Source organism: Natronoarchaeum sp. GCM10025321, from assembly GCF_042663585.1.
Taxonomy (GTDB): Archaea; Halobacteriota; Halobacteria; order Halobacteriales; family Natronoarchaeaceae; genus Natranaeroarchaeum.
In genome coordinates, this window is sequence record NZ_JBHTAN010000002.1 from 1 (window position 1) to 57,671 (window position 57,671).

The following is a 57,671-nucleotide window of genomic DNA, read 5'->3' on the forward strand; positions in this document are numbered from 1 at the left end:
CTCGCTCTTATGCAAAGCTGCGGAAAGACCGTATTGTTACACTGAGCCGGCGCTAATCTGGCAATATGTCTTCTGCTCAGCCAGCGTTCGGAGCGATGTTTCGAGAGCTGATCGAGCTGGGCGTTGTCGAGATCGACACGGAGCCGCTCGATGTCCGCATCGAGCGGCGACTCAAGGAATTCTGGGAGAATACGTCCTGTCCACGGTGCGGCCACCAGAGCATCGTGACCTGGAAGAGTATCGACCGAATCTGGTGCCGTAACTGCAATTTTAAGCCGGTTTTCACCTACGGAACGCCGTTCCACGAGAAACACCTCGCCTGCGGGGAGGTGCTTCTCGCGTTCACGCTGTACGCCGATACGTTGCTCAGTATCAACCAGATCGCGCCGTTTCTCGGTCGAGCCTATAGAACCGTCTACACAGCCATTCGAGACGTGGAAGCCGCGGTTCAGCGCGGCTTCCCCGTCGTCTGGAGCCTCCTCGATCAAACCATCGACGGACCGACGCAAGTCGACGAATCTGGCGAGGTCTGTTCGGGCTACAAAGGCCAAGAGCCGCCGCGGAACAGCCGTTCTCGCGGCGGCTCGTCCCAAACTGGTCGATCTCGTTGGCGAGGCCGCCACGGTGATCAAATAACGCTCGTCGCGGTGTGCCGCGACTCGCTTCGCGTGATTCGCGGCCAACTTGGGATCGACTACAGCAGCGATCTTGAACCGGTGATACAGGAGGCTAAAGACCTCTCCCAGCCGCTGAGAGAGGTCTGGACCGACGGACTCCAGGCGTACCGACAGATGGACTTTGACCACCGAACGGTCATCCACAAAGAGAGGTATGTATCGCCAGAAGGCGTTCATATCAACCAAGCTGAGTGCCTGTTTTCGCTTGTTCAGCCGTGGTTGCGGAAGTTCCGCGGCCTGTCCAAGCAGGGCTTGGAACAGGCCGCTCACACCTTCGGAATCGTTCGCTCATTCAACATAGCGGGTGAATCCGTCGAGTCAATCGTTGATTGTCTCGTTATCGGGGTTTTCCGCAATTCTACATAAGAGCGAGAAGGTCTCACTCACAGTTGTGGCACGGTTTTTGATTTCGAATCAGAGCGTCAAGTCATCAATTTCCCAGTCACTGGCCAGGCCGTCATCAATTCTCTCCTCAGCTACGAGATCTCGGATCCGTTGCTCAACGTCGTCGTCCAGTTCAAACTGATAGTCCACCTCGTCATTCCAGTCCCAGTACCGTGGGATGGTCGGCGAGAAATCACTCACAGCTCCAGCGGGTGCATCTAAGAGATTTCGTGTTTCGGATATTTGCCCACGAGAATATGTGATACGCTCTTGAATCGAGTCATCACGTGCGATTCGCTCCAGCAAGTCCATAGCCAAGTGTTGGTCTGCGTAGAATGCGTGTTCGAGCATTGCATTTACGACGAAGATGTCCGTGGAGGCGTGTTGATGGATGTCCTCGGCAACCGAGTGGTTGGGATGTCCAATCCCCCATCCGTACGGGTGCATCCCTTCGAGGATGTAGTCGTATCCTTCTCCATCGAGTCGGTCGAGAATCGAGCTAAAATACTCCAACGCTTCGACTGGAATTGCCTCCACACCGTCTGACAGTCGAGTACGAATGAGGTAACGACCTGTCACGTTCTGCAGTATGGTCGTCACGTGCGGGAACTCGTCTGCTATCTCTGGATGGTATGCATCGAGAAAATCTGCAAGAAACTCCCAGCCTTCGGACTGTGTCACGTCGTCCAATACGGTAATGAGTTGCCCCCTATATGCTCTGGAGATACCTCGGTAGCGGTCGGATTCATCCGCTTCATGTACTGACGCCAATCGTGCTTCGTAGATTGCGACCGCTTGTGTGAGTGCGGTTACGTCTCCGTTATCAGCATCTGCTAACTGTTGTTCGAGCCCCTCCAGCTCAACCTCATCAGGTCGGCGATCTGGTGTCATTACCCTTGGGTACAGCAACTGGAGCCGTAACGTTTGTGCCACAGAACGATGACGATAGCGTATGACAGAAACGTATGCTCTCAGTATTACTGTACAGTCGTACGAGTTCAGCGGTGAGTTCTACATCGTCGGTGATGGGTACGGAACTGGTGGAGAGGTACTGAAGTACGTTGCATCTGACCACATCTTGGTAATGAAGCAACGCCCACACGTCGCCGAATACCTCCTTGAGACACTCCAAGATGGTGAGAATGTGAGTGAGTCCGAGTACAAACAGGCAGACCCAGATGTCTCCTGTGGACTGCACTTCGATGTTGACCACCAGCAGTTTCGGTTCTGGGTTGGTGACCACGGGGTCGAGATCGGAAGACAGCCGACAAAGAGCGAGCTTCGGTCAATCGCTGATGGCCTTTAGGTATAGCTCACCCGTGCGTTCTGTTTCCTCCAGCAAGGACAAGTAGCTCGCCTACCGTAGGTGAGACTGAATGCGTCTCTTGTTTGATGATGGCACACTCCTGCTCGAAGACGCCTCCGAGACTGTCCCGTATGCCGAGTGGGACGACCGTGTCGATGAGTATCGGGCACGGGCACAGCATTACCGTGACATTCGAGAGTGGGCGACAGAACCCGATGGGCAGGCAACGCTTGAAGAATCCACAGCGACTGTGGCTGACCTAGAAGACGACGCCCGTGCCTACTCCGAGTTCTACCTCACGCCGTCTGTCGCTATCGAACCACGAGACTATCAGCAGGAAGCCCTCTCGGCGTGGCAGGACAACGACCGTCAGGGAAGCGTCGTTCTACCGACTGGGAGTGGAAAGACGTTCCTCGCCGTCCAATCGATTGCCGATGCAGGTGTCAGCACCCTCATCGTCGTGCCGACTATTGATCTGATGAATCAATGGCACGCAACGCTCACGAATGCCTTTGGCAACCAACTTCCAGACGGCGTCGGCGTCCTCGGTGGGGGCGGCCACAACGTGACGGATATTACCGTGACGACCTACGATTCTGCCTACCGCTACATCAACGAGTACGGCGACCAGTTCGGGCTTCTCGTCGTGGACGAAGTACATCATCTCCCTGCCCCGACCTACCAGCAAATCCCCGAGATGACCATTGCTCCATACCGACTCGGACTCACAGCCACGTATGAGCGTGCTGACGGCAAACACGACGAACTGGAGGATCTGCTTGGTACAGTCGTTTATCGAGAAGCAGTGGACGAGCTTGCAGGCGAGTATCTAAGTGAGTACGAGACAATCCATCTCAGCGTAGAGCTAGCTTCCGATGAACAGGAACAATACAACGAGGAGTACCAGATCTACCGTGACTACGTGGACAACCACGATTTTGACCTCTGGAAGGAAGACGGGTATCAGGAGTTTCTCAAGCGAACATCCTACGATCCGCAGGGACGGAGAGCCCTCATCGCCAAGCAACGAGCAGAGAACATCGCCCGCACAGCCGAGAAGAAACTCGATACGCTCGATAACCTTCTTAAACGCCATTACGACGACCGAACCATCATCTTTACTGCGAACAACGAGTTCGCCTACGAGATCTCTCAAGAGTTCGTCATCCCCTGTATCACGCATCAGACTGGCACCGAGGAACGCACGGAGATTTTGGAGCGGTTTCGGACGGGGGAGTACTCGATGCTTGCTACCTCGCAAGTACTGGACGAAGGGATTGACGTGCCATCTGCGAATGTTGGTATCATCCTCTCGGGGAGTGCGTCGAAACGGCAGTACGCCCAACGGCTGGGACGGATTCTGCGTCCAACAGATGACCGCCAGCCAGCCCGTCTCTACGAGATTATCACCGAAGACACGATGGAGACCTACGTCTCTGAACGGCGACGACAGGGGGTGAATACAAGTGCTGACAGCTGACATCGCACGCTCACGCACGTACGAGGATACCATCTCCCCGCTGTTCATCGACACCGACGACCAGCGGTATCGAGACACCGCTGACGAACTTATCCAGATATTCGAAGAGCATCTCGGCGAACCAAAGGGCGAACTTGAAGACACTATTGACCAACTCACTATCGCAGACACGGACTACAAAATCGTACAGGGGTTGGCGAAACTGCTCAAAGACGAGTGTGAGTTCGAGACGATTGCTGCAGTTGAGCCACGAGATATTCGGCAACGCCTCTTTGAGAAGGCGAACGAGTCGTATCCGATTGTCCGCCAACCAACACTTGGCGAAGACACGCAAAAGTTGGAGGTGTACAGCTCGGTTACTGACCAGTTGGACATCACGCTCGAAGAGTGCTATCGAGGGATGTATGCTGATCTGGAGGAGAACAAACGACTCGTGCGATTCGGACGCGGTGTTTCCGATGAATATGACGATACGGACGACTCATCTACTACGACACGACTCACGGGTGATAGCGAGGAATCCTACGCTGAAGATACGATCACCGTCGATTGGCTTCTCACACGGTATAATCTTGCACTAGCACAGACGGTGCTGTACGATGCCACTGAGATGCGGATACGAGTCTGGGACTCATTCGGAACGGTGTTCAGCTACGTCAAACTGTTCGGGCTGATGCACCGTATCTATCCAATCGACAACAACGGGAATCGTGTCTCAAGTTCCGACGTTGCTGACGGATATGAGGCGATTCTGGATGGGGCAGCTTCCCTGTTCTCGAAATCACGGAAGTACGGCATTCGTATGGCGAACTTCCTGCCCGCTCTCCCCCTGTGCGACCGCTGGGAGATGGAAGCCGATATTCTTGATGACGAAAGCGGGTCATCCCGTCCAACACTCTCGTTTGAGCTTGACCACACTGATGACCTCTCTTCACATTACTCTGCTCAGGGTGACTTCGATTCTGATGTCGAACGGACGCTCGCACAAAAATGGGACCGGTCGAACACTGACTGGGAGTTGGTACGAGAGGACGATGTGCTGGACTTGGGGGCGGAGGTGATGCTCCCTGATTTCGCCATTGAACACCCAGACGGACGACGAGTCGTGTTCGAGATCGTGGGGTTTTGGACGCCCGAATATCTCGATGAGAAACTGCACAAGATACGAGAAGCTGAGCAGGACAACCTTATTGTCGCGGTCTCAGAGCGGTTGGACTGCTCGCCAGGGGATTTTGCGGGGATGGATGGCCGTGTCTTGTGGTTCAAATCGGGGATTCACGTCTACGATGTGGTCGAGTTAGCAGAGAACTACGCTGTTGAAGTCTCAGCGTCAGAATAATGTCGGGGTCCTCTATCACTTTCACCGTGCTCTCCTGAGAGATTTAAACGTTCAGTGTGAACACTCAAATGGAACTTGGAATCTTGTCACACGCTCCAAGTTCCTCTTCCCACCCCTATGTCAAACACAGCCTCGGAACTTGGTACGTGTCCGTTCTGCGGGTCGGCTATTTTTGAGGGAGCTCTCCTCGTCGAATACGAAGCTGAGGGGGAGGCACGAGTGTTTGCGGAATGCTTCGAATGCGAAGAGCCCGTTCAGCCACAGTAGCTGTGGATTGTGAGATGGTTCGTTCGCCTCAATCACCGATACCTGTCCCTCAACGGTTTGTACTCAGGAACTACAGGGTGAAGTATGCCCAATCTGGACACACCAATTTCCTCGCTCCCAGCTCACCCGATTGAGATGGAACAGCTCCAAGAGAGGCTCGCTACCGCTACACAACCGAGGTCTGAGGCTTAGCTAAGTACAGATACTCATTGGGAACAATGTACGAAGCAGCAACAGTCTGTACAGGGTGTCATAGAACGGTTGGCATACCCCTCTTTTGCACTCCCGAATCGTTCAGTACAGGGCGCACACATACCGTGTCAGGAGACAACCTGTCTGGAATCCATCAGAACATCGGTGAAACATACAGAGGATCTATTCGGCAGCAAACACGACACCGGTAATTTCAAACCGCGCACCACCATCAGAACCTTCAGTTAGGTGGATCTCCCAGCCGTGGGCATCGACAACCTGCTTGACGATGCTCAGCCCGAAGCCAGTCCCCTCATCGCTTGTCGAATACCCCGCGTCGAACACGTCCTTATGTTCGGCAACTGGAATACCTGGGCCGTCGTCTTCGATGTAGAAGCCGTCGTCCAGTTCGCCGATTCGTACCGTCACTTCGCCACCTCCGTGTTCGACAGCGTTACGAATGAAATTCTCGAATACCTGACTCAGTCTACCTTCATCGGCTCGAATCGTCCGATCGATATCGGTGACGATGCTGGCGTCTTTGGTATCGACGTTACGCCAACAGTTCTCCGCAAGCCTTGAAGACTTGATCGAAGTTATATCAGTCGTACTTTTGCCCTCCCGAGCGAGCGCCAGCAAATCAGTGATCAGTGTATCCATCCGACCAAGTGCTCGACCGATTGGATCGAGGTGGTCATTGTCGCACTCTTTGTTCACCATCTCTAAGCGACCTTCAGCAACGTTGAGTGGATTCCGCAGATCGTGGGACACGACTGACGTGAATTGGTCTAACCGTTCGTTCGTCTGTTGGAGTTGTTCTTTCGCTTCTCGGTGTTGAAGCTCATAGCTCACCCAGCGACTCATGAGATCTACCAGCGTGACTTGCCACTCGGAGAACTGATCGGAGCGAGCCTCGGTCCCGTAGAAACAGAACGACCCATAGACCTCGTCCCCGGTAAACACTGGGGCTCCGAGATAACATGAAATTCCCCACTCGGTGAAGCCCGCCCGGTCAGTCTGCTCCGGGGCATCGCGTTCGATATCACCGGCCACGAGGGTTTCTTCGGAACTGGCGACGAGTTCACAGTTCGTGACTGAGACCGGGACTACGTCTCCCGACCGAATGCTGTCATCGTCCGTCGCAACGAACTCGAACAGGTACTCGTCACCGCGGATCTCTGACAGCGTCCCGTACTCCGTGTTGAGTTCACTTCGACCGAGTTCCAGGAGTGCCTGCACTTTGTCTTCGAACGACTGGTGTCGATCTGAGATAATATCATACATCTCGCGGAGGGCGCGATCGCGTCGTCGTTGGTCGGAGATATCCTGCTGGAAGCCAACGTAATTGACGACCGACCCATCATCATCACGGACGGGTGCAATCGACACCCGGTTCCAGAACTCCGTGCCGTCTTTCCGGTAGTTCCGGAGTTCGACGGAGACGCTGTCTTCGTTGTCAACGGCCTCTCGCATCCTCGCAACCAGTTCGGGGTCGGTGGCTTCGCCCTGGAGAAAGCGACAGTTCCGACCGAGAACCTCCGCGTCCGAGTAGCCAGTCAGCTCCTGGAATCGGTCATTCACGTAGATGAGGGGATTGTCCGCTTGGCTCGGATCGGTAAGCGTGATGCCGATGGGTGCCTCGTCCATCGCGCGGGTATTGCGTGTTAGTACCTTCTGTTGTTTCTTGCGCTCTGTTACGTCCCGGGTGTAGAACGTAAGCCCTCCGTCAAACTCAGGATAAATCGCAATTTCCAGACCGGTGTCTATCTCTTCCAAATACCCTTCGACACTCGTTGATGAGCGCGATTCCATTGCGTTCCGGATGATCGATTGGAATTGCGTGTCTGCAAGAGTCGGAAACACATCCCACAAACGTTGACCCAATACTGTAGCCGCCTCTTTGTCGTAAATGCGTTCAGCTCGTTCGTCGAGCTGCGTGACGGTAAAATCGGCATCGACTTCGATTATCGCATCGGTCATCCGATCTTTGATCGTCTGCAACCGCTGTTCACGCTCTTTCAGCGTGGTGATTTCTTGCCCAGTCGAACCGATTTTGGCAAGGGACGGGAAATCAACTGTAACGCGTGTCCCTGTGTCCGTTATCTCGATGGATAGCTCTCCCTCGACTCCCTCGATCAGCCATTTACTGAGCCATAAGCCGACACCCTGACTGTGTGTGAGCGGTGTTTCGGTCCTCTTTTCGAAAGCCTCCATTTCCTGAGTATTGATTCCCGGCCCGTTATCCTCGATTACCAATCGTGCACCGTCATCGTCTCGGACCTGAATATGCACCCACGGTTTCGTCGCGTCATTATGTCGTGCAGCATTGTCGATCAGTTCCTCGAACGCACGTTGAATTCCGTCTCGGGCACGAATTTCACACGTTTCGGGAACATCGAGTTCGAACGTCACGTCAGAATGGTCTTGTCGGACTCGTTGAACCGCCTTTGTAGTGATTTTCGAGAGATCGAACGTAGACAACTCGGTATCTCTTCCGAGTAGTGAACTGTAGGTTCGAGCAGTATCGCTCATCTCGGAGAGGGCGTCCGCGTTCTCGATAATCGTCTCTACTGACTCAATTTGCTTTTGTGATAGTGTTTCATCTTCCGTTAGCAACTCTGCATTTCCTTGGATGACGTTGAGGGTGTTTCGCATATTGTGGCGGAGATATCGCGTCAAAATCTGTCGAAGCAGATCGAGTTCCTCTTCTCTGTCCTCCAAGTCTTGTTCTCGCTGGATCCGCTCGGTGATGTCACTAAGTACGATGACGAATCCCTCGGTTTCGTTTTTCACATCCTGAAGTGCGGTAGCCGTCGCATTGACCACCAGCCGTTGAGAATCCTTGCCTTCGATAATGAAATCACCCTCCCATTCCTCCTGATCCGCCAACGTCTGCCAGAACTCCTCGTCGAAGACTCCGCCAGCCCCTTCGGGCAAGAGTATCTGTGGGGACTCCCCGAGGACTTCGTCTTCAGTATATCCGGTAATCGATTCGAGAGCCAGGTTCATGTACTCGATTGTGCCAGCGGAATCAGTCATGACGATCCCGTTTCCGGTCGATTCGACAGCTTGCTCGAAACGGCGGAGGCGTTGCTCACGCTCCTCCAATGTCGAGACCTGCTGCATCAGCTCCTGAGACTGCTGACGGCGGACGAGTAACGAGTTCAGTCGCCGAATCAACTGGGGTGGGTCGATCGGTGCATCCACCACCTCGTCGTAGGGGACCCCTCCCCCGTGGGCAGATGGGTCCTTGTTTTCCTGCGTTAGATCCGTACTCTCGCGTTGAATCAGAACCACTGGACAGAACGCCGGGTCCTCTTGCTCGATCCGGTCGCGTAACGCCACTCTATACTCGGAGAAACGGTGATCTTCGATGAGATATAAATCGGCGTCCGTTACTGTCTGGCTCGTCTCCACCTCGAATCGGTCGTCGAGCATTCTACTGATTGCCGACCGGTTTCCAGCATCGGCGACGAGTAATTGAACCGTCTCGGATGTTTCGCTCGGTCCGATGGGGGGTGTCCCTAGTTGCGTCATTATTCTGACTTGTGGCCCCTTTGCTGTGGTTCACCGGCCTGTGGTGAGCCGTGAAGGATTCCGCTGTATTCCGTGAGGGGTTCACCAATTTGGACACCGTTCGCGGTGATTTCGAATTCACGAAAACTGGAGTCGAACCCACCAGTTCGCTTTTTGAGCACGCCGATAACTTTTCGAAGCGAACTCTGAATTTCCACGTAACTGATAAATGTGAGATTGTCTGCGATTTGACTGATATCGTGGCTCGTGGCGGATGAGAGTCCTGTTACCTGGTGGGTTGCGTCGGTCACGAAGACGGTCACTTCCCTGTTGATAAGATAGCGAGTCAGAGACTGGAGATCCCGATCAAGACCGTCTTCGCTGCCTTTGATTACCGAGGTGTAGCCGCTCACGCCATCAATCATCACCGTCTCTGCATTTTCTTCCTCAACCTCTCGTCGCACCTTGTGGGCGAACTCTTCGGCGGAGAGTGTCCCCGGTTCGATTACGTTGATCGAGAGGCGTCCCTCTTCCCGCAATTCGTCGATCGGAATCCCGAGAGATCGGCATCGGTGTTCGAATGTTTCGATCCGTTCCTCGAAGAGATAGATCACCGATTTACCCAGCTGTCGTGCCGCTTGGGCGAGATATACTGTCGCAAGCGTGGTTTTCCCGACGCCAGTTGGACCGCTAATGAATGTCACCGTCCCACGTTCGAACCCCCCGCCAACCACCTCATCGAGTTCGGGGATACCCGACCCGACAGGGGTCGGATCGAACTCACGATCAGACGGTTCCGGACGAATGCGGGGATACACTTCGAGTCCGTTGGAACGGATTTCAGCTCCGTGATCGCCTTCGATTTGGCCAATTCCCCGATTTTTCTTTACTTCAATGCGCCGTCCATCGGCGACACGGGACAGTGTGACGACGCCATCACTCAGCGAGCGGATATCTGCGGACGCGTTTTGATTCTTGTTTAGGGTGGCTGTGGCGAGAATTGTGACGCCTCGCTTTTTGAGAAACCGGATGAACGAGAGGATCCGTTTGCGGTAATGATAGTCGGACGTTTCGAGGTAGCGGAGTTGGGTGATCGGGTCGATGACTACTCGTTCGGGGTCAATTTCTTCGATTGCCTCGTGAATCACCTCGGTGTAGCGTTCTTGATCGATATTACTGGAATCGACGAGATCGAAGGACGAATCTTCGGTGAAAAAGTCCGAGTCGGGGCCGAGATCGAGAAACTCGACAGCGCTGATATCGATACCGAACTGGGCGGCATTAGTTTTGAGTTCCTCGGCGGACTCTTCCCCGTGGATATAGAGGACTGTTTCGTCGTTGGCAAGTCCTTCGTGGAGGAAGTGCATGGCGAGCGTCGTTTTTGCGGTTCCTGGCTCTCCGGTGACCAGGTACATCCGATTCTGAATAAATCCCCCTCGTAATAGTTCGTCAAGACCCCCGACTCCAGTGCTTATCTGCGAAATTGGTGTGTCATTTAGGGACATAGTGGATCTCCTAAAAGAGACGATACCAATACGGATATGCCTTTGTGAAATTTATTTTGAGAGTAATTCGAAAATTTCGATTTAAGAGAGTAAGTCCATCTACCGCGATATTCGGTTGCGCACGTTGTGGCGTAACACGCGCCCCTACACCTGCAAGCGCTCTTCCTGAAATTCCCGCTCGGTGACATTCCGTCTACGCTCTTGTGTAGAACATTGTTGGTGGAGAACTGCCCGGCGATTTTCTGCAGCTCGACTCGGTGACAATGTTTTCCAGAACCGGAGCGAAGGAGGCTGAACGAGGATATGTACCGGCTCGATTTAGACTACGGAACCATCACCAACAATCTGCTTCACAAGAGCGTTCCGTCTATACCTGCCGACGGGTGCGGTCATCGATCAGTTCGCAGTCCTACCCAACGGCTGTTTCAGTAGGAAAAGTGTCGGACTAATAGGATTTCACCTATGGAAACGCTGCAGCCGACCAAACTACGTCTAGCGACAAAATGGTTACGCCGTCCGGGGATCTGCTGTTCTCACAACCGGCAGGCGGTCGGAACGTGTCTGCGGTGCGGTCGCTGTCTAGCGATAGCAGATGCTAAAGAAAGGCTCCGACCGACCGCTGAGGGCCGCCGGTTTGGCGGCCCTCAGCTCCCTCGTCTGTCTGCCCGGCCAGTGGTCATCATCGTTCGGAGAGGCGATCTTGTGACTCGGGACGCCAGCACGTGAAGCAGAGATTCACCTATTCGGGCTTTCCCGGATGCCGCGGGGCGCGGCATCCGGGCTGTAGCGCCCATGGCTCGACTTCTTTCGCGCATGGACCAGTCAACAGAACGTGCTCGATGGCACGGAATCCTTATCGGTCTCTTGCGCCCCATATCTTGTTTCACGTTCTCCAGGGATAGCAGCGTTTCCATCGAGTCAACAGAGCCGATCGTGAGTATCGCAGTTATTGGCATAACCGTCGCGGTGTATGCCTGGTACCAGACCAACCTGACCGGTATACAACAACTGACCAACAGTGTTATCTCTCTACTCGTGAGTATCGGCTGTGCGGCGGCTGGAACAGTCGTTCTGAAGAAATTAAATCCAAACTGGTATGCCTCATGAGGACACACGACGAGTAACCTACATTGCCTGAGAATGATCCTATGACAGGGTTTTGTAGAAAATATATGATTTAAATAGTGTGCTGTCGATAGCAGATTTCAACCATCCATTGGGATCCTCAACTAGATCGTAATTACTGCTAAATCTCGGTCTGAGTAAAATGACATATGTCTACCACTCGTCGACGCGAGTTCATGGCACTGGCCGCTGGCGCGGCACTCGGTGGCGGCGCGGTGATGGCGCAACAAGAAGGGGAGTACGAGTTTAATATCGAGATCCATGACCGCCGGAGCTTCACCGTGAGCAGCCCGGACATGTGCGGGCCGGTGACGCTGGAAGTCGATACCGAGTTCTTCCTCGAACATCCGGATTGCGCCCCAGCTATCGATACGATCAAAGAGTACTACAACGAGGTCTGTCTGCCGTTCACAGTAGATTTTGACCAACTCGAACCGATTGGCGCAACGGACAGGATCTACACAGGAACGACTATCTTGGACCCAGAGGGCGGTGTACTCGGCCAAGTTGGGCCATCGCCAGAACAGCGGGATCAATGGTACGACGTGATCGATCAACAGCGTCTTTCGAACTGCGAGGACGACGACTCGAACGACACCGACGATCCATCCGACAACGCCGACAGGCTGGCGTTTATTACGTCAGACGATCCCGACCTCGAGGACGTGTTTCAGCAGTACGAGTTTACCGTCGCTGAGGGCGACGTTGAACGCGATCAGGACGGCTATACCCATCCGGATACTGGCGGTGGGGTACGGGGAACCTCAAACATCACGATTGACGGGAACCAGGTTGAAGGTGAGAGTGGCAACGGCTCCGGTGACTCGTTCTGGCTGTCACCGGAGGGCGAGTGGTCGCTCCAATCCATCTCGATGGACGACACCGTCTGGGTCGAACTGAATCAAACCCCCGTCGATCCCGCGGATCTGCCGGGTATTGAGGATGATATCGACCCCGGCAACGGCGACGACAGCAACGGTGACGACCCGAACGGCGACGACAGCAACGGCGACGACCCGAACGGCGACGACAGCAACGGTGACGACCCGAACGGCGACGACAGCAACGGTGACGACCCGAACGGCGACGACAGCAACGGCGACGACCCGAACGGCGACGATCCAAACGGGAACACCAATGGAAACAGCAACGGCAACAACGACGATCCGAACGGAAACGACAACGACGGGAACGACAACGGCGACAGTAATGGTTCGGACGATCCAGATGGATCGGACGACAACACGGCAGACCAACTGAATGGATTCGGGATCGGTGCTGCAATAACTGCAATCGGCGGGATCTTAGGTACCAAACGGTATCTTTCTCGTAGAGACTCAGAAGACGAGTAGTTAGTCACCAATAGCGGTTTTTAGTTTAGAGCCAGTTCACCTTCCGCCGTTCTTGCTACTGAGCCTCCGGCGAATACGTCCCACGGTAGTGTTCCAGAAACATCTCTAGTTGACTTCTCAGAGAGATGTTAGAAGCGGCGTGCAAGGCTTAGTTAGTGATGAAGTGGTGGATATGAGTACCGGCTAGTTGGCGCAGCCAGTGGTCAACCGTTTCCGCCGTGGAGAACACGGCCACAGTAGTGGAGCGGGGACGTTCGAACGAATTTCGAGCAGCCACGAAGCTTAAACTCCCAAAGCAGCCTCAATTGTGAGGTGGGATTCCTGCCGCCTTCAGGCGCTGGAGGACGTCAATTCCAATTTCCATTCTTTCGAAGGCGATACTCAGCTGCGTCTTTTTCAAACCCTTCGGATACAGCATCCGAAATAGCGGCCGCATTTCCAACGAGTTTCACTGCAGCCTGCCAGAGATCATCGTAGAGATTTATGACACCGGTGAAGTCCCCACTATCACGTGCGTGCGTCATCTGAGTGAGAATCGTTGTTCCGCTTTGCTGAAGGTGCTCTGCGCAGGCTCGAATCTCTGGTGCATTGCTGGGATTCCGGGGTAGCCGCTCAGCAGCAAGTCGCGCACCGTGGGCCTGAGTCGTCACTTCTACTTCTTTTCGGCCTGTCAGCCACCATATAGCGTCCTGGATCATTTTATCGCAGTCCCGAAGGGGATCTTGTAGTTGAGTAAGAGGGGGCTCAAGGGGCAGTTCAAGGATTTTTTGGCGGGCTTTCTCCGCTTCAACAATCGCATCGTACGCACGTCGCGCACGGCTTTCGAGAGCTCCACGTAACCCGGCAGGACCGGTCTTGTACTGGCGTTGTGTGTTATCACTCTGATAAATTCCAATTGGATCTGTTGGGGAGGGTGTTTCTGTCATCATCATCTTCGAGTGCTGAGATAGCATTAAGAGTTTGTCAGACAGCCAACTCCCAAGGGAGTATCACAGAGAATCTGGAAAGGGACCGTAATGTTCGGAAGCTATGTCCAGCAGTACCAACGCCTTACGAGTCGTAGTTTCGATAGACCGCATAACTGTCGGCTACGAGAGCGACGACACTATATATGACACCTAGGGCTCCAGCGATGACTGGTAAGAGACCGTCCCGCCACAGGACAAGTGCACCCGCTTCCGGGTGTCCTATCCAAGCGACTAATAGACCGTCCCACTATTTTGGCCGGAAGGCTATCCGGTCGGAGAACGACATAACTCTCACCCATAGCTACGAAACAGCGAGCACAGGGTTCGTCCCCCGGTGTTAGAGCTGTCATCGGAACAGGACGACGACGTGTGCACCGTCTCGTTTCGCGACGAGTGGGGATCGACGTTCTTCGTGACGTTGCCCGTCGAGGGTGGCGCCTGAGCGCGATGTCGTAGCCATGCTGTGGTAGTCAGACTATATTTACGTCCGGGAAGATATGTCAGGGCATGAACGACGACGTCCCGGAGTCGATAGCCGACATCCAGTCGCTTCACGTCGGGACCTACGAGAGCAACCCGGACCGCATTGAGTCCGACGCCGGGACCGAGCGGCAGGACCGCGCGGACTACGAGGGGCGGTTCATCTTCGAACTCCTGCAGAACGCCGTCGACGAGATGGACGAGACGGCGACGCCGGCGGTCAAGATCCTCCTCACCGACGACCGGCTGCTGGTCGCCAACAACGGCGCTCCGTTCTCGATGGGGGACCTCTACGCGCTGACGCTGACGACTCGGACGACGAAAGCCGGGGACACTACGATCGGCCACAAGGGCCGGGGTTTCACCTCCGTGCTGGGTGTCACCGACAACCCTCGTGTCTTCTCAGAGTCGGTACAGGCTCAGTTCCACCGGGGGCATTCCGCCGAAACCCTGATCCAGAATCAGGTGATCGCCGGCGCGTTCGACGGGGAGGTCGAAGCAGATCAGGTTCCGCTGCTCTCGCTCCCCCACCCGGCGGAGCCGCCCGCAGATGTCCAGTCACTTCTCGAAGAGGACTTCACGACCGTGTTCGAACTCCCGCTCCGAGACTCGGCACAGCACCACGGCGCCATCCAGCGAAAGCTCCAGTCACTGGGCGCCAACACGGTCGCACTCCTGCCGGAGCTGGCACGTATCGACATCGAGTGTCCGACCTGGGAGCGGAGCTGGCGCCTCTCTCGGCAGGAGTTTCGAGATGAGGAGAACGCGACGCTCATCGAGGTGGGACGGGAGACCGTCGACGGTGGGTCGACGTCGGCGACGACCGACTGGTACTGTCTCTTCGAGCGCACAGAGATCGACAGCGACCGCGTCGCCGAGCGAGCGGAGCTCACCGACCTGGAGATCAACGCGATGGGGCAGTTACGCGTCGGTGTGGCGTTTCGCGCGACGCCCGCGACCAACGCGCCGGCGGCCGAGATGAGTGACTGGGCGCTCGATCCCGTCTACGGGGAGTCCCGGGACCGCCCGCCGATGGTCCACGTCTTCCTCCCCACGAAAGAGCGTAGTCCGATCCCGGCGCTGGTCACAGGGACGTTCCAGTCGGACACGTCACGGCGGAACCTGACGCTCGATCACGACGGTGAACGTGGCTACGAAGGGCAGTTCAACGGCTACCTCTTCGAGGAGGTCGGGACGTTATTCGCCCAGCGAGTACTGCCGTTCGTCAGCGCGTCGGCGACCACGCCCGCAGCGTTCGTCGACGCGCTCGACCCCTCACTCGGTCAGCGGCGGGAGTGGTCGTTCACACCCGGCGACGTCGACCACTGCCTCTTCGAGCAGGTGAACGCCGCCGTCAGCCCGGTCCCGTTCCTACCGAGCGCGTTCGGCGACGATAGCGTGAGTATCGACGCCGTCCGTCTCCCGCCGACGTCGACCGAGCTCCCGACGCTGGGCGAGCAGTTCGTCCAGCTCCTCCAGACCGGAGCCACCGTCCCGCAGGCGCTGGAGGGGCTCCCCGAAGCGACACTGCTGGCTCACCGGAAGACACGGGCGCTCGAAGCGTATGGCGCGAGCCGACTCGACACCGCGTTGGTCCCCGAACTTCTCGCGGACGCGTCCGTCAACCCCCCGCTCCGGCTGACAAGCGAGGAGGAGTGGGAGATTTCGGTGCCCGAGGACGCCGAGCCGTGTCGGCTCCTGATAGACCCCGTGCTCGAGTATCTGGTCGCCGTGCGGAAACCGCTCGAGAGCGACGACGACCGCGCCGCGTTCGACGACGCTTGCCGTCGCGTACCGGTGTTGCCGACAGCCGTCGAGTGGGACGACGAAACGGCACAGGCGATTCGGCGCGCCAACCGTGACGGGACCGTGTTCATGCCGCCCGAGAACGACATCGCGGGCGGTGCGCTCCCGGATATCCAGTTTCTTGCAAGCGAACTCTACCACGGCAGCGACCCGAACCGGGCCAAACCGCTCAGGGAGGCGGCGCTCCCGGCGGAGTTCGGGTCGGACCTCCGGACCGTCTGGAACGTCAAGGAGTACCAGTTCGCCCAGGTGTTCGACGCAGCCATCAGCCCCCAGCTACCCGGGCCGAACTCCCCCGAAGCGGACCCATCGACGCTCCACCAGCTGGAGACCCTCGGAACGATCCGTCGGATGGCAGCGGTCCAGTCGCCCGAGAACGACCGATCGCCCGACGCCCCGCTGCTCTATCAGTCCTCGCGGAAGCCGTTCTCCGCGCTCGCCAGCCTCCCGGTCCCGACGGTCGGCCCGGACGACTCCGTCGAGTGGCAGCCCGCCCACCGAGTCTACTTCAGTTCGGCGTGGCAGACCGCGCTCGGCCGGCCGGAGGACGCACACGTCGAGGAGCTGCTCCGGGCGGTCGGCGACGTCACCGACTCAGACCGGTTCGAACCACGCTTTCTCGCGCCGCCCGAGTGGTTCGGGCTCGACCCGGCCGAGAGCGAACCTCCCGACCAGGAGCATCTCGCCTGGGCAGCGTTCCTGCAGTGGCTCGGTGTCGCCGAACACGTCCGGCCGCTCCCGCTGTTCGCTCCGGACGCCGGGACCCGGCACCGCTACCGCGAGACACAGGGGCTCAGCCGCCCGCCGCGGTCGACGATCAGCTCGCATTCGGCGCTCGAAACCGAGTCACGGCCGGTCGACCACCGCTACCGCGGGTTGACCGAGTCCGAGTGGACAGCCTACCGCGAACAGCTCGCGTCCCAGGTTGACCCGGAGATCCCCGACAGTAGCCAACAGTATCTCTCCCAGGTCAACGCCCTAGAGTACGCCGACGAGCTGACGAGTGCGGCACGCGAGGAGTCGGCAGTCGGCGTTCGGCTCCTGCGCCATCTGGTGTGCTGGTGGGACAGCGGGCTCTCGGCCCACCGCCACGCGGAGGTGGCGGCGTTCACCAACAAACAGTGGCGTGGGAGCAACCTCAGCTACTTCTTCACCACGGACGAGCGCGAGCGCCTGGGACAGAACCTCTGGGTCTGGCAGCTCCGGCAGGCAGCGTGGGTCCCGACGACGTTCGGTGCGGTCCGGCCGCCCGACGCCTGGCGGCTCCCCGACGCCGACGAGGAGCGGTTCAGCCTCGACGTCTCGGGGGAACGCCCGTTGCTCCCGTTCGTCACGGCGGGGTTCCCGGCCAGGGAGACGGACGAATCCGAGGCAGTCTCGATGCTCGCCGAGACGCTGGGAATCGGCCGGCGCCTCGATCAGGAGTCGTTCTCACCACAGGATGCCTACCACGCTGTCAACCGTATCGGGGAGCTGCTCGAGATCTCCGAAGACCCCGCCCAGTTCGCCAGCACCGTCGAGCTGCTGTACACGCGCATCGCGGAACTGCTTCCCGGGCTGGAACAGGGTGAGCCGCTCCCGGCGGAGTGGCGCCCAGACGACACCGGGCTCGGGGACGTCGACCTTCTCTGCCGGGTCGACCAAGAGTACAGACTCGTCCCCGCGAGCGAGGCGTACTACGTCCGGTCCCGAAGCAGCCGTGACCGGTACGCGAACCTCGGTGTCCCCATTCTGGCGTTGTTCAAGCCGGAGGCGGCGAGCTTCGGCAGCTACTGTGGGGCGAGGGACCTGCGAACGGCCGTCCGAAGGGAGCCGGCGTACGAGGACTGCCCACCGCTCCCCCTCTCGATGGGTGACGCCGACGTCGATCAGGTGTGGCTCGAGACGTTGCTCGCTGCGCTCCTGCTCCGGCTCCGGACGAACCGGCAGTCGGCGTTCCTTGTCGACCAAGACCGCAGCGCCACCCGGACGTTCTACGAGCAGCTGACTTTCGTCGAGAACCTCGACCTCCGGATCTCGCTGGCCGACGGGAGCTGGGACGAGAACCGGCCGCCGGAGCCACAAGCGTACCACCTCGAGCGGGATGGAGACCGCATCGTCCGGGTACTGGTCGACCGGACGCTGGACCGCGGGGCGCTCGTCGATGCTCTGACCGGTGCGTACACGGAACGGCTCGACGTTCCCCAGTACTACGAGGCAGTGAACACGCTCGTCGACCACGCATTAGGTGAGCCAGAGCCCGGGACGACGCTCGAAAATCGCTTGCGGACCGTGGGGAGCGATGTCCCCTCCGGACAGGTCGAAGCGACCCGGAAAGAGCTATTTGCCGAAGAACGGGACGAGCCAGATATGGAAGAGGAGGAGCTGGAGCCTGTCGCCCCCGAGCCGTACATGGCCGACGACACCGAGGAGGACGACCGATCGGAACACGAACCAGCGGAGCGGACCGTGAGCACGGAAACCAGCGGTACCGCCCACTCCGCGCAGGTGCCGGCTATCGATTCGGTGACGAGCATCGGTGACCGACGGATAGCGGAGTCGTTGCTTGAAGCCGCTCCCGCGAGCCGTTCGTCCAGGGACTCCACAGGGGGACAGGCACAGACGAACGGAGGAGGTGGTGGCGGAGGGGCCGGCCACGGGACGTCTCAGGAGTACCGGACCGAGATCGATGCGTTCGGGATGGAGCTGACAATGAAGGCCGAACGAGAGCGGCTCCGTGAGGCGGGCGAAGCCACTCCCGACGAGCAGGTATTCGACGTTCACACGCCCGAGATCTACGATCAGATGCGGGAGGAACACCCGTCGCTCGACGATGCCATCGAACGGTTCGGGGACGAACGAGGACTTTCCAGTGCGGAGAACCCACTAAACAGAGGATTCCCCGGGTTCGACGTCCTCACGCTCCGCACGGACGCCGACGGACGAGCGATCGTTGACCGCTGTATCGAGCTCAAGACGTCTGGCGTGAACACACGCAAACCCTCCCTCTCGTGGAACGAGTGGAAGGCCGCCGGGGGTCCGCTAAGTGAGTTCTACTACCTCTACGTCGCCCGGAACATCAGGACTGGCAACAGCGGCGACGCGGAGCTCCTCGAGATTCCCCGCCCCTTCGAACGGCTCCGGAACCGGACAAGGGAGAAGCGAGAGCGGAACGTCCAGGTCGACCTGCGGAGCTTCGACTTCGACGCGGACCCGATCATCCGGCAGCCCATCGAGTGGGAAGAGTGAGCGGCGACCCGTAGCGCTCAACAACAGCCCTGCCGGGAGGGAAGATGGTACCACCCCGCCACGCCAACCCACTGATATCCCAGAACTCGATCGGATCAGCCTCTATCCGGTAAAAAGGGGTCGACAGCGTCGACGTCGTCGACGAGTCGTGTACCTGTCCCGACTGGCAGCAGCGCTCACCCGAGGGGGGCTACAAGCATCTGCGCCGCGTCGATCACGAAATCAAGCGCGGCCTGTGCCTCGCCCAGATGGCCGGCTTCCCTCTGCGTAGGGGCGGAGAGAGGACTATTCTCTCGGGCGAACAGTCCCGTCATCTCGACGGACCCGGTCGAACGTTGAGAGATACGCGATCCGGTCGTGAACCTCCTCGGCATCCAGCTCCAGTTCGGCGGCCAGTTCGTCGACGGTCATCGGCTCGTCGAGTGACTGGAGGACTTCGAGCCCCCGGTAGTACCTATTCGTGAGCTCTTGGACGCGGGCCTCGATCGGCGTGGTCACCCCGTACCGCTCCTTGAGTTCGACCAGGGCCTCATTCGCGAACGTGGCGAACTGATCGTCCCCCAGACGTTCGATCTGGGCTTCGAGTTCATCCCGGACGACGTCGTAATCGAGGCCGGCCTGCACGAGCATATTCATGTCCTCGATGTCGTCGTCGCGGCCTGCGATCGCCTTGAACAGGAAGATATCCTCGTTGCTGACCAGCCGGATCGTCAGTCGATCCAGGTTGAGGAACGGCTCACTGCGCTCTTGCATACCGTCGGTGAGCACGAGCTTGTTCGCGACCTGCTGGTTGAAGATGTCGAGGCGACACCCATCGTCGTTCTCGACGCAGCTCGTCGCCCCTAGCGCCCGGTAATCTGGATCCAGCGATTGAACCTCCGCATACCCGAGGTCCATCAGGACGGCCCACAGCTGGCCGTACGCATCGCCATCTGGGACGACCAGGTCGATATCTTTCGTCGCCCCCTTGAAGTCGCGCAGCGACATCGCGCCACCACCGATCAGGTAGACCGTGAGCGGTTCAGATAGCCCGTCTCCGATTCGCTGGAATTCGTTCTCGATGTACTCGCGTCCGAATGTTGGTCTCATGATGGTAGTGGCACCTCGTAGTCAGTCGCCAGCTCCTGGAACTCGTCCCACTCCGGGAGCTGCTCGTCATCAACCTCGCCGTGCGTCTCGAGGTAGCGCAGCAAGGCGTCGATTTCGTCTTCGAGGCCATACTTCGCCGCCTGCTCTCGGAGGTCCGCCTCGTCGACGTCGACGTGGCTGAGCAGGAGGAGACAGTACGAGCGGTGGCGGCTGCTGTCGTCGATCAGTAGCGTGTGACAGCAGAGCTCCGCCGGCGAGACTGCGTCGAGGTCCTCAGAGTATAAGTAGTAGCGGTGGCCGGTGAGCAGGAACTGGAGGTCATAGGCCGCGAATCGAGCGAGGCCGGTTTCGTGGAACGCCTCCGCGTCGATCTCCGTTTCGGCCTGGGCGAGGGATTCGTCGTAGTCCTCCCAGAGAATCGTGCCCTTCGGGGCGACGGCTTCGAGGCGTTGGCGATGCAGATGGTGTGCGAGTTCCCGGGCGAACTCGTGGAGGCGGCCGAAGTCAGCGTTGAACTCGTAGTGGCCGTTGGCCGTCCCGACGAGACCACGGTCGCGAAACCGCTTGAGGACGCGGTTGACCGTGTTACGGTAGTTGTCGCTCTGGTCGGCGATCTCGGAGACGGTTCGCGGTTGGTCGAGGTAGTACAGCACCTCGAGTGACTTGCCGGTCAGTAGCTCGGGGAACTCGATGTGGGAGTGCTGGCGGACGAGGTCCTGATAGAGTTCGACGGCGCGAGCATCTGACGGGACGACTCGTTTTCGACGGCCGTCGCGTTCCGTGTAGACGAGCCCCTTCTCGACGAGGTCGCCGACGGCACGAGAGAGGTAGCTCTCGCTGTGGTCGAGCTTCGTCGCGAGCTCGGAGATCGTGTCGCCGCGGTCGACCGTCGCGAGGACCTCGAGTTCGATACGCCGGAGCACTGTGTAACATAGTACGAAACTTGTATATAAAGAAGTTTCGAGTAGTGTTACAGCCAGCAATCGCGAGAACCGTCTCCATCATCTTAACCAACAAAACTATGGATTCGTGGGCCATGTTGGTTAACACGTGACGCTCTTATGCAAAGCTACGGAAAGACCGTATCATTACACTGAACCGGCGCTAATCTGGTGATATGGCTTCTGCTCAGCCGGCGTTCGGCGCGATGTTTCGAGAGCTGATCGAGCTGGGCGTCGTCAAGATCGACACGGAGCCGCTCGATGCCCGCATCGAGCGGCGACTCAAGGATTTCTGGGAGGAGACGTCCTGTCCACGCTGCGGCCACACCGCCGTTCAAACGTGGCCGCATCTCGACCGTGTCTGGTGCCGTGACTGCAACTTCAAGCCGGTGTACACCTACGGAACGCCGTTTCACGAGAAGCACCTCTCTTGCGGCGAGGTGCTTCTCGCGTTCACCCTCTACGCCGATACGTTGCTCAGTATCAACCAGATCGCGCCGTTGCTCGATCGGGTCTACACTACCGTTCACACGGCAATTCGGGAGGTGGAAGCCGCGATCCATCGCGGCTTCCCCGTCGTCTGGCGTCTCCTCGACCAGACCATCGACGGACCGACCCAAGTCGACGAGTCTGGGGAGGTCTGTTCGGGCTACAAGGGAAAGAGCCGCCGCGGAACAGCCGTTCTCGCGGCGGCTCGTCCCAAACTGGGCGGTCGCGCTGGCGAGGCCGTCACGGTGACCAGCTGACGCTCGTCGCGGCGTGCCGCGACTCGCTTCGCGTGCTCCGTGGACAGCGTGGGATTGACTACAGCGGCGACCTGGAACCAGTGATCCAACTGGCTGAAGACCTCTCCCAGCCACTGGGAGAGGTCTGGACCGATGGCCTCCAAGCATACCGCGAGATGGAGCGTGACCACCGAACGGTCGTACACAAAGAGCGGTACGTATCGCCAGAAGGCGTCCATATTAACCAAGCTGAATGCCTGTTTTCGCTCGTCCAGCCGTGGCTACGGAAGTTCCGCGGCCTGTCCAAGCAAGGCTTGGAACAGGCCGCTCACACCTTCGGCATCGTGCGCTCACTGACTCTAGCAGGTGCATCCACCGAGTCAATCGTTGACTGTCTCATTATCGGGGCTTTCCGCAATTCTACATAAGAGCGACACGTGAGTAGCCCATGTCCTACGAACCCCCGACCCCACCGGCGAACCTCCCGACGGAGATCGTCAACACGCTCAATGAAGCCACACCGGAGCATCTTCGGGACGTTGCCAGCTACGCTGAGGCGTTGGCCGAACACAAAGAGCGGGAAGCTCGTCTCGAGGAGGTGGTGGACGACGCCGACGTGGAGGAGCGCCCCGATGACCTCCCAGAGGACGTGCCGGCAAAGGCGACGATCACGATCAAGGAAATCAACGACAACCGCTACTACTACTGGCAGTGGCGGGAAGGAGATTCAGTGACGTCGAAGTACAAAGGGCCGGTGAATCCCGACGAGTAGACGAGATTGAACTGGAGCCAGATGTTCGTTTCAACGTGATTCGTAGCGTAGCAGATGACACCCCCCAGAGTGTGAATGGGATCGGTTTACCCGACACCCCTCGGTGTGAATGGTCTACCAACTGCCACTCTCTAACGAGACTTCATGCCGAGAGAAGACAGAGCAACACGGGGATAGATTACGCCTCGTTTACCCCCACACCCCTCAGTGTGAATGGTCTACCAACTGCCACTCTCTAACGAGACTTCATGCCGAGAGAAGACAGAGCAACACGGGGATAGATTACGCCTCGTTTACCCCCACACCCCTCAGTGTGAATGGTCCACCACCCAGGGTACCGCGATTAAGAAGCCCTTAACAGCAGAAGTCCTCACGCCGTAGGGAGGGTTCTCGCCTCAGTGGCGAACCTTCGGCTTCGGCACAAGGCCTCGCCTTTCAGAATGCAACTACTCGGAGGACTGTTTAGACTGTAGTATAATAAAGATAACTACAGCTGCGGTGCGGTGCAGTAGCGGGTCGGGTCAGCTGCCGGGGAAGAACGTGTAAGCCGCTCTCCGTGCCGTACTAGGTTCTTCAGACAAACGACCCTGCTTCCTCGACTCCTGCTCTATCTCTACAACCGTCGTATCCTATGGGGGACCATTCACACCGAGGGGTGGGGGTGTCACCATCCCATCAACGTCTGGAGTTCCGGCGTCGAGTTGATCAGTCCAGTTCGTGTACTCTCGACGTCTCCTTGGAGCGAATACGACCTGAACTTCCCCTGATCTCCGCCTTCCTTCTTTTTCGATTCGAGAACTCCTGTCGTTACGTGCTTGTTCAGAAGCTCAAGCGCACGATTGTACCCCTTGGGCTCTACTTCGACATCCCGTGCTACTGTTTGGTAAACCTCGTGAATCTCTGACGTCCGGAACCATTCTTTCTCCGGGTTATTCCGGTCAAGACGTGTGAGAGCAAACAGGAGTAATTTCCCGGACAACGGAGTCCCTTTCACCATCTCCATAAAGAGCTCAACTTCGACGAGTTCGTCAGCTTCGAGAACGTGATTCGCGGTCACGATATCATCGCCTTCTTCGTCGGCGATCTCGCCCGCATTCCGGAACAATCGGACTGCTCGTCGAGCGTCACCGTGTTCTTCAGCTGCGAGTTCAGCTGTGGTTGGAATCACTTCCTCATCGAGGACACCGTCATAAAATGCGTCCCGTCGATTTTCGAGGATTGCAATGATCTGGTCTTCTTCGTACGGCGTGAACGTTCGGTGTTCTGGCTGGAGAGTCGATTGAACCCGTGACTCGATTTCTCCTTTGAATTCGATGTCGTTCGAAATCCCGATTGTAACGACTGGGAAGTCAACGTCGTCTTTTGATTGTGTCCGTGATAGCGTGTAGAGGACCTCGTTGACTTCTCCGTGCTTGTCGATTTCATCAATGATGACGACGAGGCCGCCAGAGAACTCCCTCTGAACAACGGGCCACAATTTCTGATCCCGATAATGCTCGGCTGAGAGGCCCTGATAGGGGACATCAAGCGGGTTCTCTGCTTTCGCGTTCACCTGCTCTGCAATCTTTCGGAAGGTGGAGGTATACGTAGAGATGGGGTCCGGGTTAATGTATGCGGTAACGATCGGGGAGTCCGTTCCTGCAGTTGCTGCTTCGAGCCGCTCGCAGACGTGTCTTGCAACTAGTGTCTTCCCCGTCCCGGTTTCTCCCCACTCCAGGACGTTATCCGGGACGCTGTTTGTCCGCATCTTTCGGAGATTCTTGGCCAAGAACGTGATACGGTCGTCTCGTCCGACAATTCGATTGGCGTCAGGAACGTTATCGATCTCGAGCAACCACGGTTTCTCAAAAATATCCGATTCATCTTCGCTATCCCCCTCGTCGACATTTAATATCTCGTCGACGGTTGTTTGCGTGGAATCGTTGTTTGGCATAAGCAGACCAATTCACCCCATTCACATATAGGTTGTCTACCCTCGGTGTGATTGATTTGCCTCCATTCACACTCCGGGGGGTGTTCCAGAGAGCAGGACCCCCCAGAGTGTGAATGGGATCGACCTCGTCGCCCACTTGTGATTTTGCTCACCTCAAAAGAGATTTGAGACTACTCATCCGTTCCGGGCTGCTGTAAACTCCGTCAGCTCCAGCTCTCGTGTCTCTGCGAGTCTCCGTCGAATGTCTGTCCGATCCCAGCCAAGCGGTGCCAGCACACTCTCGACCGCTCTGACGAGTTGCGTCTCGTAGTACGCCGCATCGTACGACTCTACCTCTTCGTGGGCCAACGCGACCCGCTCTCGCGAACTCTTCTCGTCGTCGACGACCACGTACTCGATGTCCTGTCCCGGGTGGATAGCGAGGTCCTGGGCCCGAGCCCGCTTCAGCGCCGCCACGTTCTGCGTGTTCTGCGTGTACCCTTCCAGCGGCTTGGAGACACGATTCCGTTCGACGAGCTGCTCGACCGGCACCGTTCCAGCGTGGAGGCGCTTGATCGCGTCCTGGAGACAGTCGAGGACGGCGTCCGGAGATCGAGTTGCATCGAGCCGTTCGAGACAGTCCCGCTGGATGTCCTCGATGAACGGTGGGGTTGAGCGCTGCCGAGCTTCGATACCGCGTATCTTGAAATCGTCGTCGCCGGCGACCTTCCCGAAGTACTTTGTCAACGCGCCGGCGTCGCTCTCGCGCTGCGGCACGAACGCCACCCAGTCGTAGTGAGCTTCGTGTTCGAGCCGGATCTCGACCTCTTCCGTGATTGCCGTCGCGAGCGTCTCGAGGTCCTCGCGGTCCTCGTCGTCGACGTCAGGGTCCGGGGTTACCCAGATGGAGTCGACGATGCCGTGGACGACGCGCCAGCCGCCGGCTTCCAGCCGTTGTTTCGCCGTCAGCAGAATCTCGCGAGCAAACGCGTTGATTACCTCGTGACACTCGATACGGCCGAACTTCGCGTTGCTGAACCCCTGATACCCAAAGCAGGCGACGAGGATCCACTTCAGCGCTCCCGACCGCCCCTCGAGTTCCGCCAGCCGATCCTCGTCAGGATTGTCCAGATCCTTCTCGCGACGGATGGCCGCCTTGATCTCGTCGCGAGCGTCGATGACCGGCTGTAGCACGTCGACGAGGTAGCCCCGGTCGTCGCAGATCGAGTATCCGAGGCCGGGGATGTCGTCGCGGTCGCTGTGGCAGCTACATCGGATGACGTCCGGCGAGACGTTCCGCGTACAGATGATGTTCGGATACAACGAGGAGAAGTCGAGTTCGTGGACGTTCTCGTGGAGGCCGACCTCGGGCGCGAAGATGAAGCCGCCTCAGCGATGTTACGAAATTCGCCGATTTTGCACGTGCCATCATCCACATGGTGTACGAGGACACGAATCTCTACGCGTGGCAGTGGCTCACCGCTGAGGGGATTCGATACGAGCAGCGCAAGGAGATGGAAATTCACAGCGCACTCGACGACGACACGATGGGTGTTCGGGCCTTCACCGCACTCAAAAATATGCTGCTCGAACTCGGCTATACCGGTATTTTCGTCTTCGTCGACGAGTTCGAGAGCATCGCACGACTCTCACCTAAGGATGAACAGGCAACACTCAACAGTATTCGGCACCTGATGGATCAGAACAGTTCGGGCCTCTGTATGTTGTTCGGGTGTGCTCCCGAAGTCTGGCAGGACGTCATGAGCGAGTATCACGCGTTCTCGGAGCGCATCGGCGAGGAAGTGGCTCTGAAGCCTCTCACCAGTGAGAACCTCTATGAGTTGGTGAGTGATTATTTAGATCAAGAGAGGGTCACTTCTGATAAAAATGAGGGGATAGACCCATTCTCTGAGGAGGCGTTGGATTTAATTCTCCAAACATCACAAGGCAATATCCGACAGGTCCTATCTATGTGTAGCCGCATCCTCGATGATGCCGCAGAATCGCAGGAAAATAAAATTACAGCTGCTTGGGTCGAAGGAAAGGTCTGATACTCAATAATTCAGGCGTTACCATTTCGGGGATCGTCCACGAATTCATAAAGCCCCTCTGTGACCTTTGTTATCCATCCAGCAGCGATGAGTTGCCTAAGTGCATAATTTATCTGCTGTTTGTTTAGTCCGGTTTGTTCCCGTAGGAATAATGGATTCGCTCGTCCCCAGGGTTGAGATGAACTCCGCCCTTCTTTCAAAACATTCAGGATTTCTTCCTCGTTTTCGCTCGGAGCGTATTCCTCATTAGTCATGTGTGACGAATACGCATCAGTTCGTATAGTCGTATCCTTCTGCATTTTTCTAACAGAGCAATTTACTACGTTAGAATTAAGGACCTGGGAGAGAGTGGATGGTATGAAGCGCGGTCCCTCAGAAACGAGGGCGGTGCTGGAGACACCGCACCCGCGCTGCCTGAGACAGACAGCATGTCCATCCAAACCGACAAACTGCAAAAATCCGACGGTCAGAATCGGAATAAGCCACCGACTGGAACTCGAGGAGATCGTGTATGACGTCTACTGTTCATTACCCCGGTAGCGTGTCGAATGTCCTTGGAATACTCGGAAATAAACGGCGAGTCTTTCTATTAAATTACTTATTCCTATTCGGGTATGAACAGGATATCGAAGTCAGACATCTGGCTAGGGTGATTGGAGGCGTCGAAAATGGGATTTCACCACGAGAAGTCACTACCGAAGATTATGAATCAGTATATAATGGGTTAATTCAGAACCACCTGCCAAAGCTTGCCAAATACGATATTATTGATTACAACGACCGCGCGAAAGTCGTAACAGTCACTCCTCGTATTGAGGAGTATGTGATCCTGATTGTAATTGCTCGAAGTATATTTCCAAATCGGTGAATGAGTATGAGTACGCTCCTCCCCGCTGCACCTTGTGGGGTCATCAGTCATCACTCCATCAACACGCCAGCATTTTGTCGTACCTTACCCGTGTACCCGATCGCGTGTGTTGACTGTCTTGGATATAGGTAGTAGCTATAGTTATAGAGTATAGTTATATTTTATACCTATAGCATATTTCTCTTCGGTGTTATTTTTCAATAGAACATGTTGTGTCTGCCAGTTAGTGATTATAGCTATGGAGTATAGTTGTAATTTGTAGTTATAACGTCTGACTGAGTTTTATATATATGGGCTACAACTATCTGGTAGATGCTCACCTATACACCTGTGTCTGAGGCGGGCGGCGTCGGCAAGACGACGAGCGCTGCGACGCTGGCAGTCGAACACGCTCGCGCCGGACACGATGTGCTGGCGATCGACATGGACACTCAGAACGGCAGCTTGACGTACTTTTTTGGGCCGGAATACGACCGCGGCGACTCGTCGCTTGACAACCTCGTTCGCCACATGGCTGGTCGTCCGGGCGGCGACTTCCACGATCTCGCCCACACGGTCGAACACGGCGTCGACCTAATCCCGTCACACAACATGCTCGAGGACCTTCCCGAGTTTCTGCTCAACGAGAAAGAGCAGGCTGAACGCCTCGGGGATTCGTACAGCATGTATCACCAACTCCACCGGGTGCTGAAAGAGGCGAACGTCAGCGACCACTACGACGTCCTAATCGTCGACACGGCCGGAAAGGCAGGGCCGGTCCTGTATAACGCGCTCGTCGCGGTACGAAACGTCGTGATTCCGTTCGAGGCGACGGCGAAAGGCCAGGAATCGATCAGCGGTCTTGACGATCTTGTCAACGGCCTCGAACGCGAGGTTGATGTCGGCGTCGGCGTTCTCGCGGTCGTCCCGGTCGGCTATTCCGGAACAAATGACCAGAAGGAGATTCTCGACGAACTACAATCGAGCCCATACCCTGTCCCGGTCGTGATCGGTGAACGCCGGTCGCTCATGGAAGGATGCTGGAAACAACAATGTAGCCCACAAATGTATGTCGACAAGCACCGAACCCGCGAGCGCACGCACGAACTCGATACACTTGATCAGTTCGACGATCTTGCACGCCACCTCGAAGCGCAGGCCGACCTCGATGCGCCGGAGGTGACTGCTTAATGGGCCTCAAATCCGGCACCGAGGACGCGGGACTCGGAGAGGACTCGGACGACTCAGAGGACGACGACTCTGAATCGGAAGCGGTCGATGAGCCGATCCCTAACGAGTACGCAAGCGATACGTCCGACGCGACGTCTGCGCAGGACGCCACCCCGTCGGGCAGCTCTGATCCTGACAATCGCCTTGATCGGTCGTCGATCCCGTACACGCTTCGGCGGGAGAACGTCAACGCTGACCGCGAGCAGGTGCCGTTTTTCCTCCGCGAGCAGTTCACTGACGCCGAGGAAGATGCACTCGATAAGCTGGAGGAGGAACTCGGCGAGATGGTCTACAAGTCTGATTACCGTGAGGCGGCAATCGCGGTCGCACACGAACACCCTGATCTGATCGCGTCAAAGCTCCGCGAATGGGGCTATGATCTGTAACAGTTGAAAAGGAACAGCCCTCCGCCAGTTCAGTAATACCTGTTTTCTAAAATGTTGTTGTGACCGCCGACTAATTCCGCTATACTGGCGTCGCCTCATGTTTATCTATTAGGGTGAGAAAGGAAGCCATAGATGACAGGTGGCACCTTTGGAGGTCCGCACGGGTTCTCACTCGGCGGGGCGCACGGGGCAACACTGGGAACAGCACCAACGACTTCTCCTGCTTGGATTGAGATTCTCTTTGAAATCTTCTACCTGATGTTAGATGCCCTGACGAACCCCACGAGCGGAGTATAGGGTCTATAGCAAGAATACTCATCCAGGGCGCAAAGTCGCTACTAAATGCATTGTTGCTCGCACTCGAATTGTTCTAAACCGGTCAATATTTTGTATAGCAGGATATGGTATATAGATGTCTACTGCACGATAATTCGTCCTCTGTGGGTCCTATACCCTGGAATCTATCGATACTATTGATTTAGAGAATGATCATGATTACGCCGGTAATCACGACCACTTTGAAGTACCCCGCCGCCGTCGGTGAAGCACGAATGCTGCAACCGCCTCACGACGGCGCTTCCCCCGGGGTAGCGGCACCGAGACCGGGTCTACAGGACGGTGGAGGGCCGGTGGATGCCTGATCGAGCGCTTTCGACGCCGCTCGACGATAGCTTCGAGCGCTACCTCCAAGACAAGGGGAAAGGCCGCGGCGGCGACGGTGGGAACTATCGACGTAACGCTGCACGCGAGCTCGAACGGTTCGCCGAGTGGGCCGCCGGCGACCGCGGCGCCGACGACTGGACCGGGATCGTCTCCGACGATGTCGACCGCAAACCAACCTTCGACGATCTCGACGAACGCGTGTTTCGGGAGTACGCCCGACATCTCGGTGGAGATCGGGGACTCAAGCAGAATACGGTACAAACCTATTATCGCTATATCTCTGCGTGGTGCGGCTGGTGCGTCAACGAAGGATATCTTGAGGCCCACTACGCGCAGCGGGCGAGTGCGATGGCGCCGTTGCCGGAGGACGACGGCCGCAAGCCCGGTGACCAGCAGGCCTGGACGTCCGAACAGCGCCACGCCCTCACCCGCCACGTCGACGAACGGGCTCGTGACGCCGTCGAGGCGTACACGACACTCCCAGAGGATACTGACACTCTCGACAAGCAGCGAGCACGCTACGAGGCGCTGAAGGCGGCTCGTGACCGGGCTTTGGTGTTCGTTCTCGCGTACACCGCCGTTCGGGTCGGGGAACTCCTTCGGGACCCAAACGACCCACGCCGGCGCGGCGTCCGCTGGGAGGACCTCTCCCTTGACGACGGGAGTATGGACGTCTACCGGAAGAAACAGCAGTGGGACGCCGCGAGTCTCCCCGATCCAGTGATTTCTCCGCTGCGAAGTTATCGCCAGCTGATGAACCCACCGACGGAGCGGTGGCCGGTGTTTCCGACGTTCGACCAACGGACGCTCGCGGAGCTCCTCTCGGAAGAGCTAGCCGAACGAGGAGAACGCCCGGATGCAATCGACGAGCGGCGTGAGGTGTACGCTCGGGACCTCCTGCTTGCGCTCGATGAGGACATTCGGCCGCCGTCAATCACGACGGACGGCGCACGGTCGATTCTCCAACGGTTCTCGGAGGCCGCCGAAATCGACATCGCCCATCCGAAACACGACTATCTTGCACCTCATGGGGGGCGCCGCGGGATGGGTGAGGTGCTCGTCCGGGCTTTCGGATACACTGTAGCAGCCCGTTACCTCGACAACTCGGAGGAGATGGTTCGGGAGCGGTACTCGCATATTGAAGCTGGTGAGCTCGGAGACGTAGCTACTGAAGCCCTCGAAGAAATTGATTTGTGATTGAATTATCTATTGTCTCGTACAGTGTTTGCTCTTAACGGCTTACGAAGCTTTTTCAGCCGGCCATAGAATTCCTACATGTCTTTCGTATCGGAGTCGATACGCCAGACGGTGATGACATATGACAGACCTGATCTTACGAAGTCCGGCGTTCGAGGATGGCGGTCGGATTCCGGATCGCTACGGCTATACGGAGGAGAACATCAACCCGCCACTGACAATCGAAGGTGTTCCAGCGGAGAGCGCTTCGCTGGTGTTGATCGTCGATAGCCCGAACCCCAGTTCCTCGAGCAAAGATGTCTGGAACCATTGGCTCGTGTGGGATATTCCGCCAACACGGGAAGAGATTCCTGAAGGGTGGGATCCCGAACAGGCGACAGAAGGTCAAAACGACTTTGGAGAACACGGATACGGTGGACCCAACCCGACCGGCCAGGAACAGACCTACCGCTTCCGTTTATACGCCCTAGAGACCACGCTCGGGCTCCCCTCTGTGACAGAAAAAGAGGAACTCGTAGATGCAGTTGTCGGGAATATCCTCGATAAGACTCGGCTCGAGGGCACGGCTGCTCCATAGGTGCGCTACTGACAATGGCTGACTCAACTGTAACCTGCCCGGACTGCAGTACCCAACAGGAGGTTGAGACCGACGAGTATGGAATTTTCACGCTGGTGTGTGAGAATTGTAGTGCCCGATCGAAGGGCGAATACACAGCTACATCCGGCGAGGTTGTTTGGCGATGGACGCAGTCGAGCGACAAATCGAGTGACTAATTCCCACACGAAGACGACTTCTCAACGCTTATCCGCGACTTTCGTAGAGTAGTATGTAGCGGGATAGGATAGCTCGGAGATTCCACCAGGCTCATGACCTGGAGATCGGTGGTTCAAATCCACCTCCTGCTATTTCACGCCGACACAACCGCTATTCGTAGACCTCGTCCGGTTCAAAGACTTTCTCGCCGACGGTCTCGCCTTCGATCGTTCGATAGAAGCAGGAGCGATAGCCCGTGTGACACGCTCCACCTTCCTGGTCGATTCGATAGAGAAGCGCATCACCATCACAGTCGACGCGGATTTCCTTTACCTGTTGGACATGTCCACTGGAGCCGCCTTTCTGCCAGAGTTCGTCGCGACTCCGAGAGTAGTAGTGAGCAAGCCCCGTGTTCTGGGTTTCCGCGAGCGCCTCCGGGGACACGTACGCGAGCATCAGCACGTCACCCGTCTCGGCGTCCTGTGCAATCGCGGGAATCAGTCCATCCTCACCGAAGTCGAGTTCGACGTCGAGGCGTTCGTCCTGCATACTCTTACGATACGACAGACTCGGGAAACCAGTTGTTATTTCCCGAGCTGATCTCTTCGCTTGAGGTTAGACCAACTGGAGGATGTTCCCGTTCGAGGTGACGTGGAGATCACGCCCCAGTTTGTAGCCCTGCTTTGCGGCGAGGTCGACATAGCCAGAATACCCCTTCATGTCCTGGTGTGACGGGATCACGTGCTGCGGTTGAAGCGCATCGAGCATCGCGTAGTGGCCCTCCTGGGAAAGATGGCCGGAGACGTGGACGTCGTCGTAGATACGCGCACCCTGCATCCCGAGAAGCTTCTCGGACTGGTAGCGCTGCCCCTCGTTCGTCGGCTCCGGAATCACACGAGCCGAGAAGATGACCTTGTCGCCGTCGTCAAGTTCGTACGGGGTCTCGCCGCGTCCCATCCGCGTGAGCATCGCGCGCGGCTCGCCCTGGTGGCCCGTTACGACCGGGAGGTAGTTCTCCTTACCTTCGTTCATGATTCGCTTGAAGGCCCGATCGACGGACTTCCGGTGCCCGTACATGCCGAGGTCGTCGGGGAAGGTCGCAGCGCCGACGCGCTCGGCCGTCCCCGAGTACTTCTCCATCGACCGGCCGAGCAGGACGGGCTGGCGCCCGATCTCTTCGGCGAATTCGACCAGACTCGTGACGCGAGCGATGTGGCTCGAGAACGTCGTCGCGACGATCCCGCCGTCGTAGTCTTCGAGGCTTTGGATGACGTCCCGGAGTTGGCTCCGCGCGACAGCTTCGCTCGGCGTTCGTCCCTTCTTGTTCGCGTTGGTGCAGTCCTCGATGTAACAGAGAACGCCTTCACCCTCGCGGCCGATTTCGCGGAACCGCTTCATATCGATGGGGTCACCGATAACGGGGGTGTGGTCGATGCGTTTGTCCAGCCCGTAGACGATGGCACCTTCGGGCGTGTGGAGGACTGGGTTGATGGCGTTGATGATGGAGTGCGTGACGTTGACGAACTCCAGTTCACACCGTTCGCCGATTGGCATCGTCTCGCCGGCGTCCATCTCAATGAGGTCGTTCTGGACCTGGAACTTCCCCTCGTCTTGGATCTCTTCCTTGACGAGTTCGAGGGTGAACGGCGCGGCGACGATCGGAGCGTCGTAGCGATGCGCCAGTTTGCTGATTGCACCGATGTGATCGAGGTGACCGTGCGTCGGGACGATCGCTTGTACGTCGCCCTCGAGGTCGCTCATCACCCGGTCGTCAGGGATGGCACCCATGTCGATGAGGTCGAGCGAGTGCATCTCCTCCGTCTGGAGGTTGTCGTGAATCAGTACTTTCGAGAGGTTGAGACCCATGTCGAAGACGACGATGTCGTCGCCGGCACGGACGGCTGTCATCTGGCGGCCGACTTCCTCGTAGCCGCCAATAGTTGCGATTTCGATTTCCATAGTCGGGGTCCGATCAGAGCGATCCCAGAACTCGTCAAAGTCCGCCTGGTGAAGGAGAGCCGGTGTGAAGCTGGCTTCGACAGCAGGTCAATCTGTGACCATTAGTCGATGTATCTGGACTTCTTGACCTTCCCGGGGACAACGCGTATTTCGGTTACGTGAAAACTGGCGGTCCCAACGTAAATACCCGTGGATTCGGGCGTCGTATATAGTATCGTTACTCTGGGGCGTACTCTTCGTGGATTCGATCCATTCGTGCCGCCATCACGAAGTCGGTTTTGTGGAGGCCGTCGATCTTGTGCGTCCACATCTCGATTTTTACCTCTCCCCACTGGAGGTGGATATCTGGATGATGCTATTCTTCCTCGGCGAGTTCGCCGACTTCGTAGGTAAACTCGAGTGCGTCACGAAAATCGTCGAACTCGTAGGTCCCTTTGAGGTGGTGTTCGTCTACTACTTCCCACACGTCTTCGTCGAGTTCGGCAAGGTACTCCGAGTATTCAGCCTCGGTGAGCGGCTTATCCTCTGACGTACACGCTTCACACGCTTCGTCTGCCAGTGCCGATGCCATATCTCCGTTTACACTCGCCTCCTGTTTGTACTTTGGTCGTCGTCGGAAGGGTTGACGATGCCAGGACTTACACTTCGATGACGGGGAGTAGGAACGGTAGCTATTCTGATCCCTCAAGGAAGTATGCTTTTCTTGATTCAGTAAAACAAGACGTATTGTCCGATTCGGCTGAACGATCTACTAACGCGTTTCCCGGAACGTCTCCTCCAGTAATGATTTGTCTACGGCCGGTTCACCTTCTATGCTGAATGGCTGTGTTTCAGAACATCCGGCGTGTCCTCGGACTCAGTGAGTCGTCTGCTACAACACATCATTACTGTTGTACTGAATGTAACACGGAATTTGAGTCTCAGACTGCTCCCCAGCGCATTCAGTGTCCAGAATGCCTTACAACAAAAGTTACAGAACTTGATAACCACTGACTGTCTCTTTCGAATCCATCTTGTTCCAGCAAACGGTATCCTGTTGCGGGCTTAAAATCGACATACAGTTCAGGCCGCAACGAATTGAGTCGGGGGTTCGTTGGTAGCCCGTAGACTAGTGATTATGCATTAACGGATAGAACATCAATGAGGGAATATATTGGAACACCATCGATATCCTCGACTCCCTGTTTATCGATCAGTACAGCTGCAGCGACTGGGTTTCCCCCTGTATCGGTTATCGCCTCAATAGTTTCGCGTAACGTCGTTCCACTAGTAATCGTGTCATCAACGATATGGCAATCGTATCCATGGACACTGGAAAAATTCCGCGAGAAACTACCCTCGAGACCCTCGATATCACCGTTCTCCCATTGATGTTTGCGTGGCGTGTACGTAGCGAGACCAGTGTCGAGTGTTTGGGCCACGACGGTTGCGAGCGGTGTCCCGGCTTTCTCAATACCGACCGTGAGTGCTGGTTCTTGATGTTGGTTTGGGAGCATATTAGCCATCGCGTTTCCAATATGCGTTAACCGTGTGCTATCACGCCCGATGGCATTCCAATCTACATGAATATCGTGAGGTTTCTTTGTGTCTACCGATTGAGTATCTCGGGTCGTCGATTTACTCCGTTCGACCAACCAGCTGGCAGTTTCACGAGAGACGTTCAGCTCGTCTGCGATTTCGCCCTTTGACACCCCTCGATTGGCTAAGGAAGCAGCATCCGAAATGAGATCATCAACATTCTTCATCTGTCTCGAACTTGGAGTGGTACGTTTTACGTGTGTCGGCCTGGCTGCTCGTCCTAAAAGGTACAGTGTGAAGGACTATGGACGTTTGAGTGCTCCTTCCTTGTCGAAGAGGCTGTGACTATCCTTTGGCTCTCCGGGATACTCACGAGCCGCGTCCGGATGGAATGTGACACCGAGTCCCGGTTCATCTGGCACCTCGATAACTCCATCTTCCACGGTGTACTCGTGTTCGATGATTTCGTCACCCCACTCGACGTCTCGACTCATATGTTCGAGGACTTCAAGATTTTCGAGTCCGGCACACAGATGGACTGACGCAGCCGTACTGACACCGGCGTTCGGGTTGTGCGGTGCGATCGTCATGTATCGAGCGTCCGCCATCGCTGCGGCGTGCTGGACTTCTCGGAGGCTTCCGTAGTTCGTCACGTCCGGCTGGATGATGTCGCAGGCCTGCTTCCGGACGAGATCTTCCATCGTCTCGTTATTGTAGATGCGCTCGCCGGTGGCGACGGGCATATTGACGTGCTGGGTTACGTCAGCCATCACTTCACGGTCTTCGAGTTCGACCGGCTCTTCGAGGAACATGATGTCGTACTCTTCGAGCGCGTCTGCGACCTCGATTGCTCCCCGGCGGGTAAACCGACCGTGACAGTCGAGGGCGATACCGATATCCCACCCGACGGCGTCTCGAACGGCGTCGAGGAGGTCGGCGACTTCGTTGAGCTGCGCATCGGTCAAAGAGTGTTCGTAGTGGGCGAACGGGTCACACTTCAGTGCTGGATATCCTTGTTCGTCGACCGCCTTCTCGGCATGATGGGCGTAGTTCTCTGGCGTGCGGTCGCCGATGTGCCAGCCGTTTGCGTAGACGGGGATCTCGTCGTGAACCTTGCCGCCAAGAAGTTTCCAGACCGGTTCGCCGTAGTGCTTGCCGGCGATATCCCAGAGTGCGATGTCGATTGCCGCAGCGACCGCGTTGATGAGCTTCCCGGCTCGCCACGCGAAGGGATAGCGCCGGAGCTTTCGATTGATTTGTTTCCGATTCAGCGGGTCCTCGCCGATCACGTAGTGCTTGTGTGCTTCTGCGGTGGCTTCGAGGGCTGCGGTCAGTCCTTCACCACTTAGTGCCTCACCGACACCGGTGATACCTTCGTCTGTCTTGATCTGGACAAAGAACCAGTTCCGCCAGTCGGCGTCGACGACGAACGTCTCGACGTCAGTTACTCGCATAGGGATACTTTCTGAAGGATTGAAAAAGCCGTTCCGACTTCGATACAATCAGAAGAAATCTGCTGGAATCGCCGGACAGGAATTTCACGGTGATTTTATATCGGGAGCAGTTTCGTTCAGATAGGTGCGCTCCCTGTGAGTTCCGGGACCGGTTTGATTCCCCTCGTCGTGACCATCTTAGGGCTGGGTGTCGCAGCCCAGGTGTTAGCCGACCGGCTGGAGATCCCGAGCGTGCTCTTTCTTATTCTCGCTGGAATTCTCGTCGGTCCTGAGGGTCTCGATGTTGTTGGCCTCGAAGCCTTTGGTGGCCCCGAACCCCTCTCGGCCATCGTCGGTCTCTCGGTCGCGATCATCATTTTCGAGGGCGCAGATTGAATGGTGCCATCCCGAACTCCACGGATGAGCGAGCGGGGACAGAGTATCGGGGGCCAGCGATGTACGTCTACTCTGATTCGACTTCGGTTTCGGAACCCGTTTTGCGATGTCGACGAAATCCTGACTTGATATGGCTGTGACGAACGACGAGTTGCAGTTTTCCTCGCTCTACCTCACTCGATTCGCCACCAGTTTCGGGTTCATGACAGTCCTGACGCTTCTGCCGGACTACATCGATGCGCTCGGGGCAACCGGCGTGACGATCGGCCTCTTCATCACCGCGCTTGAACTCGCCCGGACGGTTGGTATCGTTCCACTCGGCTGGGCGGGTGATCGGTATAGCAAGCGGCTGCTCCTCGTTGGGGCGCTGATCGTGAGTGCCGTGGCATATCTGGCGCTCGCCCGCGTCACGACCATCTCTGGATTCCTCGCGGCACGGTTTCTCCAGGGATTCGGTCTCACAGGTACAGGACTGTTGGGGCTCGCCCTCGTTGGAGAACTCGCCCCGAACGACGGCCGTGCGAATCTCATCGGTAAGTACAACGCCTTTCGGATGGCCGCGGGTATCGCGGGGACGATCGGTTCCGGTATTCTCTTCGCACTCACCGGATTTGATATCCTATTTGGCATGTTGACGGTCCTCTTGGTTGTCGCCGCTGTGAGTATCTGGCTGTTCGTCGACAGTGATGAGACCACGATTACCGGCTTCGCATTCACCGATCTCGCAGTGAATCGCCGGATCGTGACGCTCACCAGCTTTCGCGCTCAGTATGCCGTCGCTGTCTCCCTCGTTCGCAAGTGGGTGCCCATTTTCGTCGGCGTGTCGGCTGCCCAAGGCGGGCTCGCGTACGGTACTGTCGTTGTCGGTGCAGTCCTCGCAACCGAGAAGGTGACGAACATGGTCTGTCAGCCGATCACAGGTCGGTTCTCGGACCGGCAGGGTCGAGCGCTGTTCGTCTTCGCCGGTGGCGGCGCCTACGGGCTGATCGCACTCGCGTTCCCGTTCGCGTCGACGTTCGATGGACTTCTCACGTTCTCCGTCCCGATGGCAGGAGAGATCACTGGTGCCGTCGTCGTAGTCCTGATTCTGAATGGATTGCTCGGTATCGCAGACGCATTCCGGGAACCTGCGAGTATGGCCCTATTCGCGGACGAGGGGAAAGGCGAGGGCATTACGAGTAGCTTCGGCGTTCGCTCACTGGTCTGGAAACCCGGAAGCGTCCTCGCCCCGCTCGCCGGTGGGTGGGTGATGGGTCAGTTTGGCATCGAGTGGGTGTTCTTCGTCGGCGGATTCGCCGCGCTATCGGGCGTCGCAACGTTCCTCGGAATTCTCTCGTGGGAACACGGGTCACGCGCCCTTCGTCAGTGGTGAGTGGCCATTCTGAAAACCAAGCTCTGTCTCAATCCTGAACTATTAAGAGACCATCACATTACCATCTATTTGAGGGGTGACTGCCCTGTCTGTCGCCCACTACGGAGGTCGATAGGATATGTCAACACCACTCCACGGAGATATCGAGCAGCAAGACGATCTTCAACTGACGAGTTTTGCCTTCGATGACGGCGAACCGATGCCTGATTCGACCGGCTACGTCAACGAGAACGCCAATCCACAGCTCGATATTAGCGGCGTTCCGGCTGAGGCTGAAGCCCTGGTGTTAGTGCTTGACGACCCCGATGCACAGCCCGTCGCCGGCCACACGTGGGACCACTGGTTGGCCTGGGACATCGACCCCAATATCGGAACGATTCCGGAGGATTGGGACGCTGTTCGCGCTGTCGAGGGTTACAACGACTACGTCGAACAGGGATACGGTGGACCCTCGCCGCCGGAGGGAAGTCACGACTACCGGTTCAAGCTCCTCGCGCTCGATTCTGAACTTGAGATGCCCGAGGAGACGCGGAAAGCACGGCTGGGGTCGGCGATCGCGATGGAGGCTGAGATTCTCGCAGCGACGCAGCTCGTCGGCACCTACGAGGCGTCTCAGGGAACCGCCTTTTGAGGATCGGTCCCAGTATCGGGGCGCTTATTCCGTCCAGTGAAGCTCGTATTCGAGCTCGTATCGTTGTTCTCCGGTTTCCGAGTCGGTGAGACGTTCGAGCTCGACTTCGAACGTCGGTTCCTCGGGAACAGTGACAGTCTCTGATTGATCCGTACTCTCTAGCTGGACTGTCCCTGCTTCGATCTGCTCGGCAGCAGCGACGAGCGTTTCGGCGATCTCCGACCGGGAGCGCGATTCTTCAGTCTTGAAGAGTACTTCTTCGGGCATCAGTTAGCTCTACGGCCCCTAGCCTAATATGGTATGTCCCTCGTTCTCATACTCAGAGATCGTACTCCAGAGAATTGTCTCGGCTGGAGTTTTCTGAGCTCTGGCTGTTTGTCCTGCACATCTTAGTGCCCCGTTATTGAACCAGTCCGTATGGTCGATGTACGGGCACTGACGGTCGACGCTGTAATCGTAATCGATGGAGAAGTTGTCCTTCTCGAACGAAATCATCCACCGTTCGAAGGATCGTGGGTCCTTCCCGGTGGACTCGTCGAACCGGATGAAACTACACGGGAAGCGTGTATCCGAGAAACGAAGGAGGAAGTCGGTCTCGACGTAACTATTGACGGGTTCGTCGGCCTCTACGATGATCCCGACCGAGACGAGCGCGGAAACGTGAGTGCAGCGTATCGATGTACGCCTCGTGGTGACCAAACACCGACGCCTCGTGAAGAAGCCGCGCAAGTGGAGACGTTCGATCCGGAGAATCTGCCCGAGATGGGATTCGATCACGAACAGATCGTCACTGACGCGTTGCGTGAGTGACCGGTGTGTTGCCGGCGTATCGTTCTTCGTAGTAGCTCTCGAAGACGCATATATGGACTCCCTCGAGGCGCTGTTCGACTTCGACTCCGCACTCGTGTTCGGTATCGGTGGGAGCGGCGATATCGTCGGGAGTCTTCCGACCGCTCGGTTACTGGAACAGCACGGACTCGATGTCCTCCTCGGCGGTATCGCGTGGGAACCCGTGCCGAAGGATACCCGTCCTGGTCCGCGGTCCTTCGACGAGATCGGTGGTCTCGACCGTCTCAGCGAGACAGTCGGGCTCGCGAGCGCTGAGACGTGAACGCAGGACGGGCTCGAATTCACGGAGACGCTCGTCGCTCGCCACTACGATACCGACACGGCACTCATCGACATTTCGCACGGTGTCGATGCCGTCCGCCGGGGAATCGATGCGGCTGCCCGGCAGCTGGACATCGACCTCGTCGTCGGTGTCGACGCGGGTGTGACGTCCTCGCGAGGGGAGACGAACCAGGCCTTCGGAGTCCGGTGACGGACGTATCGGACTGGTCGCCCTCGACGACCTTGAGACAGCCGATTGTCTCGGCGTCTTTGGGTACGGGAGCGACGGTGAACTCACACTCGACGAACTCGAAGTGCGATTCGAGGCGATTGCCAGCCGCGATGGCCTGCTGGACGCGTGGGGGTTGACACCCCATGTGCGAAATGAACTCGAAGACGTGCTCGCTCACGTCGAGACTGAGGCGAGCGGAGTTCCCATCGAGGCGGCTTGAGGGAATTTTGGGCTGCGGCAGATTCGGGACGGCGAGGTTGCGGTTCAACTGACTCCGACGAGTCCTGTCACGTTATACTTCGATCCAGCACCCGTGGCGACATCGTCCCGTATCGCGGCTTGCGTTCGAGGGACGGACTGAACGAGGCGACGACAGCACTCAACGAGATGGGACTCCAGACGGAATTCGAGACGGAACGCCAGCGGCTTACCAACTCCTGACTCACACGGCGGAACTCAGCTATCTGGAACCAGCGGCTCAAGTATCTCGACGGATTCGTCAGCCTGGCGAATCTCGATCGGTTCGCCAACGGTCAGTTCGTACGTCTCTTCAGCGTTGTCTCGTGTGAGGACCGCGCTGGAGGCGTGCTCGGATTCCAGCATTTCGACCTCGACGACGGCGTCCGCCGAGAGCACTAGATAGTCCGGCGTCTCGACTGGCGTGTGGACGTTGTTGAATGCGACGCCGAGCCCCTCAGAGAACGTTCCGTTAGTGATCGACTGATAGTAGGCTGTCGATCCAAATGGCGTCGCTACGAGTACCCCATCACCGACGATTCGATCGAATTCATAGTAATCGCCTCCGTCTTGAATCCGCATCGTGAGCACTGCTGCGAGAGTCGGCGACGAATGGTGGACACTCACCTCGTTTATTGCGGTGAATTCTCCGCGGAGTTGTGTCCCGTCGTGGTAGGCGGCAATCTTGCGGTGCTCTCTGATTGTGTACGTATCTTCGTTGGTTTCCGATTCGAGCCTATCGAGCGTCTCTACCAGCTGGTCACTATCGAGCTGTGTCTTGAACCCTTTCGAGTCGCCTGTTCGCACCGGCAGGATCGTCGGATCGGAACAAGCCCTTGTAGCGTAGAGAATCGTCCCATCGCCACCGAGCGTAATAATGATCGCGTCGGGGTCGTACTCCTCGACGACATCGAATCCCTGTTCTTCGAGTGTTGTCTCCCACTCCTCCTGGTGGGTCTCGTCATTCGAGATCACGTAATAGCGCACGGTAGTCCTCTTGTTCTTACGCAACCGAGGTTTTGTAGGTGTCCGTTCGGTCGTTGCTGTGTCGAGAGGGCACTGTCTAGTTGAGGGATTGAGAAGTGAGCAGGCCGTAGCGAGAGGTGCTCATGTCACTCGCAGACCTGCTCAGAGAGACGTTGGAAATGGACAGTCAAGACGTTTGGGAGAATGAGCGCACCCCGACACCCGTCCGGTGGTTTGGGGTGCGTCTCCATACGGCGGGGCTGTCGATCAGGGAGATGGTCGCTATCTTAGAGCTGTTGGGTGTCGATCGCTCTCACGGTGCAGTCTGGAACTGGGTTCATAGGCTATCTGAAACACAAAGCGACCCGCCGACGGCGTCGCCGTCGCGGGTCGCGGTCGATGAGAAACAGATCGAGGTTGACGGCGAGAAGAAGTGGTTGTACGCCGCTGTTGACACTGAATCAAAGCTGCTTCTCGAAGTTGACTTGTTCAGCCGCCGCGGGACTGACCCCGCGGCGGCGTTCCTGCATCGGCTCACTCAGAAACACGATGTCGCCGATTCAGTGTTTCTCGTCGATGCTGGCGGCTATCTGACTGCCCTCTCACGTCACGATTTGAGCGGTCGGCTCGACTACCGAATCCGGAACCACATCGAAAAATGGTTCCAGACTGTGACCATGCGAATCGACCGCTTTCACTCCTTCTGGAGGGGCAGTCAATCCAGCGCGAAACAGTGGTTACGACGCTTCAGACACCACTACAACCACGAGAGACCCAACCAAGCACTCGATGGACGAACGCCAGCTGAGGTCATCCAGAACTAGACAGTGCCGTCGAGAGGGTTTTGTCGTATCCTCGACTATGGAGAGATGATGCCCGACATCTCAGTCAATGAAGAAACAATCGAGCGACTCGACGCACTTCGCATCGAGGACGAAAGCTACGACGAGATCATCAACGAACTCATCAACATCTACGAAACTGAGGAGCTGACGCTGTTTAAGACCGAATAATCGTACTGCTGAGATTAAAATTAGTCCGTAGCCACTGATGGACTCTCATAGTGGCGAAGTTACTCCTGGTTAGGGGCGATGTTGCTGATGCACTACTCGTTGATTCTTTGTTCGAGTTCTGTCTGTAACTCTTCAGTCTCTTTTTGCAGGCCGTCGCTGATCTCGACCGTATAGGATTCGGGGTTCTCGATTTGTCGAACTGTCTCCGGAATCCGTTGCCGTCGATCTCGTGCAGTCTCGCGAATCTCCTCGAGATCAGGGAGCTCAGTCACTCGTTTACCGTTCTCGATGACGGTCACGAGCTGTTCTTCACCGGATAGTGACTCGTCACGGAGTCCAACGATATCGCGGACGTACTCGTCGTCTTCCTCAATCCGCCGGACGCTCTTCGCACCGGGATAAGTCAGCTTTCCCGTCGAGAGTTTCATCGTCGGGCGCATCTCGCCGTCGCGTTGGACTGCGACGAGCTTGTAGACTCCTTCGACTTTCGGCGAATCCGTACTCGTGACCAGTGCCGTCCCCGGACCGAATCCGACCCCAACGCCGTCGCGTTCGAAAAACTCCTGAATCGCGTATTCGTCGATACCCGAGGAGATGTACTGGTCGAGATCAGGGGTCACTTCGTCGACTTCCTGGGAGAGCGCGGGTAGATCCCCGGAATCGAGTCGTACGCCGCGCACGTCCACGCCGGCGTCGTCTGCGACGTCTTCTGCGAGCTGTGCACCGCGTACTGTGTCGTATGTGTCGATCAGTAGGATGCTGTCGGCGCCGTGCTCGGCCACGAACGTCTCGAAAGACTCGCGCTCGGACTCAAAGCTCTGGACCCACGAGTGTGCCATCGTCCCGAAGACTGGAACGCCGAATAACTCCCCAGCAGCGGTATTCGAAGACCCCGCGAATCCCCCGATATACGCGGCTCGTGCGGCCTTGATTCCCGCGTCCGTCCCGTGGGAACGTCGTGAGCCGAAGTCGACCAGCCGCTGGCCGTCACCCTGTCGGTCGATCACGTCGCGCATCCGACTCGCTTTGGTCGCGATAAGTGTCTGGAAGCCGATCTGGTTGATTAGGACCGTTTCCAGCAACTGCGCCTGTAAGATCGGTGCAGTGACCTCGAGCATTGGCTCGTTTGCGAAGACGGGTGTCCCCTCGGGGAGTGCCCGTACTTCGCCCGAAAATTCGAGTGACTCAAGATGTGAGAGGAACGACGAATCAAATCCCTGTTGGTCCAGGAAATCGAGCGCTCGGTCACCGAACGAGATGTTTTGAATGAAGTGAATCGCCTGTTCGAGCCCCGCTGCCACCATGTATCCGCGATTCTCCGGTAAGTCACGGAAGAACAGACTGAACGTTGCCTTTGGATTGTGGTTCTGATTGTAGTACGTCTGTGCCATCCGCAACTCATACAGGTCTGTAAAGAGCGGTGCGTTTTCTGGGGTGAGATAGCCGAAGGTCGTTTGGGTCATGGTACACCAGCGTCTATAGGCCACTTCGTGTTAAAACGACGAGCTACGGTGCCTCGAGTCAGGCGTTTCTAATTATCTGATCATAGACCAATAACGTCCACCGTATCGTCTGTCGAGCTTTGCCCCAACGTTCATTCTCTGACGAGTCGAATCGTTCGTGTATGGCATACGATCCAGAGAGCACCGCGGTTATCGTGGTGGACATGCAGAACGGGTTCTGTCACCCTGACGGCAGTCTGTATGCACCGGCGAGCGAGGAGGCGATTGATCCTGTGAACGAGGTCATCCAGGCAGGCCGCGACGCTGGCGCATCGATCGTCTTTACCCGGGATGTCCATCCGCCCGAACAGTTCGATGATGCCCACTACTACGACGAGTTCGAACGCTGGGGTGAACACGTCGTCGAGGGGACGTGGGATGCGGAACTCGTCGACGACCTCGACGTGCGAGACGAGGACCACGTCGTCGTCAAGCACACCTACGACGCGTTCTATCGGACCGATCTCGAAGGGCATCTCGATACGCATGGTATCGACGACCTCCTGATCTGCGGGACGCTCGCGAACGTCTGTGTCCTCCATACGGGAGGGAGTGCCGGGCTCCGCGATTACCGACCGGTGGTCGTGCAGGATGCGCTCGGCTTCATCGAAGAGGACCACCGCGAGTACGCCGTCGAGCACGCCGACTGGCTGTTCGGCGAAACTACCGACCGCGTCGATATCGAATTCCAGTAGTGGACGTCTGATATCGTACTTCTCTCAGTGTAGCTTCAAGCCTGAAAGTGTGAGTTCTCGTCGCCGATATGCAACTGCCAATACGTGGAATTTCTCTGACGCCGTCCGAGATACACTCAGTAAGAGCAGTTGCCTGAACTCCACGACGGATCGAAAGTTAACACATATATCCGACAACCGTGTACTCCTATTTATATGCAGTTCTGTGATGAGTGTGGTTCGATAATGCACACAGAGGGCGACACGTGGGTGTGTCGCTCCTGTGAGAACGAGGAGCCGCGAGACTCTCACACAGAAGCGGCGATGACGACCCAGAATGGACAGCGGGACGACGGAGCACCCGCCGTGGCCGACGCGACCCAGGACGCCACCGAGACGATGCAGGAGCCCTGTCCGGCCGAGGACTGCGACAGCGACCAAGCCTACTACGAGATGATGCCGAAGCCGGGCGGCTCCTACGAGGTTCGGCTGTTCACCTGCGTCGAGTGCGGCCACAAGTGGCGCGAGTCCTGACGGCGCATCTCGCAAACTCCGTGGCTACTGAGCGGCTGGTTCAGCGTCTTCAGTACAAAGACGCAGCCGTGCCGCATGTGACCTCTATATCGGTCACACCCCTTCTATCAGTTGTTGATACTACCTTCCCTCCGTTGGAGTAGCGGACCCACGAGAACAGGTTTGAAACACCACTCAGTCGACCCGTCTAGGGGTGCTACTGGTCGCTCACAAGCTGTCGTAGGATGTTTCGCTCTCGGTCCGAGTAGGCGATAACACGAACGTCTTCGAGTGTCGTCGGTTCGAACGCTTGGATCTCGTCGCAGATGAGGGATGCGCCTTCGTGTGTGGAACCCGCCGGAGTCACAGCCAAGCAATGGCTATACCAGCGATTCGCAGCCGGGTTCATCGGCCGTTTCGAGGGAATTTTGCGTGGCCTCGCGAATACTCTCGGCAGTTGCGATTGGGTACGGGCCTGAATGGGACATCGCAGCTGTGTGGATCACGTAGTCGGCATCGAGATCGTACGCGTCCGTGACGATCACGTCTCCCAGTTCGACTGGTCCACGAGCGACTGCGTCGCGTTCGAGTGGCCCGTTTGCTACGTCGAGAAACGCGCCGGCAACGCCACTTCCCATCTTGCGCGAGGTTACCGCAGCGTTCACCAGTGCGTCCGCCTCTTGTTAGGCAATGTCGCCTTGGAGGACGCGGAAGTCCATCTGAATTAGAGAGTATCGATCGGAGAGCTAGCGACTGCTTCGTTCGATTCTCCGTCACGAAGAGTCCGTCTCAAAGACATCTAAAGTGGTCGGCAGTCTCCGCGAACAACTCTCGCACATCGTCCTCCACTACGCCGAGAATCGAATGGCGGTACTTCGGGAACCACACGAAGTAATACTTGCAGAACTAATCGAATACGCATGACTGCGGTATCCCTCCATCCCTAATCCCTATATTTATGATAGTATGGAACAACCGTCAAAGTATGGGTGAGGAAGCCACGAAAACCATCCAGACGCGCCTCCACATAACGTCTGGTGAGCGGTCGTGGCTTCACGATGCCCGCCTCGCCTCACGCGAGATATTCAACGACACCATCCGCCTCAAACGGCAAGGGTACAATCGCACCGAGATACAACGGGAGGTTGACCGCGACGACTTCTTGCGGAACAACAAGTGCGCGGTCGTCGGCAAAGCCCTCCAGACGTGGGACTCCTACCATTCGCTTAAAGAGTGGTGGGAGAATCAAGACGACCCTGATGACGGCAAACCGACGCCGCCGAGTACGGACAAATCTGGTGCGTACCCACTCGTGCTGGCGCACACGGAAGGCTACCGCCTCACCGTGGCCGACGACACGAACCGCGTCCGATTTCGCATCAGCCCGAAACCCTACAAAAAGGTGAACGGACACCTGCGCGGCGAACCGGACACAATGGACGAACTTCAAGACGCCCTCACGTCGGATGAGGTGGATGTGGGGCAGGCCGAACTCCTGTACTGCGATGGCGTGTACTACCTACACGTCACGGTCACACGCGAGTTCGACGTGCCCGAACCTGATACTGCCGATACTGTGGTTGGCGTGGATATCAACGAGCGCAACGTCGCGCTTACCGCTCTCGACCGCGAGACGATGCGGACGAAGGGTACACTTGTCCTCGGCTACGGATGGGTGAAGCAGGAACGCCAACGCTACCACACGATCACCACTCGCTGTCAAGAACACGGCAAGACGAGCATTCATCGGAAACTCGGCGACAAAGAGGAACGATTCGCCGAATGGGTACTCCATCGCCTTTCCCGTGCTGTTGTGGAGTTCGCAGCGCAGTTCTCGAACCCGGTTATCGTGTTCGAGGATATGAGCGGTATCCGCAAGGAGATGCAGTACGGGTCGTATATGAACCGCCGGTTGCACAAACTGCCGTTCCACAAGTTCGAGACGTTCGTCTCGTACAAGGCGATCTGGCGAGAGATACCCACGGACACGGTGGATGCGTACTACAACTCGAAGACGTGTTCGTGCTGTGGTGAACGTGGGGTTCGGAAAGGCCGCAGGTTCCGGTGTGCGAATGACGAGTGTGCCGTGGTGCAAGACCACGCCGACCGGAATGCGTCGGTGAACATCGCGTGGCGCGAGAAGGCGAAAATCGACGGGACTGATTCGGATTACCGGACTCACAAAACCCAACCGCAAGTCCGGTTGGTGCGTCTGTCCGGGTCGGGGCGCGTAAGCCGCCCAACCTCATCCCGCTCGCTTGCCGAGCAGGGAGTGCTAGCGCACGACTGAGGGAACTACAAAAGCCTCGGGCCACCGTGCCCGAGGCTGTTTACTTGCCGCTGATCGTGGATAGTCACGCCCTCTGGGGTGTGTTCGTTCAGCCGCTCGATTAGCTCTGAGGGGGACATACCCTTCCTCGTCTCTCCAGGCAAATAAAATACATTATAAATTATCTGGTTTCTCTACGCTTGATCGACCGTCGGTTGAGTGGTGTCACTACTGCAATTCGGCTTTTATTCGAGAGATCGCAGTGTCTGTGTCGAAATCACCCGCGGATGGGCCAATGACGCCGACCTCTTCGTCCGGGAGAAACCATATTCGGGCAAAGCCCGTTGTAGCGTCGATCCCGTCGACGTTCCAGATCTCTTTCTGCCAGTAGCTGGCAGTCTTTCCCGCGTGGAGTCGATTCACGTCTTCGGGGATCGGTTCTTCCTTTAGTTCTGTATAGCCCGCCTCGGTGAGCGTTTCTCGATCCAGATTATCGATCAGATTGGCCGTCAGTCGGGTTCGGAACTCCTCAACGGTCGCCTGATAGACGTCATCGGCGTATTGCTCGACGTCTCTCGACGGGATTTTTTGGCTAACGTGGTCGAACACCGCATCCGGATCGTCGACGGAGAAACTCGCGCTGTAGAGTGTCGCTTCGACCGTTTTCATTACTGTTCCATCAGGATGCGCATAGAGAATCACGTCGACAACCGGGTAGTCACCGATCTTCGGAGCGGTCGGATCGGGGATTTCGATGAGCGCGTTCTCAGAAATAGTCGTGATAGACTCGTAGTTGTCCTGGAGATATGTGAAGAAGGCACTGACCGCCTGTTCATTCGGATTCGCATTGAGGTGCTGGAGATATCGCTGTATGTCTCGTATTGCCTCGGCGTCGTCTGGGATATCAGAGAGCATCCCGATGTGCTTCGAAAAATCACGAACAGCTCCCCAGATCACTTCTCCAGGAATGTTCCCTTCGCCGCCCTCCGCGAGAAGCATCTTGTCAAACTCGTATGTAGAGATACGGTCCGTCTCGATATCCTGAACGAACCGGTCGACATAGTGATCGATAAACTGTTCCGAGTCGATATGCGTGAAGAGTTTCTCTTCGTCCAAATTCCTCACAATCCAGTTAGCCCTCGTTCGGGGAGGCGATAAAATCTTACCTCTCAACTATCAGTCTCTCCTCCCGATAAAACGAACGCACGTAGGGAAGGCCACGTATCGCAGACTATTTTCAAACAGCCATCCTACGCCAAATGGATCTGTCCGATATGTCGACCTGTGACACGGAGGGCGTGTCCGATCTGGCGCCGAGTGCCAAGCTTGTCTACAAGGTCCTCGAGTACAACGGCGAACTGACCCAGAAACAGATCGCAGAAAAATCTCTATTGTCTCCACGGACGGTACGCTATGCACTAAACGAACTCGAATCCGCCGGCGTCGTCGAGGACGATATTTACTTCGCAGACGCACGACAGCGGCTCTATCGGCTCACCGAGTCGGATACTACTGGGGCGGAATAGATTCCTTCTGGTACTGCGTCTTGGATACGTCTTTGATGAGGCGGATATCGAAACATCTCTGGCAACGCGGTGATGCACGTTCAGTATGAGACTCGTATCCAGGGTGGTGCTTTCGTGACCGAAGACATACTCGACGAACTGTTTGCGATCATCGAGGACCGAAAAGAGACGCTTCCTGACGGTTCCTATACGGCGTCGTTGTTCACCCACGAGAAGGGAGACAACGCCGTCCTCGAGAAGCTAGGTGAAGAGACGACCGAACTCGTCTTGGCCGCCAAAGACGAAAATACCGACGAGATTGCCGCCGGGAGTGCTGATCTCGTCTATCATCTGTTAGTACTCCTCTCGATGTACGATCTCACGCTCGACGATCTTCGAGCCGAACTCGAACACCGTCGATAAGTGGGTCATAGAACCGCGAGTTACTTTTCGTAGTCCCGTCTCGCATTCTAATAGGTAAAGTGTGAGTATGGACGAACTTGATCAGGTTGTGACCAATGCAACGCCGGAGGAGCCGGACTCGGTGCGAACAGTCGTTGCTACGTACGAGGAAGCACTCACATCGACCTCGAATTCATCATCGGATCTCCGGTCACTTCGCTGGCAGTACTATCGCCCGATCGCAAACTTACTCAAAAAACTCAGCTTTGCACGTTGAAGTGGTAGCGTGACGTAAGCGGTGGCAAAGACGGATGATGCCGATCACGGACTTCCTATCATGTACGCGCGTGTTCGACGAGTTCGACTCGCTATCACCAGCACAACGCCGTCACGCCAAAACCTACGCCACAGGTCTTGTTGCGGCCAGCAACAAGACCGTGGCGGGCATCGCACGCGAAGTTCTTCCAGCCAGCGGAAAACGAGCTCTCAACAAGTTCCTCACCGAGTATGACTGGGACGAACAGCAATTCAACCACGAACGTCTCGAGGAACTCCAGAAACACGGTGAAACACGCTGGTCAAAGGATGGCTACATCATCCTCGACGACACGATCACCGAGAAAGCCGGGGACGACGTCCCCGGCGTCGGCCGGTTCTACGATCACGCTGAAGGTGACACTGTCTGGGGCCAAGACCTCATCTACGCCTTCTACGCCGACGACAAAACCGCCTACCCCCTCACCTTCCGCCTCTACGAACAACAGGACGACAATGACCAAGACCACGACACTAAGTACGATCTCGCCCGCGAGATCGTCACGGAACTCGAAGAAGAGGTAGGTGTGCCTGCGGACACCTACCTCTTCGACTCGTGGTTCGCTCACGATTCTGGCCTTCCTGAACACATCGAATCCTACGGCAAGGACTGGATCGGCCCGCTCCGCAGCAATCGCAAGGTGACCTACGCCGGCGAAGAACTCCGCGTCGATGCGCTGGCAGAGCGCATCGACACGGTCGAGCGCGATGTCGATGAGGAAACCTACCATATCTGGACGAAGAAGCTTCCCGTCTCCCAGTTGGGAGACGTGAAGCTGGTTATCGCCGAGAAAGAAACCGAGGCAGACGAAGAGAATCCGGTCAAGTACCTCGCCACGAACAAAATCGACGCACCGACCGAGCACGTGATTCGCTCCTACGGAATGCGATGGCGCATCGAGACGTTCTTCGAGGACTCGAAGCAGGATCTCGGCCAGGAGACTGCGAGATGCAGACCGACGAAGGTGCCAGTCGGCACTGGCACCTTCTGATGGCCGCCTACAGTCTCGTTCGTCTTGATCCTGACTCGAGCGCCTTGGGAACGGTTCGCTCGAAAGCGTCATCGCTTCGAGCGAACCTCGAACACTCCCTGAAAGAAGCCGTCTACAACCTCCTCTCGTGGGTTCGGGACAACGATGACCAAGGCGTTGATGACCTCATGGAAGAGATCGACCACCTCTTCGTTCACTCAACAGCTGACGCTAACGTGCAAAGCTGAGTCAAAAAACTGCGCTACAGCATGGGTGGGCGTTCTACGACAAGCTGCTCGCAACGTATTCACCGCGTGACCAGTTTGGCGTTCCCGCCTGTAGTCACGTTCTCGTCAACGGCGTCGGGCGGTTCGTCATTCGAACCCGATATCAGGACGATGTCGAGGCGGTTCCAAGTACGGCACTTCGATATCTCCGTGCCTATTCGAGTGCGTCCGAGTATTTCCTTGCTCGCCAAGAAGCGTGGACGTACGGATGGGGTATCGGACATCCCTCCCATTCTATCGCATCGTATTTCCAAGGGAGTGTCGAGGATAACCCTCGATGGGTGCGCTCGGCGCTCGAACTAGCGTTTTATGCCGATCAGATGGCAGCTACAGACCTTCTAGAGAAACTCCTCAGAGGATGCAATTGAGTTCTCTGTTCAGCTTACGCCCGATTTGACGGTCACAAAGGAGCGATTTCTCGTCGAGTGTCTCGTGGGCCCCGATACTGGGTACGATCCGACTGTTCCCCGGTACTGGAGTTGGTGGGAGGAATCTGGGTACTCGTTTGATTGGGATTGCTCTATTGAGTCTCGTCTCCGCGATCGTATCACAGAACTCGAACTAGATCTACCCTCAGACTGGACGTTTCAGGATCTTCGATTCTAGGTGTAGCGGTTCAGAGCTTGCCAGCCTGCCGGAGCTGTGCATGCTGATCTTCGGTCAAAATCGTTGTTCCACATTCCGGACAGGTGGTATCCGTGAGCCTGACGATATCCAGTTCGACATCGCGACTCCTGAACTCGCAGTTGGGACAATCGACACCCGCTGCTTTCCCGCCCAAGAAGATAACACGGTCTCGGATGGTGTCGTCCAAAGGCACCTAGGAGTCTAATAAACCGTCTGGGGAAAGGATTTCGGAACTCTTCTGAATGGGGATTTCAGTAAAACGAACTCCTCCGAATTGGTTCGATATCAGTAATTCTGTGATCTGTGTGGTATACGAAGGACCGTACATCGTCGGTATTATCAATTTGAGTTTGATATCGTCATCTGCGGGCGGTTAACTCAGTTTGGATAGAGTATCTGGCTTCGGACCAGATTGTCGCGGGTTCAAATCCTGCACCGCCCGTCGAGGACCAGTGGTCCTGTTCGATTTATAATGATCCACTCGGAGCTTTGCGTTGCACGGCTGAGTCGACTGTATGCCTGCAAGCCATCTGTTTTGTGACACTCTTATTGAGGGTTGTTTTGGCGAGTTCAGTATCGAGAGAATCGACAGTCGCCTTTCACAGGAGGTAAATCGGTGATGGCGGAACTCCTAGTATGGACGAGATTTTTGCTCCGTGGCGGATCGAGTGGATCGAGCGAGAGGATAAGAACCCCGATGTGGACGAGTGTATCTTCTGTGAATTCCCCGAGCGAGACGACGATCGGGAGCATCTGATCGTCGCGGAAAACGACCACGCGTTCGTCATGCTCAACAACTACCCCTATAATCCAGGGCACGTCATGGTCATTCCGCGAGCGCATACAGGGGCGTACGAGGAGCTTTCAGACGTGGTGTTGCTCAGTCATGCACAGCTCAAGACGCGGACATTCGAAGCGATGAGAAAGGCGTTCGACCCCGATGGGTTTAACGCTGGGCTCAATCTTGGGGAGGGAAGCGGGGGGTCGATTGGTGACCATTTGCACACCCATATCCTTCCTCGCTGGGAAGGAGATACGAACTTCATGCCTGTCATCGGAAATACCAAAGTTATCGTCCAGGCTGTCGAGGAAACGTACGACCGCCTCCATACTGCATTCGCGGGCCTCGATGATACTCGAGCTGTTGACGGGGAGACTGCAGTTCGAGTGGACAGCTAACTAGCCTCTTCTCGGTCATCAGGGGCAGTAGTGAGGAGAAATCACGATAGAGATGGCATCGAGCGTATATCGCTACTGATTAAGCGTTTCTTGCTCTGGCTTCTACTGTGCCGTGGTAGCTCAGTTGGCCAGAGCAGACGCTTTGTAAGCGTCCAGTCGAGGGTTCGACTCCCTCCCACGGCTTTCGAAGCGGTGTGGTATGAGAACGCGAGAGACCCAGTCACCCCCGCCCTTTACGTTGTAGACTCAAATATTCAGTATGTACTATGATATTGTCCAGGGCGACATCACTCGGCAGACCGCCCATGGGCTGGTGAACACTACCGATCCCGAGTGTCGGATGGAGTGTGGTGTTTCGGGTGCGTTTCGAGATCGAGTGGGTGACTCAATGGTCGAAGAGGTAACGCGAGAGCAGCCTCTCGATGCTGGTGATGTCGTCGTAACCCAGGCGTATGATCTCCCTGCGCTCTACCTTCTCCATGCAGTCCCTGTTTCAGGAGCTGGACTAGCGACAGAAGCCAGCATTCGAACAACGACCCGGACTGTTCTAGAGCGGGCTGATCACTTGGGATGTCGATCTCTTGTCCTTCCGCTCCTTGGCTGTGGAGGCGGAGGAGTCGATCTTGAAGCAGGGGCAACGTGCATCTGTGGGGAAATCCAGCAGTTTGATCCCCAATCTCTGGCCGATGTCCGCGTGATTTGCCATTCTGAGAGTGATTTCGAGAGCCTTGTGGACGCCACTCGTGAAGTTAGAGCTGTTCAAGGGCACTGGTAAGGTACCTCCTCGTACGAGTTCATGCAGGAGGTAGCATCGGAGTTCCATCTGCCTGAGGACCGAGAGTTGGTCCGTTTGGCGGATCGTCGGGGTCGAGTCGTCGGAACTGCTGATAGTCTGTCGACCGTTCGACTGGGATCCGACCGATGGCAGTGATCATCTCGACGTAGTCCTGGAACAAACGGAACTCGCCGTATTCTCCGCCTGCCCGCTTGGTTATCTCCTCGGAGAGGATCGTCCCCATGAAGTCGTCTGCTCCGCAGGAGAGCAGTTTTAGCCCCTTCGCATTCCCGAACTTCACCCACGACGACTGGATGTGGTCGATATTGTCGAGGAACAGCCGTGAGACGGCGATCATCAGTTCGTCCTCGGCATCGGAGGCCCCAGTTGAGACCATGCCGCGGTCGTAGAGAGGCGTTTCCTGATGCACGAACGAAAGCGGGACGAATTCAGTGATGTTCCCGGTCCAGTCCTGGAGTTTGCGAATCCGCTCAAGATGGAGAACGCGATGCATCTCGTTCTCGACGTGACCGTACATGATTGTCGAGGTCATCGGCAGGCCAACATCAGCTGCTGCGGTCATCGCGTCGAGCCACTCGTCGGTACTTATTTTCCCGGGACAGATAACCGACCGCACTTCGTCGACAAGGATTTCAGCAGCTGTCCCCGGAACGGAGTCAAGTCCAGCTTCCTTCAACCGCAAATAAACCTCTCGATAGCTCCAGTCCGCCCCGCGCTGGGCGTGATATGCTTCCTCTGGCGTCATCGAATGCACGTGGACGCCACCGACGTCCATCGCTTCTATCTGGGCGCAGTAGGTGCTGGGATTCGTCTCGTACTCGCTAGGAGGACGGTAGTTCAGATCGCCGCGGTCGCTCGTATCGAGAACTTCGCGATGTTCATCGTCGAGTGCAAACGCTGGATGCAGACCTGAAACGGACGTTACCTCGTAGATGCCCGTTTCGAGGGCCTCACGAACGATAGCTCGCGATTCTGTAGGTGTCTTCGTGAACCCACCGTGGCCCTCTTGATAGGATGTTCGGAACTGCTCGGAGCGGTCCTTGAAATTACAGAAGAGACAGCCCGTGTTGCAAGCAGTCGTGACGTTATTGTTGAGATTCGCGACGAACGTGACTTCCTCACCGACCTGTTCCGCCCGTCGACGATCCGCCGCTTCGAGAACAGCCTCCTTGCGCGTCGGATCAATTCCCTGTCGATCCGATCCTGTGGTCATCAGCTCGACGCCGTCGGCCACAGTCAGTCGCTTGCCGCTTCTCGCCTTGTCTAACGCGTTCTCGAACGATTGATCCGTCTCGGGCTGGTGAGTGAAATCGAACCGCTGCCGCGGGATGTTTGTCCGTTGTTCGGGTGCGTTCGCCACGGAAGCCGATTCTCGCAGTAGTAGTAAAAAGTCTGCGTGGCCGTCGCTTTGAGAGCCGTTGTCTCCCTCCACACCCTTTTTCAGTATCGGTTGCCGACCTACACGTGATTACTGCCGAAGAGTTTGGGATATGACCGAGATTCAGCTCACAGTCGAGAAAGCGTATCCGACCGATACTGGGAAAGGGATTGCTCGAATCGCCCCGTCTAGCCTCGAGGAACTCGAACTGAGTCCTGGTGCATTCGTTGCTATCGAGGGGGAGCAGACGGCGGTTATGAAAGCACAGCGGGCCGATCCCGAAGACTGGGAGGAGGATATTATTCGTATTGATGGCTTTGCTCGGGACAACGCCGGCGTCGCTCTCGGGGAGCGAGCTACTGTTCGATCGGCGTCGATCCAGTTCGCCGACGAGGTCACGCTCGCGCCGACCGACGAGATACAGACCCCGCTCGATCCCGATGTTGTCGGTGTCGTCAAACAGCAGTTACTCCACCGCTCTGTCACCCAACATAATCTCGTTCCAATAACTGCCCAGAGCACGCAGCCGTTCCTGCGCTCGCCCGGAGATACGCTCACCTTCGTTGCGACCGATGTCGATCCTGCAACGGTCGTCGAAGTCACTGACGACACTACTATCAAAGTTCGCGAAACGCCAGTCTCGCAGAATCCCGACGTCCGAACACAGGACGGCATTACGTACGACGAGATCGGCGGACTTCAGGAAGAACTTGACCGCGTCCGGGAGATGATCGAACTCCCACTCAATCATCCCAAGCTCTTCGACCGGCTGGGTATCGAGCCACCGAAAGGTGTCCTCCTGTATGGGCCACCTGGCACAGGAAAGACGCTTCTTGCAAAAGCCGTCGCCAACGAGACCGCCGCGAGCTTCCACTCGATTGCCGGGCCGGAGATCATCTCGAAGTACTACGGCGAGTCCGAGCAAGAGCTCCGTGACACCTTCGAGGAGGCGCAAGCGGAGGCTCCCGCGATCATTTTCATCGACGAACTGGACTCGATCGCTCCGAGCCGAGAGGAGGTCACGGGAGAGGTCGAACGCCGAGTTGTCGCCCAGCTACTCTCATTGATGGACGGACTCGACGACCGCGGGGAGGTCGTCGTTATCGGTGCGACGAATCGACACGATGCGGTCGATTCTGCGCTTCGACGCCCTGGCCGCTTCGACCGGGAAATCGAGATTGGTGTTCCCGACGAAGCCGACCGGGAGGAGATCCTCCGTATTCATACCCGAGCGATGCCACTGGCGAAAGACGTCCATCCAAGTGATCTCGCGACGCAGACGCAGGGCTTCGTCGGTGCAGATCTCGAATCACTCGCGAAGGAGGCCGCGATGCACGCCCTCCGACGGTATCTTCCGGAGATCGATATCGAGGAGGACGAGATACCGCCGTCTCTCGTCGAGCAGATAGTCGTCAAAGCGGTCGACTTCGAACGTGCCCTTCCCGGAATCGAGCCCTCTGCGCTCCGCGAGGTCGACGTTCGGATTCCAGAGGTAACGTGGAAGCACGTCGGGGGGCTCGATACCGTCAAGCAAGAGCTTCGCGAGAGTGTTGTCTGGCCACTCGATAGCCCGGAGAAGTTCGAACGACTCGGGATCGATGCAGTGTCGGGCGTCCTTCTCTATGGACCTCCCGGAACGGGGAAGACGCTCCTCGCGAAAGTCGTCGCCAACGAAACGGACGCGAATTTCATTCCGGTTCGCGGGCCGGAACTCCTCTCGAAATGGGTCGGCGAATCTGAAGAAGCGATCCGGGAGGTCTTCCAGAAAGCACGAAAAGTCTCGCCCTCGATCGTCTTCTTTGACGAACTCGATAGTCTCGCGACGAGCCGTGCCCAGGGTCCGGACGGTGGGAGTTCTGACCGTGTCGTCAACCAGCTCCTGACGGAACTCGACGGCCTTCAGTCGATGGAAGACGTGGTCGTAATCGGGGCGACGAACCGGCCGGATATGCTCGATGCGGCACTCCTACGGACGGGGCGGTTCGGCCGGTTGATCAAAGTTGAGGAACCAACATTCGAGGATCGCGAACAGATCCTCAAGGTGCATACCGAAGAAACGCCGCTCGCCTCCGACGTGAGTTTCCGCGAGTTAGCCGAACAGACCGACGGCTACGTGGGGAGCGATCTCGAGAATCTCACCCGAGAGGCCGCAATCGAAGCGCTACGAGATGACATGGAGGTCGTTTCGATGCGT

43 protein-coding genes, 3 tRNA genes and 8 pseudogenes (1 of these 54 running past the window's edge) are annotated in these 57,671 nt (G+C 57.0%); 33 read left to right on the top strand and 21 right to left on the bottom strand.

Annotated elements, in window-relative coordinates:
• The first annotated feature begins 65 nt into the window (after positions 1–65).
• Positions 66–1,043 (top strand): IS1595 family transposase, encoded by a 978-nt coding sequence (locus tag ACFQL3_RS01780; protein WP_377050860.1) that lies wholly within the window; start codon positions 66–68, stop codon positions 1,041–1,043.
• Between the two features lie 48 nt (positions 1,044–1,091).
• Here ACFQL3_RS01780 and ACFQL3_RS01785 read toward each other — a convergent pair whose 3' ends face one another.
• Positions 1,092–1,952: a hypothetical protein gene (locus ACFQL3_RS01785; protein ID WP_377050862.1), complete on the bottom strand. Its 861-nt coding sequence runs from the start codon at positions 1,950–1,952 to the stop codon at positions 1,092–1,094.
• 61 nt (positions 1,953–2,013) lie between these two features.
• On the opposite strand from ACFQL3_RS01785, the gene ACFQL3_RS01790 reads away from it, so the two are divergent.
• The 3 genes from ACFQL3_RS01790 to ACFQL3_RS01800 all read left to right on the top strand — a co-directional run bounded on the left by ACFQL3_RS01790 (position 2,014) and on the right by ACFQL3_RS01800 (position 5,186).
• The gene (locus ACFQL3_RS01790) at positions 2,014–2,367 is read left to right on the top strand and encodes a hypothetical protein (protein ID WP_377050864.1); all 354 of its coding nucleotides are present in this window, start codon (positions 2,014–2,016) and stop codon (positions 2,365–2,367) included.
• A 70-nt stretch (positions 2,368–2,437) separates the two neighbouring features.
• Complete coding sequence (locus ACFQL3_RS01795; protein ID WP_377050866.1) at positions 2,438–3,847, top strand: DEAD/DEAH box helicase; 1,410 nt, start codon at positions 2,438–2,440, stop codon at positions 3,845–3,847.
• Positions 3,834–5,186 (top strand): DUF790 family protein, encoded by a 1,353-nt coding sequence (locus ACFQL3_RS01800; protein ID WP_377050868.1) that lies wholly within the window; start codon positions 3,834–3,836, stop codon positions 5,184–5,186. Before ACFQL3_RS01795 ends, ACFQL3_RS01800 begins: the two co-directional genes overlap by 14 nt.
• A 642-nt stretch (positions 5,187–5,828) precedes the next feature.
• Here ACFQL3_RS01800 and ACFQL3_RS01805 read toward each other — a convergent pair.
• Together ACFQL3_RS01805 and ACFQL3_RS01810 are read right to left on the bottom strand one after the other, a co-directional pair.
• Positions 5,829–9,182, bottom strand: coding sequence for a PAS domain S-box protein (locus tag ACFQL3_RS01805; protein WP_377050870.1), 3,354 nt, complete (start codon positions 9,180–9,182; stop codon positions 5,829–5,831).
• A complete protein-coding gene (locus tag ACFQL3_RS01810; protein ID WP_377050872.1) occupies positions 9,182–10,666 on the bottom strand; it encodes an ATPase domain-containing protein in 1,485 nt (494 codons plus the stop codon). Before ACFQL3_RS01810 ends, ACFQL3_RS01805 begins: the two co-directional genes overlap by 1 nt.
• A gap of 1,274 nt (positions 10,667–11,940) precedes the next feature.
• Here ACFQL3_RS01810 and ACFQL3_RS01815 point away from each other — a divergent pair.
• Positions 11,941–13,143, top strand: a complete 1,203-nt coding sequence (locus ACFQL3_RS01815) for a hypothetical protein (protein WP_377050874.1) — start codon at positions 11,941–11,943, stop codon at positions 13,141–13,143.
• Positions 13,144–13,490: 347 nt separating this feature from the next.
• On the opposite strand, the gene ACFQL3_RS01820 is transcribed toward ACFQL3_RS01815, so the two are convergent.
• Positions 13,491–14,072, bottom strand: a complete 582-nt coding sequence (locus tag ACFQL3_RS01820) for a hypothetical protein (protein WP_377050876.1) — start codon at positions 14,070–14,072, stop codon at positions 13,491–13,493.
• Positions 14,073–14,618: 546 nt separating this feature from the next.
• Between ACFQL3_RS01820 and ACFQL3_RS01825 the strand changes: the two genes are divergently transcribed.
• Positions 14,619–19,625, top strand: coding sequence for a sacsin N-terminal ATP-binding-like domain-containing protein (locus tag ACFQL3_RS01825; RefSeq protein WP_377050878.1), 5,007 nt, complete (start codon positions 14,619–14,621; stop codon positions 19,623–19,625).
• 285 nt (positions 19,626–19,910) lie between these two features.
• Here the strand turns inward: ACFQL3_RS01825 and ACFQL3_RS01830 are convergent, their stop codons facing one another.
• Both ACFQL3_RS01830 and ACFQL3_RS01835 read right to left on the bottom strand, forming a co-directional pair.
• Complete coding sequence (locus ACFQL3_RS01830; RefSeq protein ID WP_377050880.1) at positions 19,911–20,714, bottom strand: DUF6036 family nucleotidyltransferase; 804 nt, start codon at positions 20,712–20,714, stop codon at positions 19,911–19,913.
• Positions 20,711–21,637 (bottom strand): helix-turn-helix transcriptional regulator, encoded by a 927-nt coding sequence (locus ACFQL3_RS01835; protein ID WP_377050882.1) that lies wholly within the window; start codon positions 21,635–21,637, stop codon positions 20,711–20,713. The genes ACFQL3_RS01830 and ACFQL3_RS01835 overlap by 4 nt, the downstream gene beginning before the upstream one ends.
• 194 nt (positions 21,638–21,831) lie before the next feature.
• Here ACFQL3_RS01835 and ACFQL3_RS01840 point away from each other — a divergent pair.
• Together ACFQL3_RS01840 and ACFQL3_RS01845 are read left to right on the top strand one after the other, a co-directional pair.
• Positions 21,832–22,808 (top strand): annotated as a pseudogene (locus ACFQL3_RS01840) (IS1595 family transposase).
• A gap of 20 nt (positions 22,809–22,828) precedes the next feature.
• Positions 22,829–23,152 carry a hypothetical protein gene (locus tag ACFQL3_RS01845; protein ID WP_377050884.1) on the top strand — a complete coding sequence of 108 codons (324 nt, stop codon included), beginning with the start codon at positions 22,829–22,831 and terminating at the stop codon, positions 23,150–23,152.
• A gap of 664 nt (positions 23,153–23,816) precedes the next feature.
• Here ACFQL3_RS01845 and ACFQL3_RS01850 read toward each other — a convergent pair.
• Positions 23,817–25,085: an orc1/cdc6 family replication initiation protein gene (locus tag ACFQL3_RS01850; protein ID WP_377050886.1), complete on the bottom strand. Its 1,269-nt coding sequence runs from the start codon at positions 25,083–25,085 to the stop codon at positions 23,817–23,819.
• Positions 25,086–25,259: 174 nt separating this feature from the next.
• Positions 25,260–26,453 (bottom strand): annotated as a pseudogene (locus ACFQL3_RS01855) (type B DNA-directed DNA polymerase); the annotation flags it as partial.
• On the opposite strand from ACFQL3_RS01855, the pseudogene ACFQL3_RS01860 reads away from it, so the two are divergent.
• Positions 26,450–27,115: pseudogene (locus tag ACFQL3_RS01860) on the top strand (BREX system ATP-binding domain-containing protein); the annotation flags it as partial. The pseudogenes ACFQL3_RS01855 and ACFQL3_RS01860 overlap by 4 nt on opposite strands.
• An 11-nt stretch (positions 27,116–27,126) precedes the next feature.
• On the opposite strand, the gene ACFQL3_RS01865 reads toward ACFQL3_RS01860, so the two are convergent.
• Complete coding sequence (locus tag ACFQL3_RS01865; RefSeq protein ID WP_377050888.1) at positions 27,127–27,369, bottom strand: MarR family transcriptional regulator; 243 nt, start codon at positions 27,367–27,369, stop codon at positions 27,127–27,129.
• 926 nt (positions 27,370–28,295) lie between these two features.
• Between ACFQL3_RS01865 and ACFQL3_RS01870 the strand changes: the two genes are divergently transcribed.
• The 5 genes from ACFQL3_RS01870 (at position 28,296) to ACFQL3_RS01890 (ending at position 32,344) form a co-directional block, all read left to right on the top strand.
• Positions 28,296–29,153 carry a ParA family protein gene (locus ACFQL3_RS01870; RefSeq protein ID WP_377050890.1) on the top strand — a complete coding sequence of 286 codons (858 nt, stop codon included), beginning with the start codon at positions 28,296–28,298 and terminating at the stop codon, positions 29,151–29,153.
• The gene (locus ACFQL3_RS01875; RefSeq protein WP_377050892.1) at positions 29,153–29,578 is read left to right on the top strand and encodes a hypothetical protein; all 426 of its coding nucleotides are present in this window, start codon (positions 29,153–29,155) and stop codon (positions 29,576–29,578) included. Before ACFQL3_RS01870 ends, ACFQL3_RS01875 begins: the two co-directional genes overlap by 1 nt.
• A gap of 633 nt (positions 29,579–30,211) precedes the next feature.
• Positions 30,212–31,438, top strand: a complete 1,227-nt coding sequence (locus ACFQL3_RS01880) for a phage integrase SAM-like domain-containing protein (RefSeq protein WP_336331144.1) — start codon at positions 30,212–30,214, stop codon at positions 31,436–31,438.
• Between the two features lie 121 nt (positions 31,439–31,559).
• A complete protein-coding gene (locus ACFQL3_RS01885; protein ID WP_336331143.1) occupies positions 31,560–32,015 on the top strand; it encodes a YbhB/YbcL family Raf kinase inhibitor-like protein in 456 nt (151 codons plus the stop codon).
• Positions 32,016–32,269: 254 nt separating this feature from the next.
• Positions 32,270–32,344 (top strand) — tRNA-Met (locus tag ACFQL3_RS01890).
• A 19-nt stretch (positions 32,345–32,363) separates the two neighbouring features.
• Here ACFQL3_RS01890 and hisI read toward each other — a convergent pair.
• From hisI to ACFQL3_RS01915, 5 genes and pseudogenes are all read right to left on the bottom strand, one after another.
• Positions 32,364–32,741, bottom strand: a complete 378-nt coding sequence (hisI, locus tag ACFQL3_RS01895; protein WP_336331142.1) for a phosphoribosyl-AMP cyclohydrolase — start codon at positions 32,739–32,741, stop codon at positions 32,364–32,366.
• Between the two features lie 66 nt (positions 32,742–32,807).
• A complete protein-coding gene (locus tag ACFQL3_RS01900; protein ID WP_336331141.1) occupies positions 32,808–34,151 on the bottom strand; it encodes a ribonuclease J in 1,344 nt (447 codons plus the stop codon).
• Positions 34,152–34,368: 217 nt separating this feature from the next.
• Positions 34,369–34,722 (bottom strand): annotated as a pseudogene (locus ACFQL3_RS01905) (4a-hydroxytetrahydrobiopterin dehydratase).
• Between the two features lie 544 nt (positions 34,723–35,266).
• The gene (gene gfcR / locus ACFQL3_RS01910; protein WP_377050895.1) at positions 35,267–35,896 is read right to left on the bottom strand and encodes a transcriptional regulator GfcR; all 630 of its coding nucleotides are present in this window, start codon (positions 35,894–35,896) and stop codon (positions 35,267–35,269) included.
• 75 nt (positions 35,897–35,971) lie between these two features.
• A complete protein-coding gene (locus tag ACFQL3_RS01915; RefSeq protein WP_377050897.1) occupies positions 35,972–37,123 on the bottom strand; it encodes a mandelate racemase/muconate lactonizing enzyme family protein in 1,152 nt (383 codons plus the stop codon).
• A gap of 135 nt (positions 37,124–37,258) precedes the next feature.
• Between ACFQL3_RS01915 and ACFQL3_RS01920 the strand changes: the two genes are divergently transcribed.
• From ACFQL3_RS01920 to ACFQL3_RS01930, 3 genes are all read left to right on the top strand, one after another.
• Positions 37,259–37,498: a hypothetical protein gene (locus tag ACFQL3_RS01920; RefSeq protein WP_377051045.1), complete on the top strand. Its 240-nt coding sequence runs from the start codon at positions 37,259–37,261 to the stop codon at positions 37,496–37,498.
• A gap of 136 nt (positions 37,499–37,634) precedes the next feature.
• A complete protein-coding gene (locus ACFQL3_RS01925) occupies positions 37,635–38,870 on the top strand; it encodes an MFS transporter (protein WP_377051039.1) in 1,236 nt (411 codons plus the stop codon).
• Between the two features lie 118 nt (positions 38,871–38,988).
• Positions 38,989–39,501 (top strand): YbhB/YbcL family Raf kinase inhibitor-like protein, encoded by a 513-nt coding sequence (locus ACFQL3_RS01930; protein WP_377050899.1) that lies wholly within the window; start codon positions 38,989–38,991, stop codon positions 39,499–39,501.
• Positions 39,502–39,525: 24 nt separating this feature from the next.
• Here the strand turns inward: ACFQL3_RS01930 and ACFQL3_RS01935 are convergent, their stop codons facing one another.
• Entirely contained in the window at positions 39,526–39,768 is a 243-nt protein-coding gene (locus ACFQL3_RS01935; protein ID WP_377050901.1) for an amphi-Trp domain-containing protein, read from the bottom strand.
• Positions 39,769–39,918: 150 nt separating this feature from the next.
• Between ACFQL3_RS01935 and ACFQL3_RS01940 the strand changes: the two genes are divergently transcribed.
• From ACFQL3_RS01940 to ACFQL3_RS01950, 3 genes and pseudogenes are all read left to right on the top strand, one after another.
• Positions 39,919–40,311 carry an NUDIX domain-containing protein gene (locus tag ACFQL3_RS01940; protein ID WP_377050903.1) on the top strand — a complete coding sequence of 131 codons (393 nt, stop codon included), beginning with the start codon at positions 39,919–39,921 and terminating at the stop codon, positions 40,309–40,311.
• Between the two features lie 52 nt (positions 40,312–40,363).
• A pseudogene (locus ACFQL3_RS01945) lies at positions 40,364–40,822 on the top strand (DUF1152 domain-containing protein).
• A 13-nt stretch (positions 40,823–40,835) separates the two neighbouring features.
• Positions 40,836–41,063 carry a DUF1152 domain-containing protein gene (locus ACFQL3_RS01950; RefSeq protein ID WP_377051041.1) on the top strand — a complete coding sequence of 76 codons (228 nt, stop codon included), beginning with the start codon at positions 40,836–40,838 and terminating at the stop codon, positions 41,061–41,063.
• A 236-nt stretch (positions 41,064–41,299) separates the two neighbouring features.
• On the opposite strand, the gene ACFQL3_RS01955 is transcribed toward ACFQL3_RS01950, so the two are convergent.
• Positions 41,300–42,067 carry an NAD(+)/NADH kinase gene (locus ACFQL3_RS01955; protein WP_377050905.1) on the bottom strand — a complete coding sequence of 256 codons (768 nt, stop codon included), beginning with the start codon at positions 42,065–42,067 and terminating at the stop codon, positions 41,300–41,302.
• A 122-nt stretch (positions 42,068–42,189) separates the two neighbouring features.
• Between ACFQL3_RS01955 and ACFQL3_RS01960 the strand changes: the two genes are divergently transcribed.
• Both ACFQL3_RS01960 and ACFQL3_RS01965 read left to right on the top strand, forming a co-directional pair.
• Complete coding sequence (locus ACFQL3_RS01960; RefSeq protein WP_377050907.1) at positions 42,190–42,870, top strand: IS6 family transposase; 681 nt, start codon at positions 42,190–42,192, stop codon at positions 42,868–42,870.
• 48 nt (positions 42,871–42,918) lie between these two features.
• A complete protein-coding gene (locus ACFQL3_RS01965) occupies positions 42,919–43,059 on the top strand; it encodes a DUF7557 family protein (RefSeq protein ID WP_377050909.1) in 141 nt (46 codons plus the stop codon).
• A gap of 92 nt (positions 43,060–43,151) precedes the next feature.
• Here ACFQL3_RS01965 and ACFQL3_RS01970 read toward each other — a convergent pair whose 3' ends face one another.
• Entirely contained in the window at positions 43,152–44,522 is a 1,371-nt protein-coding gene (locus ACFQL3_RS01970) for a nicotinate phosphoribosyltransferase (protein WP_377050911.1), read from the bottom strand.
• 161 nt (positions 44,523–44,683) lie between these two features.
• Here ACFQL3_RS01970 and ACFQL3_RS01975 point away from each other — a divergent pair, with 161 nt between their 5' ends.
• On the top strand, positions 44,684–45,256 hold the full coding sequence (locus ACFQL3_RS01975; RefSeq protein WP_377050913.1) for a cysteine hydrolase family protein: 573 nt from the start codon (positions 44,684–44,686) through the stop codon (positions 45,254–45,256).
• 195 nt (positions 45,257–45,451) lie between these two features.
• On the top strand, positions 45,452–45,769 hold the full coding sequence (locus tag ACFQL3_RS01980; RefSeq protein ID WP_377050915.1) for an RPA12/RPB9/RPC11 RNA polymerase family protein: 318 nt from the start codon (positions 45,452–45,454) through the stop codon (positions 45,767–45,769).
• A gap of 196 nt (positions 45,770–45,965) precedes the next feature.
• On the opposite strand, the pseudogene ACFQL3_RS01985 reads toward ACFQL3_RS01980, so the two are convergent.
• A pseudogene (locus ACFQL3_RS01985) lies at positions 45,966–46,416 on the bottom strand (macro domain-containing protein).
• Positions 46,417–46,549: 133 nt separating this feature from the next.
• Positions 46,550–46,689: pseudogene (locus ACFQL3_RS01990) on the bottom strand (IS200/IS605 family transposase); the annotation flags it as partial.
• A 44-nt stretch (positions 46,690–46,733) separates the two neighbouring features.
• On the opposite strand from ACFQL3_RS01990, the gene ACFQL3_RS01995 reads away from it, so the two are divergent.
• Positions 46,734–48,038 carry an RNA-guided endonuclease TnpB family protein gene (locus tag ACFQL3_RS01995; RefSeq protein WP_377050917.1) on the top strand — a complete coding sequence of 435 codons (1,305 nt, stop codon included), beginning with the start codon at positions 46,734–46,736 and terminating at the stop codon, positions 48,036–48,038.
• Between the two features lie 207 nt (positions 48,039–48,245).
• Here ACFQL3_RS01995 and ACFQL3_RS02000 read toward each other — a convergent pair whose 3' ends face one another.
• A complete protein-coding gene (locus ACFQL3_RS02000) occupies positions 48,246–49,142 on the bottom strand; it encodes a hypothetical protein (RefSeq protein ID WP_377050919.1) in 897 nt (298 codons plus the stop codon).
• A 149-nt stretch (positions 49,143–49,291) separates the two neighbouring features.
• Here ACFQL3_RS02000 and ACFQL3_RS02005 point away from each other — a divergent pair, with 149 nt between their 5' ends.
• The 7 genes and pseudogenes from ACFQL3_RS02005 to ACFQL3_RS02035 all read left to right on the top strand — a co-directional run bounded on the left by ACFQL3_RS02005 (position 49,292) and on the right by ACFQL3_RS02035 (position 54,078).
• Positions 49,292–49,543, top strand: a complete 252-nt coding sequence (locus ACFQL3_RS02005) for a winged helix-turn-helix domain-containing protein (protein WP_377050921.1) — start codon at positions 49,292–49,294, stop codon at positions 49,541–49,543.
• Between the two features lie 72 nt (positions 49,544–49,615).
• A complete protein-coding gene (gene hisE / locus ACFQL3_RS02010) occupies positions 49,616–49,945 on the top strand; it encodes a phosphoribosyl-ATP diphosphatase (protein WP_377050923.1) in 330 nt (109 codons plus the stop codon).
• Between the two features lie 290 nt (positions 49,946–50,235).
• A pseudogene (locus ACFQL3_RS02015) lies at positions 50,236–51,458 on the top strand (IS701 family transposase).
• A 1,033-nt stretch (positions 51,459–52,491) separates the two neighbouring features.
• Positions 52,492–52,566: transfer RNA gene (locus ACFQL3_RS02020), tRNA-Arg, on the top strand.
• 194 nt (positions 52,567–52,760) lie between these two features.
• Positions 52,761–53,303 carry an HIT family protein gene (locus tag ACFQL3_RS02025; RefSeq protein WP_377050925.1) on the top strand — a complete coding sequence of 181 codons (543 nt, stop codon included), beginning with the start codon at positions 52,761–52,763 and terminating at the stop codon, positions 53,301–53,303.
• Positions 53,304–53,412: 109 nt separating this feature from the next.
• Positions 53,413–53,486: transfer RNA gene (locus ACFQL3_RS02030), tRNA-Thr, on the top strand.
• Between the two features lie 157 nt (positions 53,487–53,643).
• Positions 53,644–54,078, top strand: a complete 435-nt coding sequence (locus ACFQL3_RS02035; RefSeq protein ID WP_377051043.1) for a macro domain-containing protein — start codon at positions 53,644–53,646, stop codon at positions 54,076–54,078.
• Positions 54,079–54,097: 19 nt separating this feature from the next.
• Here ACFQL3_RS02035 and cofH read toward each other — a convergent pair whose 3' ends face one another.
• The gene (gene cofH, locus ACFQL3_RS02040; protein ID WP_377050927.1) at positions 54,098–55,459 is read right to left on the bottom strand and encodes a 7,8-didemethyl-8-hydroxy-5-deazariboflavin synthase subunit CofH; all 1,362 of its coding nucleotides are present in this window, start codon (positions 55,457–55,459) and stop codon (positions 54,098–54,100) included.
• A 130-nt stretch (positions 55,460–55,589) separates the two neighbouring features.
• Between cofH and ACFQL3_RS02045 the strand changes: the two genes are divergently transcribed.
• Positions 55,590–57,671 carry the 5' portion of a CDC48 family AAA ATPase gene (locus tag ACFQL3_RS02045; protein ID WP_377050929.1) on the top strand. The gene runs 138 nt beyond the window's last position, so only the first 2,082 of its 2,220 coding nucleotides appear in the window; the start codon lies at positions 55,590–55,592; the stop codon falls past the right edge of the window.

Excerpts from the sequence above, each read along its gene's own strand:
- ACFQL3_RS01780 (WP_377050860.1), top strand. The coding sequence starts at position 66 with ATGTCTTCTGCTCAGCCAGCGTTCGGAGCGATGTTTCGAGAGCTGATC.
- ACFQL3_RS01785 (WP_377050862.1), bottom strand. The coding sequence starts at position 1,952 with ATGACACCAGATCGCCGACCTGATGAGGTTGAGCTGGAGGGGCTCGAA.
- ACFQL3_RS01790 (WP_377050864.1), top strand. The coding sequence starts at position 2,014 with ATGACAGAAACGTATGCTCTCAGTATTACTGTACAGTCGTACGAGTTC.
- ACFQL3_RS01795 (WP_377050866.1), top strand. The coding sequence starts at position 2,438 with ATGCGTCTCTTGTTTGATGATGGCACACTCCTGCTCGAAGACGCCTCC.
- ACFQL3_RS01805 (WP_377050870.1), bottom strand. The coding sequence starts at position 9,182 with ATGACGCAACTAGGGACACCCCCCATCGGACCGAGCGAAACATCCGAG.
- ACFQL3_RS01810 (WP_377050872.1), bottom strand. The coding sequence starts at position 10,666 with ATGTCCCTAAATGACACACCAATTTCGCAGATAAGCACTGGAGTCGGG.
- ACFQL3_RS01815 (WP_377050874.1), top strand. The coding sequence starts at position 11,941 with ATGTCTACCACTCGTCGACGCGAGTTCATGGCACTGGCCGCTGGCGCG.
- ACFQL3_RS01820 (WP_377050876.1), bottom strand. The coding sequence starts at position 14,072 with ATGATGACAGAAACACCCTCCCCAACAGATCCAATTGGAATTTATCAG.
- ACFQL3_RS01825 (WP_377050878.1), top strand. The coding sequence starts at position 14,619 with ATGAACGACGACGTCCCGGAGTCGATAGCCGACATCCAGTCGCTTCAC.
- ACFQL3_RS01830 (WP_377050880.1), bottom strand. The coding sequence starts at position 20,714 with ATGAGACCAACATTCGGACGCGAGTACATCGAGAACGAATTCCAGCGA.
- ACFQL3_RS01845 (WP_377050884.1), top strand. The coding sequence starts at position 22,829 with ATGTCCTACGAACCCCCGACCCCACCGGCGAACCTCCCGACGGAGATC.
- ACFQL3_RS01850 (WP_377050886.1), bottom strand. The coding sequence starts at position 25,085 with ATGCCAAACAACGATTCCACGCAAACAACCGTCGACGAGATATTAAAT.
- ACFQL3_RS01865 (WP_377050888.1), bottom strand. The coding sequence starts at position 27,369 with ATGACTAATGAGGAATACGCTCCGAGCGAAAACGAGGAAGAAATCCTG.
- ACFQL3_RS01870 (WP_377050890.1), top strand. The coding sequence starts at position 28,296 with ATGCTCACCTATACACCTGTGTCTGAGGCGGGCGGCGTCGGCAAGACG.
- ACFQL3_RS01875 (WP_377050892.1), top strand. The coding sequence starts at position 29,153 with ATGGGCCTCAAATCCGGCACCGAGGACGCGGGACTCGGAGAGGACTCG.
- ACFQL3_RS01880 (WP_336331144.1), top strand. The coding sequence starts at position 30,212 with ATGCCTGATCGAGCGCTTTCGACGCCGCTCGACGATAGCTTCGAGCGC.
- ACFQL3_RS01885 (WP_336331143.1), top strand. The coding sequence starts at position 31,560 with ATGACAGACCTGATCTTACGAAGTCCGGCGTTCGAGGATGGCGGTCGG.
- hisI (WP_336331142.1), bottom strand. The coding sequence starts at position 32,741 with ATGCAGGACGAACGCCTCGACGTCGAACTCGACTTCGGTGAGGATGGA.
- ACFQL3_RS01900 (WP_336331141.1), bottom strand. The coding sequence starts at position 34,151 with ATGGAAATCGAAATCGCAACTATTGGCGGCTACGAGGAAGTCGGCCGC.
- gfcR (WP_377050895.1), bottom strand. The coding sequence starts at position 35,896 with ATGAAGAATGTTGATGATCTCATTTCGGATGCTGCTTCCTTAGCCAAT.
- ACFQL3_RS01915 (WP_377050897.1), bottom strand. The coding sequence starts at position 37,123 with ATGCGAGTAACTGACGTCGAGACGTTCGTCGTCGACGCCGACTGGCGG.
- ACFQL3_RS01930 (WP_377050899.1), top strand. The coding sequence starts at position 38,989 with ATGTCAACACCACTCCACGGAGATATCGAGCAGCAAGACGATCTTCAA.
- ACFQL3_RS01935 (WP_377050901.1), bottom strand. The coding sequence starts at position 39,768 with ATGCCCGAAGAAGTACTCTTCAAGACTGAAGAATCGCGCTCCCGGTCG.
- ACFQL3_RS01940 (WP_377050903.1), top strand. The coding sequence starts at position 39,919 with ATGGTCGATGTACGGGCACTGACGGTCGACGCTGTAATCGTAATCGAT.
- ACFQL3_RS01960 (WP_377050907.1), top strand. The coding sequence starts at position 42,190 with ATGTCACTCGCAGACCTGCTCAGAGAGACGTTGGAAATGGACAGTCAA.
- ACFQL3_RS01965 (WP_377050909.1), top strand. The coding sequence starts at position 42,919 with ATGCCCGACATCTCAGTCAATGAAGAAACAATCGAGCGACTCGACGCA.
- ACFQL3_RS01970 (WP_377050911.1), bottom strand. The coding sequence starts at position 44,522 with ATGACCCAAACGACCTTCGGCTATCTCACCCCAGAAAACGCACCGCTC.
- ACFQL3_RS01975 (WP_377050913.1), top strand. The coding sequence starts at position 44,684 with ATGGCATACGATCCAGAGAGCACCGCGGTTATCGTGGTGGACATGCAG.
- ACFQL3_RS01980 (WP_377050915.1), top strand. The coding sequence starts at position 45,452 with ATGCAGTTCTGTGATGAGTGTGGTTCGATAATGCACACAGAGGGCGAC.
- ACFQL3_RS01995 (WP_377050917.1), top strand. The coding sequence starts at position 46,734 with ATGGGTGAGGAAGCCACGAAAACCATCCAGACGCGCCTCCACATAACG.
- ACFQL3_RS02005 (WP_377050921.1), top strand. The coding sequence starts at position 49,292 with ATGTCGACCTGTGACACGGAGGGCGTGTCCGATCTGGCGCCGAGTGCC.
- hisE (WP_377050923.1), top strand. The coding sequence starts at position 49,616 with ATGCACGTTCAGTATGAGACTCGTATCCAGGGTGGTGCTTTCGTGACC.
- ACFQL3_RS02025 (WP_377050925.1), top strand. The coding sequence starts at position 52,761 with ATGGACGAGATTTTTGCTCCGTGGCGGATCGAGTGGATCGAGCGAGAG.
- ACFQL3_RS02035 (WP_377051043.1), top strand. The coding sequence starts at position 53,644 with ATGGAGTGTGGTGTTTCGGGTGCGTTTCGAGATCGAGTGGGTGACTCA.